Source organism: Nocardiopsis oceani (assembly GCF_054777395.1).
Map to the genome: position 1 here is coordinate 1 of NZ_BAAHAR010000036.1, position 57,671 is coordinate 57,671.

46 protein-coding genes and 2 pseudogenes (1 of these 48 running past the window's edge) are annotated in these 57,671 nt (G+C 67.5%); 14 read left to right on the forward strand and 34 right to left on the reverse strand.

Annotated elements, in window-relative coordinates:
* Window positions 1-1,018 precede the first annotated feature (1,018 nt).
* From ACYVDG_RS21390 to ACYVDG_RS21405, 4 genes are all read right to left on the reverse strand, one after another.
* Entirely contained in the window at window positions 1,019-2,233 is a 1,215-nt protein-coding gene (locus ACYVDG_RS21390; protein WP_460756290.1) for an HsdM family class I SAM-dependent methyltransferase, read from the reverse strand.
* Window positions 2,139-2,444 (reverse strand): type I restriction-modification system subunit M N-terminal domain-containing protein, encoded by a 306-nt coding sequence (locus ACYVDG_RS21395; RefSeq protein ID WP_460756295.1) that lies wholly within the window; start codon window positions 2,442-2,444, stop codon window positions 2,139-2,141. Before ACYVDG_RS21395 ends, ACYVDG_RS21390 begins: the two co-directional genes overlap by 95 nt.
* A 144-nt stretch (window positions 2,445-2,588) precedes the next feature.
* On the reverse strand, window positions 2,589-2,798 hold the full coding sequence (locus ACYVDG_RS21400; RefSeq protein WP_460756301.1) for a DUF397 domain-containing protein: 210 nt from the start codon (window positions 2,796-2,798) through the stop codon (window positions 2,589-2,591).
* A gap of 11 nt (window positions 2,799-2,809) precedes the next feature.
* Entirely contained in the window at window positions 2,810-3,655 is an 846-nt protein-coding gene (locus ACYVDG_RS21405; RefSeq protein WP_460756306.1) for a helix-turn-helix domain-containing protein, read from the reverse strand.
* Between the two features lie 242 nt (window positions 3,656-3,897).
* Between ACYVDG_RS21405 and ACYVDG_RS21410 the strand changes: the two genes are divergently transcribed.
* On the forward strand, window positions 3,898-4,464 hold the full coding sequence (locus ACYVDG_RS21410) for an ATP-binding protein (protein WP_460756312.1): 567 nt from the start codon (window positions 3,898-3,900) through the stop codon (window positions 4,462-4,464).
* Window positions 4,461-5,045, forward strand: a complete 585-nt coding sequence (locus tag ACYVDG_RS21415) for a hypothetical protein (RefSeq protein ID WP_460756317.1) — start codon at window positions 4,461-4,463, stop codon at window positions 5,043-5,045. Before ACYVDG_RS21410 ends, ACYVDG_RS21415 begins: the two co-directional genes overlap by 4 nt.
* Window positions 5,046-5,137: 92 nt before the next feature.
* Here the strand turns inward: ACYVDG_RS21415 and ACYVDG_RS21420 are convergent, their stop codons facing one another.
* The 5 genes from ACYVDG_RS21420 to ACYVDG_RS21440 form a co-directional block, all read right to left on the reverse strand.
* Window positions 5,138-6,619, reverse strand: a complete 1,482-nt coding sequence (locus ACYVDG_RS21420; RefSeq protein WP_460756323.1) for an ASCH domain-containing protein — start codon at window positions 6,617-6,619, stop codon at window positions 5,138-5,140.
* A gap of 4 nt (window positions 6,620-6,623) precedes the next feature.
* A complete protein-coding gene (locus ACYVDG_RS21425; protein ID WP_460756329.1) occupies window positions 6,624-7,226 on the reverse strand; it encodes an AAA family ATPase in 603 nt (200 codons plus the stop codon).
* On the reverse strand, window positions 7,223-8,029 hold the full coding sequence (locus tag ACYVDG_RS21430) for a hypothetical protein (RefSeq protein WP_460756332.1): 807 nt from the start codon (window positions 8,027-8,029) through the stop codon (window positions 7,223-7,225). Before ACYVDG_RS21430 ends, ACYVDG_RS21425 begins: the two co-directional genes overlap by 4 nt.
* 581 nt (window positions 8,030-8,610) lie before the next feature.
* Window positions 8,611-8,796 carry a DUF397 domain-containing protein gene (locus tag ACYVDG_RS21435; RefSeq protein WP_460756337.1) on the reverse strand — a complete coding sequence of 62 codons (186 nt, stop codon included), beginning with the start codon at window positions 8,794-8,796 and terminating at the stop codon, window positions 8,611-8,613.
* Window positions 8,793-9,671, reverse strand: a complete 879-nt coding sequence (locus ACYVDG_RS21440) for a helix-turn-helix domain-containing protein (RefSeq protein ID WP_460756340.1) — start codon at window positions 9,669-9,671, stop codon at window positions 8,793-8,795. The genes ACYVDG_RS21435 and ACYVDG_RS21440 overlap by 4 nt, the downstream gene beginning before the upstream one ends.
* A 279-nt stretch (window positions 9,672-9,950) precedes the next feature.
* Between ACYVDG_RS21440 and ACYVDG_RS21445 the strand changes: the two genes are divergently transcribed.
* Together ACYVDG_RS21445 and ACYVDG_RS21450 are read left to right on the forward strand one after the other, a co-directional pair.
* Window positions 9,951-10,517, forward strand: a complete 567-nt coding sequence (locus tag ACYVDG_RS21445; RefSeq protein ID WP_460756345.1) for an ATP-binding protein — start codon at window positions 9,951-9,953, stop codon at window positions 10,515-10,517.
* Entirely contained in the window at window positions 10,514-11,119 is a 606-nt protein-coding gene (locus ACYVDG_RS21450; RefSeq protein WP_460756350.1) for a hypothetical protein, read from the forward strand. The genes ACYVDG_RS21445 and ACYVDG_RS21450 overlap by 4 nt, the downstream gene beginning before the upstream one ends.
* 81 nt (window positions 11,120-11,200) lie before the next feature.
* Here ACYVDG_RS21450 and ACYVDG_RS21455 read toward each other — a convergent pair whose 3' ends face one another.
* From ACYVDG_RS21455 to ACYVDG_RS21475, 5 genes are all read right to left on the reverse strand, one after another.
* Window positions 11,201-11,755 (reverse strand): NUDIX hydrolase, encoded by a 555-nt coding sequence (locus ACYVDG_RS21455; RefSeq protein WP_460756354.1) that lies wholly within the window; start codon window positions 11,753-11,755, stop codon window positions 11,201-11,203.
* Window positions 11,752-12,882 carry an NAD(P)-binding domain-containing protein gene (locus ACYVDG_RS21460; protein WP_460756360.1) on the reverse strand — a complete coding sequence of 377 codons (1,131 nt, stop codon included), beginning with the start codon at window positions 12,880-12,882 and terminating at the stop codon, window positions 11,752-11,754. Before ACYVDG_RS21460 ends, ACYVDG_RS21455 begins: the two co-directional genes overlap by 4 nt.
* A 113-nt stretch (window positions 12,883-12,995) precedes the next feature.
* The gene (locus ACYVDG_RS21465) at window positions 12,996-13,757 is read right to left on the reverse strand and encodes a GntR family transcriptional regulator (protein WP_460756364.1); all 762 of its coding nucleotides are present in this window, start codon (window positions 13,755-13,757) and stop codon (window positions 12,996-12,998) included.
* A 2-nt stretch (window positions 13,758-13,759) separates the two neighbouring features.
* Window positions 13,760-14,284 (reverse strand): UTRA domain-containing protein, encoded by a 525-nt coding sequence (locus tag ACYVDG_RS21470; RefSeq protein WP_460756368.1) that lies wholly within the window; start codon window positions 14,282-14,284, stop codon window positions 13,760-13,762.
* Between the two features lie 204 nt (window positions 14,285-14,488).
* Complete coding sequence (locus ACYVDG_RS21475) at window positions 14,489-14,938, reverse strand: helix-turn-helix domain-containing protein (protein WP_460756373.1); 450 nt, start codon at window positions 14,936-14,938, stop codon at window positions 14,489-14,491.
* A 270-nt stretch (window positions 14,939-15,208) separates the two neighbouring features.
* Between ACYVDG_RS21475 and ACYVDG_RS21480 the strand changes: the two genes are divergently transcribed.
* The 5 genes from ACYVDG_RS21480 (at window position 15,209) to ACYVDG_RS21500 (ending at window position 20,169) form a co-directional block, all read left to right on the forward strand.
* Window positions 15,209-15,679: a helix-turn-helix domain-containing protein gene (locus tag ACYVDG_RS21480; protein ID WP_460756376.1), complete on the forward strand. Its 471-nt coding sequence runs from the start codon at window positions 15,209-15,211 to the stop codon at window positions 15,677-15,679.
* Between the two features lie 14 nt (window positions 15,680-15,693).
* A complete protein-coding gene (locus tag ACYVDG_RS21485) occupies window positions 15,694-16,263 on the forward strand; it encodes a PIN domain-containing protein (RefSeq protein WP_460756379.1) in 570 nt (189 codons plus the stop codon).
* A gap of 362 nt (window positions 16,264-16,625) precedes the next feature.
* Window positions 16,626-17,741 (forward strand): pyruvate dehydrogenase (acetyl-transferring) E1 component subunit alpha, encoded by a 1,116-nt coding sequence (gene pdhA / locus ACYVDG_RS21490; protein ID WP_460756382.1) that lies wholly within the window; start codon window positions 16,626-16,628, stop codon window positions 17,739-17,741.
* A gap of 3 nt (window positions 17,742-17,744) precedes the next feature.
* Entirely contained in the window at window positions 17,745-18,725 is a 981-nt protein-coding gene (locus ACYVDG_RS21495) for an alpha-ketoacid dehydrogenase subunit beta (protein WP_460756386.1), read from the forward strand.
* Between the two features lie 19 nt (window positions 18,726-18,744).
* Entirely contained in the window at window positions 18,745-20,169 is a 1,425-nt protein-coding gene (locus tag ACYVDG_RS21500) for a dihydrolipoamide acetyltransferase family protein (RefSeq protein WP_460756389.1), read from the forward strand.
* Window positions 20,170-20,436: 267 nt separating this feature from the next.
* Here the strand turns inward: ACYVDG_RS21500 and ACYVDG_RS21505 are convergent, their stop codons facing one another.
* The 5 genes and pseudogenes from ACYVDG_RS21505 to ACYVDG_RS21525 form a co-directional block, all read right to left on the reverse strand.
* Window positions 20,437-22,365, reverse strand: coding sequence for a serine hydrolase domain-containing protein (locus tag ACYVDG_RS21505; protein ID WP_460756392.1), 1,929 nt, complete (start codon window positions 22,363-22,365; stop codon window positions 20,437-20,439).
* A 174-nt stretch (window positions 22,366-22,539) separates the two neighbouring features.
* Entirely contained in the window at window positions 22,540-23,472 is a 933-nt protein-coding gene (locus ACYVDG_RS21510; protein ID WP_460756397.1) for an AEC family transporter, read from the reverse strand.
* 183 nt (window positions 23,473-23,655) lie between these two features.
* Window positions 23,656-24,810, reverse strand: a complete 1,155-nt coding sequence (locus ACYVDG_RS21515; protein WP_460756400.1) for a hypothetical protein — start codon at window positions 24,808-24,810, stop codon at window positions 23,656-23,658.
* 116 nt (window positions 24,811-24,926) lie between these two features.
* The gene (locus ACYVDG_RS21520; RefSeq protein WP_460756578.1) at window positions 24,927-25,658 is read right to left on the reverse strand and encodes a hypothetical protein; all 732 of its coding nucleotides are present in this window, start codon (window positions 25,656-25,658) and stop codon (window positions 24,927-24,929) included.
* A gap of 453 nt (window positions 25,659-26,111) precedes the next feature.
* Window positions 26,112-26,957, reverse strand: a pseudogene (locus ACYVDG_RS21525) (protein kinase domain-containing protein); the annotation flags it as partial.
* A 747-nt stretch (window positions 26,958-27,704) separates the two neighbouring features.
* Between ACYVDG_RS21525 and eccD the strand changes: the two are divergent.
* Entirely contained in the window at window positions 27,705-29,042 is a 1,338-nt protein-coding gene (gene eccD, locus ACYVDG_RS21530; protein WP_460756403.1) for a type VII secretion integral membrane protein EccD, read from the forward strand.
* A gap of 141 nt (window positions 29,043-29,183) precedes the next feature.
* Window positions 29,184-33,161: a type VII secretion protein EccCa gene (gene eccCa, locus ACYVDG_RS21535; protein WP_460756572.1), complete on the forward strand. Its 3,978-nt coding sequence runs from the start codon at window positions 29,184-29,186 to the stop codon at window positions 33,159-33,161.
* Window positions 33,162-33,324: 163 nt separating this feature from the next.
* Here eccCa and ACYVDG_RS21540 read toward each other — a convergent pair whose 3' ends face one another.
* The 3 genes from ACYVDG_RS21540 to ACYVDG_RS21550 all read right to left on the reverse strand — a co-directional run bounded on the left by ACYVDG_RS21540 (window position 33,325) and on the right by ACYVDG_RS21550 (window position 37,719).
* Window positions 33,325-34,557 (reverse strand): outer membrane protein assembly factor BamB family protein, encoded by a 1,233-nt coding sequence (locus tag ACYVDG_RS21540; RefSeq protein ID WP_460756406.1) that lies wholly within the window; start codon window positions 34,555-34,557, stop codon window positions 33,325-33,327.
* Window positions 34,558-34,831: 274 nt separating this feature from the next.
* Window positions 34,832-37,387, reverse strand: a complete 2,556-nt coding sequence (locus ACYVDG_RS21545; protein ID WP_460756409.1) for a TPR repeat region-containing protein — start codon at window positions 37,385-37,387, stop codon at window positions 34,832-34,834.
* A 35-nt stretch (window positions 37,388-37,422) separates the two neighbouring features.
* Window positions 37,423-37,719: a hypothetical protein gene (locus ACYVDG_RS21550; RefSeq protein ID WP_460756412.1), complete on the reverse strand. Its 297-nt coding sequence runs from the start codon at window positions 37,717-37,719 to the stop codon at window positions 37,423-37,425.
* Window positions 37,720-37,995: 276 nt separating this feature from the next.
* Here ACYVDG_RS21550 and ACYVDG_RS21555 point away from each other — a divergent pair, with 276 nt between their 5' ends.
* The 3 genes from ACYVDG_RS21555 (at window position 37,996) to ACYVDG_RS21565 (ending at window position 39,067) form a co-directional block, all read left to right on the forward strand.
* A complete protein-coding gene (locus tag ACYVDG_RS21555) occupies window positions 37,996-38,331 on the forward strand; it encodes a hypothetical protein (RefSeq protein ID WP_460756415.1) in 336 nt (111 codons plus the stop codon).
* Between the two features lie 84 nt (window positions 38,332-38,415).
* Window positions 38,416-38,712, forward strand: coding sequence for a WXG100 family type VII secretion target (locus tag ACYVDG_RS21560; protein WP_460756418.1), 297 nt, complete (start codon window positions 38,416-38,418; stop codon window positions 38,710-38,712).
* A gap of 28 nt (window positions 38,713-38,740) precedes the next feature.
* Window positions 38,741-39,067, forward strand: a complete 327-nt coding sequence (locus ACYVDG_RS21565; protein WP_460756421.1) for a hypothetical protein — start codon at window positions 38,741-38,743, stop codon at window positions 39,065-39,067.
* 60 nt (window positions 39,068-39,127) lie between these two features.
* Here the strand turns inward: ACYVDG_RS21565 and ACYVDG_RS21570 are convergent, their stop codons facing one another.
* The 12 genes and pseudogenes from ACYVDG_RS21570 to ACYVDG_RS21625 all read right to left on the reverse strand — a co-directional run.
* Window positions 39,128-39,565 carry a GerW family sporulation protein gene (locus ACYVDG_RS21570; RefSeq protein WP_460756425.1) on the reverse strand — a complete coding sequence of 146 codons (438 nt, stop codon included), beginning with the start codon at window positions 39,563-39,565 and terminating at the stop codon, window positions 39,128-39,130.
* A 92-nt stretch (window positions 39,566-39,657) separates the two neighbouring features.
* Window positions 39,658-41,709 (reverse strand): hypothetical protein, encoded by a 2,052-nt coding sequence (locus ACYVDG_RS21575; protein ID WP_460756431.1) that lies wholly within the window; start codon window positions 41,707-41,709, stop codon window positions 39,658-39,660.
* A 49-nt stretch (window positions 41,710-41,758) separates the two neighbouring features.
* Window positions 41,759-43,810, reverse strand: a complete 2,052-nt coding sequence (locus tag ACYVDG_RS21580) for a WD40 repeat domain-containing serine/threonine protein kinase (RefSeq protein ID WP_460756434.1) — start codon at window positions 43,808-43,810, stop codon at window positions 41,759-41,761.
* Window positions 43,811-43,971: 161 nt separating this feature from the next.
* Window positions 43,972-45,195, reverse strand: a complete 1,224-nt coding sequence (locus ACYVDG_RS21585) for a WD40 repeat domain-containing protein (RefSeq protein ID WP_460756437.1) — start codon at window positions 45,193-45,195, stop codon at window positions 43,972-43,974.
* Window positions 45,196-45,292: 97 nt separating this feature from the next.
* Window positions 45,293-45,448 (reverse strand): annotated as a pseudogene (locus ACYVDG_RS21590) (serine/threonine protein kinase); the annotation flags it as partial.
* Complete coding sequence (locus ACYVDG_RS21595; protein WP_460756440.1) at window positions 45,418-45,588, reverse strand: hypothetical protein; 171 nt, start codon at window positions 45,586-45,588, stop codon at window positions 45,418-45,420. The gene ACYVDG_RS21595 and the pseudogene ACYVDG_RS21590, both read right to left, overlap by 31 nt.
* A gap of 7 nt (window positions 45,589-45,595) precedes the next feature.
* On the reverse strand, window positions 45,596-47,662 hold the full coding sequence (locus tag ACYVDG_RS21600; RefSeq protein WP_460756444.1) for a WD40 repeat domain-containing serine/threonine protein kinase: 2,067 nt from the start codon (window positions 47,660-47,662) through the stop codon (window positions 45,596-45,598).
* A 168-nt stretch (window positions 47,663-47,830) separates the two neighbouring features.
* Window positions 47,831-49,903, reverse strand: coding sequence for a WD40 repeat domain-containing serine/threonine protein kinase (locus ACYVDG_RS21605; RefSeq protein WP_460756448.1), 2,073 nt, complete (start codon window positions 49,901-49,903; stop codon window positions 47,831-47,833).
* A gap of 114 nt (window positions 49,904-50,017) precedes the next feature.
* Window positions 50,018-52,072 carry a hypothetical protein gene (locus tag ACYVDG_RS21610; RefSeq protein ID WP_460756451.1) on the reverse strand — a complete coding sequence of 685 codons (2,055 nt, stop codon included), beginning with the start codon at window positions 52,070-52,072 and terminating at the stop codon, window positions 50,018-50,020.
* A 50-nt stretch (window positions 52,073-52,122) separates the two neighbouring features.
* Window positions 52,123-54,198: a protein kinase domain-containing protein gene (locus ACYVDG_RS21615; RefSeq protein WP_460756456.1), complete on the reverse strand. Its 2,076-nt coding sequence runs from the start codon at window positions 54,196-54,198 to the stop codon at window positions 52,123-52,125.
* A 172-nt stretch (window positions 54,199-54,370) separates the two neighbouring features.
* Window positions 54,371-56,404 carry a protein kinase domain-containing protein gene (locus tag ACYVDG_RS21620; protein WP_460756460.1) on the reverse strand — a complete coding sequence of 678 codons (2,034 nt, stop codon included), beginning with the start codon at window positions 56,402-56,404 and terminating at the stop codon, window positions 54,371-54,373.
* 132 nt (window positions 56,405-56,536) lie between these two features.
* A protein-coding gene (locus ACYVDG_RS21625; protein WP_460756465.1) for a protein kinase domain-containing protein crosses the window boundary here: on the reverse strand, window positions 56,537-57,671 show its 3' portion. It continues 920 nt past the right edge of the window; the window shows 1,135 of its 2,055 coding nt (coding positions 921-2,055); its start codon lies off the right edge, out of view — the gene reads right to left on this strand; it ends in the stop codon at window positions 56,537-56,539.

A 57,671-nucleotide genomic window follows, 5' to 3' on the forward strand; every position in this document is an offset into this window, starting at 1 on the left:
CGCTCCTATGTAGCGACCGCGGCCAAGCACGGCATCGGTATGTTCGACGCCCTGGTCCACCTGGCCGAGGGCCGGTGCTGGATGCCCGAAACCGTCTGATCCTTCTCCGGGACACCTGAACAGTCACGATCTGCGGTAATGCTGAGGAGGACGTCCCCAGGTTGCGTCAGCGTTCTCTTTGCTTCGGCCGTCGCAGGTGCATTCACGTACGCAACATCTGTTAGATCCAGCTCGTTCATCCGTACGTTCTGAATTCGGAGAAACGCATCTCCAGGTTGTTCTGAATAGTATTTCGCCCAACCTCGTGAGCCGCTTGTGAGGAAATCCAGCTGGGTTCCGAGGGGCTTCGTTGTTGAGTCACTCCCGGCCATGTTGCCGAACATATCGAGGAAGATGGACTGCGTGAGCTCGTCGAGTAGCTCGATTGACCTGCGGCGTACTGACTGAAGGTGCGATAGGAAGTCTAGAACATCAGCTGTTCTTCTCTGTTCTTCTAGCGAGGGAAGGGAAATTTCAATCTTTGCGACAAAAGCTGGCCTAGCTCTGAGCAGGGACCCGCCTACACCCGCTACTGTGTTCATGAACTGAGCATGGAATTTATTGCTTGTGAGGAGTTGGCGCAAATAAGGAGGGTGGAACTCGGGTGACCGAAAAACGATCCATTCTCCGGATGCGATCGTGCGGTTCGAATCTGATTTCCCTACAACCCAAGAGCGTCGAATGTGGGGCACGATCTTGGAAAGTAGAACATCGTCGGGTTCCACTATTTGCTTTGCGGATCCAATGCTAGATCCAGTGGAAACTTCGGGAAATCCATTGTCGAATGCTGGGATGCTGTAGAGTGTAAATTTCTCATTTGGAAAATCAGCCGGATTTACAGTTTTTTTGCGCCTTGGCGTCAACTCGCTGAGCTGGATTTTCTGAATGCTCATCCCAGTATCCCCTTGAGCTTAGCGAGGTCCTTCTGTATGTCAGACTCCAGAACTTCGAGATCTTCGAGAATCTCCAATGGCGGACGTTACTTAGTCTCCTCGTACACGACTTCCTTGTACCGGTTGAGGCTCAGGTCGTAGTTTTCAGCAGCGATGTCCGCCTTTGGCACGCAGAAACTCTGATCAGTGCGAGCTCGATCTTGCTCACTGCCGTCTCGACGTGACCAACGGGCCAGTACGTCTGGCAGGTTGTTCTTCTCGTGCTCGGCGGCGTCTAGGCCTTCAGCGAGAGCGCCGATCTTGTCCTCGGGGAGCAGCGGAGTTCGTTTGTCGTCGAGGCTGAGACCATCGGCGGCAACGTCGTAGTACCAAACGTTGTCCGTGCCGCCGGAGTTGGTCTTGGTGAAGAAGAGGATCGCCGTGGACACACCCGCGTACGGCTTGAAGACACCGCTGGGCAGCTTCACCACAGCGTCCAGCTTCTGGTCCTCCACGAGGATCTGGCGGATGGCCTTGTGTGCCTTGCTGGTGCCGAACAGCACACCTTCCGGCACGATGACGGCGGCGCGGCCACCGGGCTTGAGCAGACGCAGGAAGAGCGGGAGGAAGAGCAGCTCCGTCTTCTTCGTCTTGATGATCTGCTGGAGGTCCTTGGCGGTGCTCTCGTAGTCCAGGCTTCCGGCGAACGGTGGATTGGCGAGGATGAGCGAGTAGCGTTCCGCCTCGTCCGCGACACTCTCACCGAGCGAGTCGCGGTAACGGATGTCCGGCTGCTCCACCCCGTGCATCAGCATGTTCATGCTGGCGATGCGCAGCATGGTGCTGTCGAAGTCGAAGCCGTGGAACATGCTGTTGTGGAAGTGCTTCTGGTTGGCGGCTTCCAGCAGGGAGTCGCTGTGCTCGGCGCGCATGTGCTCGGAAGCGGCGACCAGGAAGCCCGCCGTTCCACACGCCGGGTCGCAGATCTCGTCCTGCGGGCCCGGGTTCATCATCGCCACGATGAGCTGGATGATGTGCCGGGGGGTGCGGAACTGCCCGTTGTGCCCGGCGGTGGCGATCTTGCTGAGCATGTACTCGTACAGGTCGCCCTGGGCGTCGCTGTTGCCGAGCGGGAGGCCGTCGATCATGTCGAAGGCCTTGGTGAGCAGGTTCGCGTTGGGGATGGTGAACCGGGCGTCGCGCATGTGGTGCGCGTAGGTGGAGTCGTCACCACCGAGCCGTTGCAGCCAGGGGAAGACGCCCTTGTCCATCACCTCGTAGAGGGTGTCCGGGGAGAGCCTCTTGAGCTCTTCCCAGCGCATGGCCTGGTTGTCGGCCGTGTAGAGGGGGGGCCTCGATGGGCTTGCCCGTGCGCTGGCTCTTCCTCTCCTTGGCAGCCTGGATGTCCTCCAGCCTGCGGAGGAACATCAGGTAGGTGATCTGCTCGATCACTTCGAGGGGGTTGGAGATCCCTCCGGACCAGAACGCGTCCCAGAGGCGATCGATCTTGCTCTTCAGCTCGCCGGTAATCACGTGGATCAGCGTAGTGGAGTGCTAAGACGCGACCGGCTCGGTTGCCGGAACCGACACCGAGCAGAGACCCGGCAGCGAGACCGCTGCGGGTAGGGGCCGCTGGGCCCCACCCGCGGCGTTCGGGGCGGGGCTCGCTGATGCTGCTCAGCCCAGGGCGGTCTTGGCGGTGTCGAGGAAGGCTGTCCACTCGCTGCCGGAGAAGAAGAGCGCACCGAGTTCGCGGTGCTTGGTGTCGCGGACGGCGGCACCTGTTGGCCAGTCCGCGACCTCGACGCAGGCGGTCTGGTCAGCGCTGTAGCTCGCCTTCCTCCAGTTCGCCGCGCTCGGGGTGCTGGGCTGGTGCTCTGGTGTCATCGCTCGTCTCTCTAGAGTTCCTTGCGGATTCCGGACAGCAGGTTCCGCAGCATATTGCCGCCGACACCGGCGAGCCGGAGCTGATTGAAGATCGCCTCGTGGCTGCTGAGATCCTCGGCGCTCTCCAGGAAGAGGTTACTCCGGTAACCCTCCACATAGACGGTCGATAGCCCGTTCTGAGGAAGCTTGAGGATCATGAAGGTCGGCACGACCATGCCGATGTTCGCGCCTGCCTCATGGGGTATGACCTGGAGCGTGATGTTCGAGTGGGCAGAGAGCTCCAGCAGGTGTGTGATCTGCTCACGCATGACCTCTGCGCCCCCCACCTGCTGGCGGATGGCGCTCTCTCCGAGGATCACCCACATCTTGGGGCCGTCTTCCGCGAGGTTCTGGCTGACCCGCGTATGCCGGACTTCGATCTGACGCTCAAGGTTTTCCGGTGAAACCGAACTGTTGACGCCGCTGATGATGGCGCGAGCGTAACTCTCGGTCTGGAACAGACCGGTGACGACCGTGCTGGTGTACGCCTCGATCTCGGAGGCGCTGGCCTCCAACCCGATGAAAGTGCCGTATCGCTGCTCCAGGTCGTAGGACTGCCACCAGCCGCGTTTGCCCGCATGGCGTCGAAGTTGGAGCAGGGCATCGGCCTCCAGTTCCGGCATTTCGTAGTGCCGCGCCAGTTGTCGCAGCTCCTTCTCCCGGGGTACGCGTTCGGCGGCCTCCCAACGGCTCACTGTCGACGTGGTCACCTCAAGGATCTTCCCGACCTGGGTGATCGTCAGCTTGTGCTGTGCGCGCAGCTGTCGAAGCTCGCGCCCAAGCTGCCACTGGGCAACGGTGGGTGTGGTGGTCGGCATCGAGAGTTCCCATCAAATTAGACTTGCCAGTTAGTCTTGCCAATCGAATCACGCAGGGTCATACTCTAACTATGGCTGGTCAGCCTCGCTAGTGCAGGGGGTTCGTGCGAAGTAGCGTGCGATGAATCGGCTGCCCTCTTGGGCAACGTGCCTAGTGACCGGCATGAAGAAGGCCCTGGTGGGTGTTTGCACCACCCGCCAGGGCCGTATCGACAACCACCCCTCGAACAGGAGTTGCCGACGTGTCTATTGTCCCTCAGATACCCACGCCCGCCTACCCCGGGCGGCGCTGGGAGGCCCGCCACTACCCCGGAACCCCCGACACCTGCCCCCGTTTCCGCGCGGATCTGCGCTCTGACCTGGCGACCCTGGCCGGGATGCCCAGGCGCCTGCGCGAGGACGTGGAGCTGTGCGCGAGCGAGGCGTTCGCCAACGCGCTGGCCCACTCGCGCTCTCAGCGCCCCGGTGGCACGGTGCTGCGGATGCTCTCCACCCCGGTGGTCATGGGGAGCGAGACCACCCTGCGTCTGTCGGTCATCGACGACGGCCCCCTGGATTCCCGCCCGATGTGCCCGCCCGCGAGGCGCTCGTTGGAGGAGCGGGAGCAGGCCGAGTCCGGGCGGGGTCTGCTGCTCATCCACCAGTTGGCCAGTGAGTGGGGTACCCAGCGGTGGGCCGACCCGGTTTCTCTGGCGGTGTTGGGCTCGGTGCTGTGGGCCGAGTTCACCTACCCCACGCCCGCCGCAGGCATCTCCGCCGACAGCTCCAGTGCCGGGGCCGCCGTCTGTGTGTGCGGGGGTGGGCGATGAGCACCGCGACGATACCCCTGGACCTGCGCCGGGTCCTGGATGCGCCTCGGGGCCGCCGTTTCAGCCGCACCCCGCACACCCCGGGAAACCGCCCGGGGAGGCGTCCGGACCCGCGCCCGGACGCGCGCCCGGACCCGCGCGCCTCGACCGGTGCGGGGCCCGAGCCGCTCCCGCCCCTGGCTTCCCTGGGCCGTACTCCGAGGGAGCGTGAACTCCTGGCGCGTATGCCCGACACGCCCCGGCTGCGTCGCCGCTTCACCCATGGGGACCTTCCCGAGTGGATGCGCAGCCCTCCACCCCCGTCCTCGGAGTCCTGCTGGCGCCAGGACCGCCACCCCGACCTCGCCCCGGAACCGGAGCCCGCCCCGCGACCGGCCCGCGAACCCGGCCGTGGCACCGAGCCCGCCCGTCCCGTGCCGGTCCCACGACCCCGCCGGGAGAGCGTGCCGCCCGCGCCGCTTCCGCGCCGCCCGGCCAGCCATCGCAAGCCGCGCCGCCGGGTCGGCCACCTCGTGACCGGCTATGCCTTCGCTGTCGCGGCCGGGGCGGTGGGCCAGCACCTGCTCGCCTTCCTGGCCTGAACCGCCACGACCCACCCGCCAGAACTCCTACGCATGGCCGCACCGGCAGCACAGGACCCCGGTGCGGCCCCGGGCGGGGGTGTTGGCTCAGGTCAGTGCGGGGCGGGGCGTACTGTCGTTCTCGTTTGCGACTCGAAGAGTTCGATCCCGATCGCGACCACCCCCAGGGCTTCGCGCTCGGGTGGGTAGATCTCCCGAATATTGCGAAGCTGATCGGCCTTCGAAGCGGTCGGGTTGACCGACGAGACCGGTTCGTGGCCGAACATCTCATCGAAGTCCCGATAGCGGGCAAGCCTGGTGATCCGCGTGAGCACTTCCTCGTCGCGGCACTTGAACCGGAGAAGGTCGCCTTCCTTCAACCTCTTGCGTGACGAGTCGTTCACCCTGATCTCGGTCGTCTTATGGCCCGAGGCGATCAGGTCGAAGTACCGCTTGTAGATGCCCATCTCGTGCGCGCGGGGGCGCTGGTCGAGGTCGGCGGGTCGGTTGGTCATGAGTCGGCCCAGTTCCTTGACGGTGAAGCTTCGGAAGAAGTGCTTCGGATCGGTGAGCAGTTCGCCGACGAGCCACAAAAGCGCGTCGACGTAGTGATCCGTGTCCCCTTCCCATTGGGTGGTGTCGAGCATCCAGGGTTCGACGTCGGGCGGCAACGCATTCGCGCCGCGGTCGCGCAGCAGCGACTTGGACAGCTTCGCGCCCGTCGGCGCGAGTACCTGAGGTGTGAAGATGCGGATCGGCATCCGCGCCCCGGGAGTGTCCAGGACGCCGAGGGCGCCGTCGACGAGTTGCGAGCCGAAGGCCCAATCGCCGCCCTTGAGCATCACCTGGAGGGTGTCGGTGTCGCGCACGAGCAAGCGCTCTTTGACCAGGTTCCGGTACAGAGTGGCCAAGTCGAGATAGGTGTCGTTCTCGGGGTCGACGTCGATCTCGTACGGTCCGTGGTCGAGGCAGACAGCGGCGAAGCGGGCGCCGTCCTCGTCGAGGTGCACGAGCTTGGTCCGGTCAGCGCGCTTCTCTGCCCAGCCGCACTCGGGGCAGGGAAGGCGAGTGTGTACGACTCCGTGTGACGGTGCCATCCACCACCGGATTTCGTCGATCCGTTCCAGGGTGCGGAGGAACTCGGCGCGGAACGCCGGGCTCGCCTGCTGATCGGTGTAGGTTTCCAACGTGTAGTCCGTCGCCGTGGCCTCGGACAGGGAGTCGAAGAAGGCGCGGTAGTACCGGCTGATCAGTTCGTCGACGCCGGCCTTGCCCAGGGCGTGAAAGTACGTGGCCTGGTAGGCGTGGTGGGTCTCGGGGTCGAGCACCACCTCGTGCGGAGCGTTGTCCAGGGCGCCGAAGCGCACCGAGGTCTCGACCGAGAATTCACGCCGGGCGATTTTGGCGAGCAGGAAGGCCGTCGTCTGAACCAGGTTGGTCCCCAGGTGCGGTGCGCCGTTGATCTGAGTGCCGACGACGAACTCGATACGCTGGGGACGCATGGCGTGCACCCGGGGGCGCAACATGTCGATGGAGCGCAGTAGGGCGTTGGCCAGAACGGAGTTGGGCGAGATCAGCAGGGGGGTAGCCGACACGGTGTCACCTCTGGGGTTTGGGTATGCGCACGTTGTTGAGAATGAAGTCGACGCGGTGCTCGGCTGACTCGGCGGGAACGAAGGTCGGTTCGTACCCGGCGTCGTAATAGCCCTGAACGATCAGCTCGTGAACGCGCCTGATCTCACGCTCCTTCGCCCACACGATGTCGTCGGGGTCCTCGAAGGAGTCGAGGGGGTCGAGTACGAAGACGGTGTCGTACCGGTAGACCCGGTTCGCTTCTTCGAGTTGGGGTGTCGGGGGCAGACCGAAGAACCGTTCCCACCCGTAGGAGTCCGGGATACCGCGGTTGTAGAAGCGAAAGCCGGATTTTTGCGCTTCGTACTCGGCGATGAATGCGTCGAGCACCTCGGCGGCGTACTCGCGCCGGTCTTCGGTACGCAGGTGTCGGCCGAGCCGTTGGCGGTGCTTGCGGTAGATCTCCCGTCCGGGCTCGGTCTCCATGCACGGGATGTTGTGCCGGATCAGTTCGGCGATGACGTCGTCTTTGCCTGCTGAGGGGCCGCCGGTGATGACGAACCGCCTCGGCGGTTGGTCCTGGGCGGCTTCGATCGCCGCGGCGAGGCGGTCGGGCTGGGAAGTGGTCATGATGTCGTGTCCTTGTCGGTGGTGGTGCGCCGGTCGAGCCAAGGCGCCGACCAGGCGTTGCCGAGGGAGATCTCGGCGCGCATGGCAGAGACGAAGCCGTCCCGGTCGGGGTGGGCTCTCCCGGCGCGGGTGAGCTTGTCGACGTCGTCGGCGCTCAGGGGCGGTGTCCATCCAGCGAGCGCGACCAGGTCGTCAGGGGAGGCGTCGGCGAGTGCGCCGAACCCCTCGGGGAGGTAGGCGTCGAGGTAGTCGTCAGCGTCGGCGCGCAGGACACCGAATCGCCATGCCGCGGTGACCGACTGCCGAACGATCTCTTGTCGGTCGGCGCCCATCGCGGCCATTTGGTCGAGGGTCAGGAGCTCGGCGCGAAGGCCGTAGATCGACGCCCATACGCGCGAGAGCTGGGTCTCGTGCTCGGCGAGCTCCCAGGCGAACACGTCGGACGGAAGGGCAGGCATGTCCTTCGGGGCTCGGGTGAGCCGGGGCGCCGCGGCCGGTACCGCGCGGAACTGTTCGGAATCCTGCCACAGCAACCATGCGAGCCGCTCGACGAGCCGGGGCTCAACGCGCTTGCGGAAGTGGTCGACGTCGTGCCCGCACACCTTCGCCGCGGCGTCGCGCCGCTTGGTGAGTGTGGTCCCCGGCTCTCCGGGGGGAAGGCCGAACAGGGCGCGCACCGACTCGGCGTACCGCGCGTCGTCGAAGCGCAACAACAGCGTTCGAAGGACGGTGTTCAGGGCAGCGGCTCGGGAAGCGGTGCTGGCGGGGTCGCTAGCGCGTACTAGGACGGAGCGCTGTGACAACAGGTAGGGGCTGGCTGTTTCCGGAGCTACAGGAAGGCCTTTGCGGATTAACGATGCCAACGACGAGTACAAGAGGTCACCATCGGGCTCGGGGTGTTCCTTGGTCATGTGACCAGTGAAACACGATGCCCGGAAAATGCCCAGTGATTATGACCAGAAAATGCCCAGTTCGGGTCAGTGCACACGGCTGGTTGCACAAGAAGTCGAGGATGACCAACGGGCGCGGCCAGTCCCCTTCACAGCGGCACTTGAGGCCCAGACCATCGAGCCCAGCGCAGCTGATCCCGATCGTGGGCTTAGCGGTGATGAGGGTCTCGGCGATCCGGCGGATGGCTCGCTCCTGGTAACGGTGGCCAACCCTACGCCTGCTGTGGGTGCGCAGCTCGTGGCTGGTGTAGACACCCTGGACGTCACGTGGTGGGTAGCAGAAGTGGCTGTCCCAGATGAGCGTGCGGTATCCGCTGGTGCGGAAGATGAGATGAGAGGACCATTGCCGGAACTGACACGCAGTAGAGACCCGATCCGGTTCGCCGCGGGCAGGGGCCACTTGGGCCCCACCCGCGGCGCTCGGGGTTGCCCAGCTAGCCCAGGTCGCTCTTGGCGGTGCTGAGGAAGGCGCGCCACTCGGCCGGGCCGTAGGTCAGTGCAGCCAGCTCGCGGTTCTGGGTGTCGCGGACAGCGGAGAAGGCGGGGGTGTCAGCCACCTCGACGCAGTTGCCGTTTGCCCCGCTGTAGGACGACTTGCGGAATTCCAGGTTCGTGCTCATGCGGGTAGTCCTTCTACTATTTCCGTGATCAGAGCCCGGGAGTCCGGGCTGTTCAGTGCTGCTTTCCTCAGGTGTTCGAACGAGCGGCGATATGTGGTGACATCCTGTGGGTCGTCCATGAAGATGTCAGCGGTTGGGCCCTCCAGATACACCGTGGACAGCCCTGTGTCCGGAACGTCGATCAAAGCGAAGGCCGAGATCTCCATCGCGGCATGTGCTCCGGTAGTGAAGGGGAGCACCTGGAGCGTGAGCATGTCCTGCTCCTCGGACAGCTCCAAGACGTGTCGGAGTTGCTCGTGCATGACGCTGGGGCCGCCCACCAGTGAACGCAGCGCGCCCTCAGCAACGATCGCCCACAGATGAGGTGTGCGACGTTCGACCCATTCTTCCTGCCTGCGCACCCGAATAGACACACGGTCTGCGATGTCGTCCGCAGAAGCACGGCCGGGAGCGGAGCCCGCGCGAGTAACAGCGTGCGTGTAGTCCGCTGTCTGAAGTAGCCCGGGGATGATCTGTGCTTCGTACGCAGAGATGTCGGAAGCGGCGGCTTCGAGGCCGATAAACGTGCCGTAGGGCTTGCCGATGTCACGCCCCTGCCACCAGCCGGGGGTCCTCGCGGTCTCGCGGAGCTTCATGATGCGCGAAGTCTCCTCTGGGCCGACCTCGTAGTGCGCGAGCAGGCGCTCCAGGCTGTGTACACCGGGCACTTGGCCGTCTGCCTTGCCGGACTCCCAACGGGCGAGAGACGAACCCTGCGAACGGATCGCCTTCGCGACGCCCGTGAACGAGCGATCACCTCGAAGTCCGCGTAGCTCACGGGCGAGCACCCACCGAGCCACAGTAGGGGCCTGCGGCTGCGTTGCCTTGCTGGTCATGCCTTCAGCATGCCACATGGGGAGCTTTCGGACTCGCCTAACAGAGTTTCTTAAGGAAGTTAGCTAAGCCACTTGCCTTTTTTGATTGGCTGGGTGAGGCTTGAGTCACTGACTGCAGCCGTCGACCCCTGGGCCTCTCCCCGTTTGCGCTCTACGGCAGAGGCTCCTTCTGCAAGTTCTCCCGTGTGCCGGAACCGGCAAGACATACGAAACCCCGGCGGGTGTAGCAGCACCCCCGGGGCCAGGCCGACAACCACCCCTCGAACAGGAGTTGCCGACGTGTCTATTGTCCCTCAGATACCCACCCCCGCCTACCCTGGGCGGCGATGGGAGGCCCGCCACTACCCCGGAACTCCCGAGGCCTGCCCCCGCTTTCGTGCGGATCTGCGCTCTGACCTGGCAACCCTGGCCGGGGTGCCCAGGCGCCTGCGCGAGGACGTGGAGCTGTGCGCGAGCGAGGTGTTCGCCAACGCGCTCACCCACTCGCGCTCTCAGCGTCCCGGTGGCACGGTGGTGCGGATGCTCTCCACCCCGGTGGTCATGGGGAGCGAGACCACCCTGCGGTTGTCGGTGATCGACGACGGGCCTCTGGATGCCCGTCCGATGTTGCCGCCCCAGCGGTGTTCGCTGTTGGAGTGGGAGCAGGCCGAGTCCGGGCGGGGTCTGCTGCTCATCCACCAGTTGGCGGGGGAGTGGGGCACCCAGCGCTGGGCCGACCCGGAATCGCTGGCCGTGTTGGGCACGGTGCTGTGGGCCGAGTTCACCTTCCCCACGCCCGCCGCAGGCATATCCGCCGACACCTCCAGTGCCGGGGCCGCCGTCTGTGTGTGCGGGGGTGGGCGATGAGCACCGCGACGATACCCCTGGACCTGCGCCGGGTCCTGGATGCGCCTCGGGGCCGCCGTTTCAGCCGCACCCCGCACACCCCGGGAAACCGCCCGGGAAGCCGCCCGGACCCGCGCCCGGACCCGCGCGCCTTGACCGGTGCGGGGCCCGAGCCGCTTCCGCCCCTGGTCTCCTTGGGCCGTACCCCGAGGGAGCGTGAACTCCTCGCGCGTATGCCCGACACGCCCCGGCTGCGGCGCCGCTTCACTCACGGGGACCTTCCCGCGTGGATGCGGAGCCCCGCACCCCCGGAGTCCTGCTGGCGCCAGGACCGCCGCCCTGACCTCGCCCCGGAACCGGCGCCCGCCCCGGAACCGGCGCCCGCCCCGGAACCGGCCCGCGAACCCGACCGGGACGCCGAGCCTGCCCGCCGTCCCGTGCCGGTCCCGCAACCCCGCCGCGAATACGTGCCGCCTGCGCCGCTTCCGCGCAGGTCGGACCTCCCGCGCCGCCCGGCCAGCCACCGCAAGCCCCGCCGCCGGATCGGCCACCTCGTGACCGGCTACGTCTTCGCTGCCGTGGCCGGGGCTGTGGGCCAGCACCTGCTCGCCTTCCTGGCCTGACCACCAGAACCCACCCGAAAGGCCGCACCGGCAGCACAGGGGCCCGGTGCGGCCACGGGCGGGGGACGTCCCGGACCTCGGTCAGAGTGCGGCCAGGTGCAGGGACACCTTGGCGGTCAGGCGTTCGGAGGGCAAGTCGGCCGGGAAGCGCCAGGCGTGGTCACCGACCTCTTCGGCCTGGAGGCTGACCTCGGTCTCCTCGGTCCGGTAGAGGTAGCGGAAATCGAAGTGCCAGTGCTCGGGCTCGCCCTTGGCCGGGTTCTCCGGGATCCGGTGGATGTCCAGGTCCACAGGGACCCGCGGGTCGACCGCCGTGACCTTGTCCGGGGAGAGGCCGGTCTCTTCGGATAGCTCACGCCGCGCCGCCTCCTGAAGGTCGCCGTCTTCCGGTTCCAAATGGCCTCCGGGCAGCAACCAGGTGCGCAGAGCGTTGTGGTGGATCAGCAGGACCCGGTCCCGGTGGCCGATGACGACCGCACCCGCGGTCGCGTGTCCGATACGGAACTCCTTGCGGGAACCGAGTTCATGGTCGGACTCCAGGGCCTGCTTCAGCAGGTGCGCGCCTTCGGTCTCCTCACGGAACCGGTCCAGGTAGCTGTTGAGAACGCTTCGGATGTGGGAGTTCGGAATGCTCACAGTGCTCCAGTGAAGTGCGAGAGCCAGTCGGCCGCAATCGATTCGCGCAGGTTCGAGGGAAGTTCGTGGTGTCCCGCCTCGTGTTCGTGATCGGTGAGGAGAGCCACCGCCGCCAGGATCTCGGCCTGTACCAGGAAGATGAACGCTCCCACGCTGGCACCGTGCAGGAAGTTAACCGCATTGCCGTCGTTGAGAACGTAGAAGTAGTGTCCGGTCCGCGAGTAACGGACGACGTTCGGACCCATCTCCTCCCGTGTGTAAGCGGCTTGGATCACGGCAAGTTCCATCTCGTCATCGGAAGAGGTCACCGAAGCGATGTAGGCACCGTTGGGGATACGTTCGAAATCCGAGCGCCGCAGAGCGAGATTGCCGGTCGCGCCGATCACGATTCCCGCATCCCGCAAGGCCGTGTGAAGAGTGGGCGCGGTGTGGAAGCCCTGGGACAGGGCGTGTGTGAGCTTGACTGGGTCGGTGTCGTAGACAGTTACCCGGACGTTGCGTGCGTGCAACATGTGCGCGACGGAGGAGCCCAGCTTCCCGAAACCGATGACGGTCGCTCCGCGGCCGTAGAGAATGTCGCCGCGCGAGCGGATCAGGGCTTCCGTAGAGAAGACCACCGACTGACCGACGAGGAAGTCTTCGGGGGCCTTGAGCGGAGAACGGGCGACACTGTAGACGGGGCATGGTGGCTTGCTGTGCTCCAAGTAGCGACGGTGTCCGTTCTCAGTGTCTTCCACCACCCCCAGGATCTGCCCGGAGAACTGGTCGCACACGTGCGGTAGTGCCGGTGCGAAGTAGCCGCCCACGTCGAGCAGGACCAGACGCTCACCCGGCGCCCTGGACTCCAGATACGCGAGGACTTTCTCAGGCGAAGCGAACGCCGTGCGGTCCAGGCGGTCACAGCGCCAACGTTCTCCTACCTCATCGCGGGCCGCGGTGTCGACGCTCTTGGGCTTGGGGAGCACGGCACGCAGCTCGGTGATGCGCGCGAGCGCGTCTAGGAAGACGGGGCGTTCGGGCAGCAGGTGGGTGACTACCACGGAACCGGCTTTGCTTGCGCGTGTGGTGCCGGTGATCGTCTGGGTGAAGTAGTCGGCGATCCTCGTGCGTTCGAAGTCTTCCAACACGGCGCGGCTCCTGGGGTAGGGGGTGGTCCCAGAAAGGTTCTACCGTTCTACATTACTACCTAAACCAGTAAGGTTGTGCGTCGATGGGAAGGGCGTTCCGAGCTGGGGTCGAACTAGGAGATGCCGTTCCGGTACACCAACTCGAACCTATGGCCGGCCTTGACCAGGACAGAGGCCTCCACGGGACGACCCCCGTCGGAGAAGACGGTGCGCAGAGTCCGTAGGACCGGGACATCCTCGGGTAGTTCGAGCGCCTCGAACTCTTCGGTGGTCGAGAGGCGGACCGACACGTGATCGATGTGCTCTCGCGGGGGGAAACCCAGTTCGGTGAGTAGGGCCGGAGAACCGCCACGGATGCGGGATCTGCGCTCCAGGGGTGTGCCTTCGGCGGTGCTCAGCGGATAGTAGTTCCAGACGAGTTCGGCCGCCTCACCGTCCAGCAACAGCAACTGGTGGCGAAGCACCGCGCGTTCACCGGGCTCCAGTGCGAGGGCTTCCATGATCTGGCCGGGTGGCTCGACCCGGGCCACGCTGAGAAGTGTCGAAGAGCCTTTCTGTCCCCTTTCCCTGGCGCGATCCAGCCAGGGATGAGCGTCCCCCGGCTCGGGTGAACCGAGATAGGAGGCGATCCGGACCCCAAGGGGTGAATCGGTGCGGACGAATACCCCCACACCGGGTTTTCCGTAGACGAACCGCTCTGTCTTGAGTACCTGGAGTGTGCGCTGGACGGTCTGACTGGTGACCTCGTATCTGGTCATAAGCTGTTGGGTGGTGGGAAGGCGCTTCCCTGGCGGCAGATCGCCCGACATGATCGCCGCACGCAGCTCTGCGGCGATCTGCTGGTGTCTGGGGCGGGTGTCTTCGTTGCGTGCCATTTCTACTCGACCACCCACCGGTAGCGGAGGTGGCGCCCCTCCGGGCGCATGACCATGTGGGACATCTCGAAGGGACGACCGTTGTTGTCCCGACTCACCCGAGCGAGCACGAGGGCCGTGCTGCTGGCTGGAAGCCCCAGAGCGCTAGCCTGCTCCCCGCTGACCGGCCGCGCAGACACGTCCTCGAATACCTCGTGGGCGACGTGCCCGAGTTCGGCCAGAAGGGTGACGGCGCCGCCGCGCACTTTGCGCTCCTCTGCCAGTGCGGTGCCCGCGGCTATGGTCAGGGGATAGTAGGAGTCTGTGAGCTCCACCGGGACGTCGTCGAAGAGCATCAGTCTGCGACGTACCACCACACGTTGCACACCGAGGGCTTCGGCGACTTCGGCGGGGGCTTCGAGTTCTCGCACTTCGAGCAGGCGCTGGGCGGCGCGGCGCCCCTGCGCGCTCCAGGGGTCGGGGTCACCGGAACGTCGGGCTTTCACATAGGCGGCAGAGTCGTCGTCCGGGCCTGAGTGCTGGACCATGGCGCCTCCGCTTCGGGATCCTTGGTGCCTGAGGTGGCAAGGGCGTACGCACAGCCACTCTATGCACCTGGGGTCCCGCACGATCGAGTGGTTCGGCTTTCCAGTGGTCGGCTACCGAGTTGGCCCTCGGCCGCACTGATCAGGAGATCCCGGAGCGTGTTGGGGTACAGGACGTTGGCATCGTAGATGACGACGAAGGCCATCTCAGTCCAGGCCGAGTTCCTGGTTCATCGCAGACAGTTCATCGGCGGCCTCGCGGCGGCGCTGGTCGTCTCTGCGCATGTACTCCATGAGGGACGCGGCCCGTACACGCCGATGAGTACCCACCTTGCGGTACTCGATCTCCTCGGCTTGCAGCAGGCCGATCAGGTGGGGCCGCGAGACGTTGAGCATGTCTGCTGCTTGCTGAGTCGTCAGCTCGGCGTGCTCCGGAACGATCGAGACCCCGCGTCCGGCCGCCATGTGGGTGAGGACGCTGACCAGGAGCTCGACCGCGGCTCGCGGGAGCAACAGCTCCTCCCGGCTCTCCTCGACGGTCACCGGAACCGGGGTCAACGCCTCTGGGTGTTCGTCCAGATAGCGACGGATCCGGGGCAGGGCGCTCCCAGCTGCTTCGATCTGCTTGGCATCCGGGTGCGAAGACAACACGGCCATGATCCCTCCTCGCTCCTTTGAGAGACAGATACCCAACCTGTAATCGAATTATCCGCAATAAGCGAAGCAAGCGCAACGCTTTAGCCCTTCTGCGCAGAGCCTGGAGCTCTGAGGGGTCGGGCCCGGCTGGCCACCACGAGCCCCACCGTAGGGTCGGCTACCTCGTGGCCGGCCAGGATCCATCCGGAAGGTCACACCGGTGTGCGGGGCCCGGCGCGGCCCGCGTGCACGCGGCCTACCCCTGGCATATCGGTTACACTTATTTCAGATATGCCGACGGAAGGGGTCGTGATGGTTCGAGCGAGTGTGCTGAGTGACGCCCCCAGGATCGAGCCTGACGCCGAAGACCGGTCTGCCGCCCAGAAGCTGATGAGAGGAGTGGGTGAGGAGTCACAGTTGGCTCTGAAGCTGGCCGACGGGAGGGAACTCCCGCTGTCCGAAGCGTTGGTCAGGGCGCTGCTGGCTCTGGCCGGTGAGCTTTCGGTCGGGCACTCGGTCCGGGTGTTGGCCGCTGAGACCACTCTGACCCCCGCGGAATCCGCGGAGATGTTGGGGCTGTCCAGGCCGTTCGTCGCTCGCTTGCTGGATGAGGGAACAATCCCTTCGGAGTATCTGCCCGGTAGTCGCCACCGGGTGGTTCGGCTTGAAGACGTCTTGGAGTTCCAGGCCAGGCGGGAGAGGCGGCGGGAAGGGAGACGGAGGATCGTCGATGCAGTCGAGTCCGCCGATCTCCCGTACTGAATGACAGGTCACGCATGGCGCGTGTTTTCGCCGACACCAATGTGCTCTTCCCCTTCTCGGTCATGGACCTGCTCCTGGCCTTGACTGAGGACATGGTCCACGAGGTCATCTGGACAGAAAGGCTCCTCGCGGAATGGCAGCGAGTCATCGTGCGCGAGCACCGGCGCTCGCCCGCTTCTGCTGAAGCGATCACCTCCGCGGTCAGGGAGTACTTTCCCGAAGGCTGTGTGCCGGAGGAGCATTACGCACACCTGAGTCCGACCATGCCGGGCGAAGACCCGGACGATCGACACCACATGGCGGCGGCACTGGCGGGACGGGCACAGTCCGTCCTCACTTGGAACCTGGCCGACTTCCCAAGCGCTTCCCTGGCTGAACTCGGGCTCAGGGTCATCGATCCCGACACCTACCTCTGTCAGTTGTTCGAAGAACTGCCGGACGAGGTCACCAAGACAGTCGTGCGCATGGCCGCTGAGAAGCGCCGCCCGCCGAGGACCCCTGAAGATCTCGCCGGAGCCCTGAACAAGGCGGGAGTGCCCGACTTCGCGGAACGGCTCAGACTCAGGGTCGCCCCAAGTCCGTAGGCGAAGCGGGAAGCCAGTCGGCCGCAATCGATGCGCGCAGGTTCGAGGGAAGTTCGTGGTGCCCCGCGTCGGAGCTCCGGTCTGTGGTCTACCCGCCCGTTGCGGACAAGTTGTCATAAAGTAGTTGGAAGACCTTGTAAATACTAGGAACCCCTGCTATCAGCCCTGGTCACCGGTCCGGGAGCATGGGCGGTGGAGCGTAAAAGGTGTCGTTGGGGGCTTGCGCTTCCCTCGGTGACTTCTGTCACGATGTGGGAAGGACTGCCCACGCCATCCCGCCACCCTGGGAGCGCGCGTGGGCCGTTAAACGGTCGGCCAGCGTTCACCCACGCGAAGCCGGCCCCGAGAACCCGAGGAGCGACGTGTCGGACATCGCCGCGCACGAAGAACCGGAGCTCATCCAGCTCCTGACGCCGGAAGGGGAGCTCAGCGAGCACCCCGACTACCCCCTGGACATCTCAGCTGAGGAGATCCGCGAGCTGTACCGCGACCTGGTTCTGGTTCGCCGGGTCGACACCGAGGCCGTCTCCCTGCAGCGCCAGGGCGAACTGGGCCTGTGGGCCTCACTCCTGGGCCAGGAAGCCGCACAGATCGGCTCCGCCCGAGCACTGCGCGCCGACGACATGGCGTTCCCCTCCTACCGCGAGCACGGCGTGGCCTGGTGCCGCGGCATCGAACCCAAGGAACTGCTCGGCATGTTCCGCGGAGTCACCAACGGGGGCTGGGACCCCCACGAGCACGGCTTCCACCTGTACACGATCGTCATCGGCAGCCAGGCCCTGCACGCCACCGGCTACGCCATGGGCGTCCAGCGTGACGGCGCCGTCGGCGAGGACGGCACGGCCGTCATCTCCTACTTCGGCGACGGGGCCACCAGCCAGGGCGACACCAACGAGTCGTTCAACTTCGCCTCGGTGAACAATGCCCCGGTGGTCTTCTTCTGCCAGAACAACCAGTGGGCGATCTCCGAGTCCCCGGACCGGCAGTCCCGCGTACCGATCTACAAGCGCGCCGCCGGCTTCGGTTTCCCGGGCGTGCGGGTGGACGGCAACGACGTCCTGGCCTGCCTCGCGGTCACCCGCGTCGCCATGGACAACGCCCGTACCGGAAACGGGCCCACGCTGGTCGAGGCGTTCACCTACCGGATGGGCGCCCACACCACCAACGACGACCCCACCCGCTACCGCGACTCCGCCGAGCTCGACGAGTGGAAGGCCAAGGACCCGATCCTGCGCGTGCGCCGCTACCTGGAGCAGGGCGGCCTCGCCGACGAGGCCTTCTTCGCCCGGGTCGACGAGGAGTCCGACAAGGTCGGCGAGATGGTGCGCACCCAGTGCCGCTCGATGCCCGACCCCGAGCCGCTGGACATCTTCCACGAGGTCTACGCGGATCCCAACGTCCACATCGACCAGCAGCGGTCCGAGTTCGCCGAGTACCTGTCCTCCTTCGAGGGCGTCGGCGCGGAAGGGGGCCGTTAGGCCATGGGCACCAACCTCACGATCGGCAAGGCCATCAACGCCGGCCTGCGCGCCGCGATGGAGCACGACTCCAAGGTCCTCATGATGGGCGAGGACGTCGGCAAGCTCGGCGGTGTCTTCCGGGTCACCGACGGCCTGCACAAGGACTTCGGCGCCGACCGGGTCATCGACACCCCGCTGGCCGAGTCCGGCATCGTCGGCACCGCCATCGGTATGGCGCTGCGCGGTTACCGACCCGTGGTGGAGATCCAGTTCGACGGGTTCTTCTTCCCCGCCGCCAACCAGACCTTCACCCAGCTCGCCAAGATGCGCCGCCGCTCGGCGGGCAAGCTCAGCGTCCCCGTCGTCATGCGCATCCCCTACGGTGGCGGCATCGGCGCGGTGGAGCACCACAGCGAGTCCATCGAGGCCTACTTCCAGCACACCGCGGGCCTGCGCGTGGTCACCGTCGCCAACCCGGAGGACGCCTACTGGATGATCCAGCAGGCCATCCGCTCCGACGACCCGGTCATCTTCCTGGAGCCCAAGCGGCGCTACTACGAGAAGTCCGAGGTCGACACCGACGCCCCCATCGAGGAAGCCGCCCCGATGGGCGCCGCCCGGATCGCGCGGCCCGGCACCGACTGCACGCTGCTGGCCTACGGCCCGATGGTCAAGACCGCCCTGCAGGCGGCCGAGGCCGACACCGACCACTCCATCGAGGTCATCGACCTGCGCTCGCTCGCGCCGATCGACTACCCGACCGTCAACGAGTCGGTGCGCCGCACCGGCCGCCTCGTCGTCGCACACGAGGCGCCCTTCACCGGCGGGCCCGGCGCGGAGATCGCCGCCCGGGTCACGGAGGAGTGCTTCTACCACCTGGAGTCGCCGGTCATCCGCGTGGCCGCGTTCGATACCCCGTACCCGCAGTCCAGGCTGGAGGAGCACTACCTGCCGGACCTGGACCGCGTCCTTGACGGGGTCGACCGGGCGTTCGCGTACTAGATCGGGGTAACCGCAAGACATGGCGATTCAGAAGAGCACGCCCGCGGTCGACGGCGTGCACGCGTTCAAACTGCCCGACGTCGGTGAGGGCCTGGTCGAGGCCGAGCTCCTCACCTGGTATGTCAAGCCGGGCGACGAGGTCACCGACGGTCAGATGATCTGCGAGATCGAGACCGCCAAGGCCGTCGTCGAGCTGCCCTGCCCCTTCTCGGGCACGGTCAAGGAGCTGTTCGCCGCCGAAGGCGAGACGGTGGAGGTCGGCTCGGTGATCATCACCGTGGACGACGGCACCGGCGGTTCCGGCGCGGCGGACAGCGGTGCCTCCGCGGGCACCGAGGAGACCGAGGACCGGGAGAAGCCCCTCGTGGGCTACGGCGAGAAGGCGGCGTCCACACAGCGCCGCGCCCGCCGCCGCCCGACCCCTTCGGCCCCGGCCCCCGCGGCCCCGGTGTCCGCACCGCCGCCCAAGCTCAGCGAGCCCGCACCCGCCAACACCCCCGGTGTCCTGGCGGCACCCGCGGGACCGGCGCCCGCCTCGGGCCGCCCGCTGGCCAAACCGCCGGTGCGCAAGCTCGCCAAGGACCTCGGGGTGGACCTGGCGACCGTCGAGCCCACGGGCAGCGGCGGGATCGTGACCCGCGAGGACGTGCACGCGGCGGTCGATGCCGCCCAGGCCCCGGCCGCGGCCCCAGCTGCGGCAGCCACGGCGCAGCAGGCCGCGCCCGCGCCGGACCGCACGGCCCGCGAACAGCGCATCCCCGTCAAGGGCGTGCGCAAGCACACCGCCGCCGCCATGGTGAACAGCGCGTTCACCGCGCCGCACGTCACCGAGTTCCTCCAGGTCGACGTCACCAAGACGATGGACGCCGTGGCCCGCCTGCGCGAGCGCCGCGACTTCGCCGACGTCAAGGTGTCGCCGCTGCTGCTGGTGGCCAAGGCCCTGCTCATGGCGGTTCGCCGCCACCCGGAGGTCAACGCCTCCTGGGACGAGGAGAGCCAGGAGATCGTGGTCAAGAACTACGTGAACCTGGGCATCGCGGCCGCCACCGAGCGGGGTCTGGTGGTGCCCAACATCAAGGACGCCGACGCCCAGACGCTCCCGGAGCTCGCGGGGTCCCTGAAGGCGCTGACGGACACCGCGCGTACGGGCAAGACCAGCCCGGCCGACATGTCCGGCGGCACCATCACCATCACCAACGTCGGCGTGTTCGGAGTGGACGCCGGTACGCCGATCATCAACCCGGGTGAGGCCGCCATCCTCGCCTTCGGGCAGATCCGCGACATGCCGTGGGTCCACGAGGGTGAGCTGACGGTTCGCAAGGTGACGACCCTGTCCCTCTCCTTCGACCACCGGCTAGTCGACGGCGAGTTGGGTTCGAAGGTGCTGCGCGACATCGGCACCGCCCTCGAGGACCCGGAGCTGACCGCTCTGGCCTGGGGGTAGAACACCCGGTTCGACGAAGAGCGAAGGGCCGGTGCGACGACGGCGGGTTGATCCGCCCGGGTCGCACCGGCCCTTTTACGTTGCTTCGGGGCGGTGGCGCATGTTCTGGGGCGCTGCCCGGCATGCAGGACCGCTGACACGTGGACGGGCCCGTCCCTCAAGGGGGTGGGGACGGGCCCTACAGATGAGTGTTCCCTCCCTCGGGGGCTGACCAACCATTGACCCCGGGTTTTCTGATGGCCGCGGGGTCTCTGAAGCTCACGGGACTCAGCCCAGGGGCCAGACCAGGTGGTACTGGGCGCCGACCGCGATGACGGCGAGCGCGGCCACGGGCAGGAGCGAGTAGTGGATACGGCGGGCCGTCCCCCACCAGCCCCGCACCCAGGCGGTGACCGCGAAGCCCGCGGTGGCCAGGGTGAGGGGGACCGCCACAGCCAAGGGCAGGGCCAGGACGATCGAATCGCCGGTGATCCAGTCCCGCATCCGGTTGAGGTCGAGGACCGCGTAGGCGAGCAGCCCGACGGCGACCAGGCAGGACAGCGCGGTGAGAGAACCGGACACGGCCGCGGTGATGCGCGCCCCGCCCCGGGGGCGGCGGAGCTGGACGGTGCCGCTGAGCAGGACCAGCAGGGCGACGGCGACGATGACCAGCTGGGTGACGGGGCTGGTGAGCAGCCCGGTGCGGTCGTAGCCGCTGGTGGGGTTGGCGGCCATGTACACGGCCTCGGCCCGACCGTCCTCGACGTCGAAGACCATCTGGTCACCGCCGTTCTCCGCGGCGAACACTCCGTCGCCGACCGGGAGCCAGCGCTGCTCGGCGACGACGGCGCCCCGGACCCGCAGGGACCCGTCGCCCGCGTCGCGCACCGTGATGTTGTCGAAGAGCGTGACGATCTGGTCGACCCCCTCAGCGGCGCGCCGGGTGGTGATGTACGTGCCGGTGTAGGCGCCCAGGTCGGACCCGGGGTCGGCCTCGGCCGGGACGGGTTCGGCCGGGCCGAACTCGTCGGCGAAGGCGTCCAGGAGGGTGAAGCGCAGGTCGTGGAGGGGGCTCGCCGCCGCCTCGGGGTCCCCGTCGTCGCCGTTGACCGCGACGAATACCCCGGTGTCCAGCTCCGGCAGGAGCAGATAGCCCAGGTGGAGCCCTTCCAGGTCGCCGCCGTGGCCCACCCCCCGGGGAGGCCCGGTCCGCCACTCGTAGGTGCCGTAACCCATGGCGGTGCCGTCCGGGTGGTACTCGAACTGGCGGTCCAGCATCATGTCGACCGACTCGGGGCTGAGTACCCGCTCCCCGTCCAGTTCGCCGCCGTTGAGGAGGGCGAGCATGAACCGGTCCATGTCCGCGCCGGTGGTCACCGCGGCCCCGGCCGACGACAGCGGTATGTGCTCCTGCTCGGCCGCGGACCCGTCGGGCAGGTGCCCGGTGACCAGGGCGTGCTCGTCGGCGAGTTCGTGGACCTGACCGAACTCCGTGCCGTGCATGCCCAGCGGCGCGAACAGGTTCCGCTCGACGTACTCCTCGAACGGCACCCCGCTGACCTCCTGGACCACGAACCCGGCAAGGCCGGTCCCGTAGTTGGAGTAGGCGGAGCGCTCGCCCGGCGGGAAGATGCGCTCCGGTGTGTTGTCGCGCAGGAACTCCTCGAGGCCCCGGTGGTTCTCGACGTCCTCGGGATCGTCGGAGTCGGTCCGCTCGTCGAAGCCGGGGGTGTGGGTGAGCAGGTGGTGCAGGGTGACCGGCTCGGGGAGGGTGTCCGGGATCCGCAGTTCCTCGGGCAGGTAGGTGTTGACGTCCCCGTGCAGGTCCACCTCGCCCTGTTCGGCGAGCTGGAGCACCGAGAGGGCGGTGAAGGACTTGGCGACCGAGGCAGTGGGGAAGGAGTGGGCCTCCGCGTCCATGGGGGTCCCCTCGGCGAGGTCGGCCTCCCCGTGCGCGCCGGAGGCGAGGGGTTCGCCGTCGGCGACCACCGACACCATCACCCCGGGGGCGCCGTGCTCGGCCAGCAGCTCGGGCACCCGTTCGTCGACGAACTCCTGTGCGGCGCCCGGTTCCGGCGGACCGGCGGGTACTGGTGGGCCGGCCCCCTGCACGGCCGTGCCTGGGACACCCGCGCTGGCGGGGGCCGCACCCAGGGGGAGGGCGAGGGCGAATGCGGTGGCCAGACAGGCGCTGACCACCGAGGGACGCTGGTGCATTCCGGGCTCCCGGGGGTGGTGGCTGTGTACACCGACAACGCTAGAAATCCCGACTCCCGGGCACACTGGCCTCCGCGACCGTCTTCGCGGTGGAGCCAGCTGTAGTCGCCAGTGGGGGTGCGCACGCACGGGTGGTGCGGGCACGCCCCCACGGGTGGCCTGGGCCGGGCAGGACTACCCGAGCAGGAAGGTGACCGTGAACAGGACCGGGATGGTGAGGATCGTCGTCAGCAGGACCACCTCGCGCACCAGGATGTCGCCGGTCCGGTACTGGGCCGCGTAGTTGAACACGTTCTGGGCGGTGGGCAGGGCGGCCAGGACCACCACGGAGAACAGGGTGGCGCCCTCCAGCCCGAACACCAGGGCACCCAGGGCCCACGCGGCCAGGGGTTGGCCCACAGATTTCAGGGCCACGGCGAACAGCACCGGGACCTGGTCGGGGCCGCCGCGCCCCGGGACGGCGCTGCCGTGCAGGGAGATTCCGAAGGCCAGCAGCATCGCCGGGACGGCCATGCCGCCGATCAGTTCGAACGGCTCCATGAGGGGCGCGGGCGGGACCCAGCCGGAGGCGGAGACCGCGACCCCGGCGATCGACGCGATCACCACCGGGTTGCGCACGGGGGTGCCCAGTGAGCGGCGGACCACCGGCCAGAAGCCCCGTGCACTGCCGTTGTTCAGGTCGAGCACGGTCAGTGCTACCGGTGCGAGCACCAGGAGCTGGAACAGCAGGATGGGCGCGACCAGGGTGGCGTCACCGAGGACGTAGGCGGAGATGGGGATGCCGAGGTTGCCCGCGTTGACGTACGAGGACCCCAGAACTCCCACGGTGGTGCGCCCGACACCCCATCGTCGGATGACCCCGACCACGAGGAAGACCAGGGCGACGACCACCACGCTCAGCACACTGACGAGGACCGGCGCCGAGAGCAGGACGGACAGGTCGGTGTCGGTGAGGATCGTGAACAGCAGCGCGGGGCTGGCCACGTAGAAGGCCAGCCGGGTGAGGACCTCCGTCGCCCCGGGGCCGAGGAGCGGAAGGCGCCCGAGCATGTAGCCGATGACGACGATGCTGGTGATGACTCCGAACCCGACGATGACCCCGGACAACGGGCGCCCCCCGAACAAGCGTGCAGTTCAAGCCCGCCAACGCTATCGGAGCACGCCCCGGGGTGAAACGGCCCACGTCACACTGCGGAGCGTGACGGAAACCCCGGACGCCGCGGACCCGGGACGCGTGGCCCAGGCGGGGCCGCCGGGGCCTGGTCGGGGCCGCCGAGGCCGCCGAGGGGGTTAAGGGCTGGGCTGCTCGGAGGGTTCTTCGCTGGCCTCGGCGGGAGGCTCCTGGGACCAGCGCACGGCCAAGGGCCACCCGTCCATGGACGCGTCGTGGTACCGGGGGAAGGCCTCCTCGGTACCGTCCGCCCCACCCTCGTCCAGCTCCGCCCGGAACCAGCCCTCCTCGGTCTGGATCAGGAGCGCGTCGCGCTCCTCCGCGGGGGCGAACTGCACCACCGGGCTGTCCTCGTCCTCCAGGATCCGGGTCGCCGTGTGCCCCTGGTCCTCGACGGTCAGCAGGTAGGCGCCGTTGGATCCGTCGTCGCCGTCGGCGTCTGGGCGCAGCAGTGCGGTCCCGCCGCCCCACACGGGGGCCTCGTCGAAGGTCTGCCACTGCTCGCCGCCGGTGTTGAGGGTGGCGTTGACGACGGTGTCGTCGGTCGACCGGACCACGAGGTCGCCCTCGCCGCCGGCCACCGGTTCGGTCGGCACGCTGTCGCGGATGTGCAGGGCACCGTCCGGGGTGAGCGCCCAGTCGCTGGGCCGCTGCCCCTCCCCGAGGGGGAGGCTCCCCTCTTGGTTGGGTGTGCCGGTGGGTGCGTCCAGCGGCACCGACATGACCTGCGGCGGCTGACCCTCGCCCTGAGCGGAGGTGAACCAGAGCCGCTCACCGTGGACCACCGGATCGGACAGGGCCTCGTCCTGGCCAGCCTGGATGGTCTCGACGGGCTGGTAGGAGAACTCCTCGGTCTCGAATCCCTCGGCCCCCTCTTCCCCTGCGCCGGTTTCGGCCTCCTCGGCCTCCTCCGGGTCGCTGAGGACCGCCACATGCAGGGCGTTGGGCTCCTGGGTCACGAAGGCGAAGTGCTGCCAGTCCTCGGAGAACCGCTGGTGGGCCGGGACGTCCTCGGCCATCGGGTCCACGGCCCCGTCGGGCAGGTCGATCCGCTGGATCGGTGCCCCGGACTCGGGGTCGTGGAAGACCAGCACCTGGTCGGTCTCCGGATCGCCGCCCTCGAAACCCCGGTGGAGCAGCGCCAACCCGACCAGCCCGTCGTCGGCGAGGTCCTCCACGCTCTCCGGAGCCTCGTCGGCGGAGCCGTTGGAGTCGTCACAGGCCGTCACGGCGAGCAAGCACACGGCCGAAGCCAAGGCGAGAGAGCGCCGCATGGATACGCCTTTCGGGGGTGTGGGGTGTGTTCGAGAGGTGGGATAGCGGAGAGGTCGCCGCGGTTCTCCCGATTCCTCACGTTATCCAGCCCCGGCTCCGGGAACGGCGGCGGCACTCAGTCATCGGCGTCCGGTGACGGTGACGGATCGGCGTCGTCTGCGTCCTCGTCGTCCTCGTCTTCTTCCTCCTCCGCGGCTTCCTCCTCGGCCAGACGCTCGGCCTCGGCCCGGTCCGCCGCACGGGTGGTGCACACCTCGCCAGCGGGCGCGGAGCCGCCGTCGACGGCGACGACCGTGAAGCAGTACTCCGCGTTGGTGTCGTCCGTGGGGACCTGCGCCGTCACCGCACCGGCCCCGGTCCGGGCCAGGGTGACCGGATCGTGGCCCTGAGGCCCGCCCAGCACGAAGTAGGACCCCGTGCCACCGGTGTGGTCCGCCCAGGTGAGGGTGACCGCGCTGAGGGTGTCCTCGAGCGCGATCTCGGAGGCAGGGTCGACCGCGGGCAGCGGCGAGGGCTCCACCGTGACGTCGGCGGTCTCCTCCTCCGGCTCGGCAGCCTCGGCCTCCTCCTCGGATTCGTTTGAGGCCAGAGCGGGAGCCGTTGGCTCAAGTGCTGCCACGATTCCGGTGGTGATGGAGAATGCCGTGATGCTGACCGCGGCGACCGCGATGTTGAGGTGCTTGCGCCAGTGCGGTCCCTGGTCGAGTCGGTCCCAAGCCCTGTCCTCGTCGAACGGGGGATCCTCTGCTGACGAGTCATTCTCGGACAGGCTCGTGTCCATGCCGCCCGCCCAACCAACCAGACTGGCCCACTGGGCGGGGGCTGATTCGACTACCTGCTGGTCCACGCTGTCGGGCACCGCCGGAGCAGCTTCGGCTGCGCGCGGCGTCGGAGCGTGTTCGCCCCGAGAACCGGGGTTGCCCTGCCGCCTCAGAGCTTCGTTGGGCGGCGGTCCGTACGGGTCATCAGGCGTGCTCTGTCGCGGCGCGGGGGTGCCCACTCGGGACGGCGGTGCGCTCTGCCGATGTGCCGAGGCACTACCAGGGGCACTGTCCTGGGGCGCCCGAGCTGCCTCTCGAGGAGTAGGCGCGCTTTCCCAGGGTGTGTGCGGGGGGTCGGCTGGGTTGCCGCGACTAGAGTCGGGGGGATGTGCGGGGCCGTCCGTGGCTGAGTTGCCGCTTACTCCTGTGGGCGGTTCAGCGGTCCGCATGGCCGAAAACGCGGCATGAGGGCCCGTACGGGTCCCGGTGCGCGCTCGTTCCAGGGCGGTGGCAAGGTCGACCGCCGAGGCATAGCGTTCTTCGGGATCCTTGGCCATCCCCCGAGTAAGAACCCGGGACAGAACTCGCGAGACGTCTCTGCGGGGGACGGGTGGGGCGTTTACGGCAAGTACTCGCTCGGCGTACGCCTGGTCGGTAAGCGGCTCTCCTCCCTCACTGGCAAAGGGTGTCCTGCCGATGAGTAGTGTCCAGATCGTCGATGCGAGCCGGTAGACGTCCGATGCGGGTGTGAGACGGGCGCCGCGGAGCGCTTCAGGAGGTGCGTGGAAGAAGGACTCACGCCCACGCACCTTGATGCCCGAGTCACCGCTTCGGATGACCGCCCCGAAACCGGTCAGCAGGGACATGCTGCCCGCCAGGATGTTTTCGGGAGCGACGGCGTTGTGCACCAGGCCATGGCCGTGCATGGCGGTCAGGGCCGGCCCGATGCTTCGCCCCACGGCGACGGCCTGTGCCAGTGAGAATGGACCGGAGTTTCCCAGCACCTGGCCGCAAGAGCCTGCCGGATACAGGGGCAGCACGAGGAAGTGCTGTCCAGAGGTAGTGCGACCCAGGTCGAGAAGCGGGGGCATCCCCTGGTTGCCGTTGAGCGTCTGAAGGGTCGTGATGTGTTCCGTGGCTGTGTCGGGGTTCAGGAGTACCTTGAGCACAGCCTGCATGCCACCCGTTGCGCGTACAGCGGTGTACAGCTCGGATGACCTGCTCCGGTGAATCCGGCGCAAGGAGTGGTATCCGGGTGCCCAACCGTCGGGCGGAACGGCGCTCGGTGCCGGGGAGTTCATGTCTCTTGCACCGCCCTTGGAGAACCGTTCGTGCACGGGCAATCGTACACAGGGAGAAATATGACGGCGTCCGGGCAAGCGCATACGCCGAGTCCTGGCCAGAACCCCTCGGGAACGCGCAGTGGAGGCGCGAAGTATTCTCCGCCAAGAGCAGTATATTTCAGCAGGTCGCTGGCCATGTGGTTGCGAAAAGGGTGGCTGTCGAGTCCCAGGTCATTGCCGAACCCGAGGGAAAGACCAGGAGTTTCGTGATCGCTTCCATGGGCGTGGATATGCACCTGCGTGCTATTGGTGCTGAATTTGTCGGCGAGTGTGCTAGCCGCGTGATGGCGCCGGGGTTCGGTACTCGACGTGCTGCCACCGGCCCCTCGCGGGGGTGGTGGGTGTGCGGCGATGCGTCCCCCGCCATGCAAGGGGGATGCGGCTGGCGGACGCGCGGGGGCTGGCAGGGGGTGCACGCATGCTTCGGGGGCCATCATCACCCTTCCGTGCGCCGAATCGTTATCTTTCTGGGCTGTGCTCCCCATGGGACCGACTGCGCCGTTCGTCTGTGAGGTCAGGGCAGGGGAATGCCGATCCGCAGATGAAAATTCCCTGATCAGTTGGGGTTCGGTTTGTCACCGGCCGCCCCGGTGCCCGCCTTCGAAGGGCCCTTGTGTATAAGGACCTGATACTTGCCAGCCGTGGTGCCGTAGTAGAGGTGCGCGGTTCTCCATGGTGTCGCCAAGGTATAGCCTCGCAAGGCTACATGGTTGATAGTTCTCCAGGAGCGAGTACCTGGACGGTCAACCAGTTGAATCCCGTCATCCCGACAGAAAGAATGCATCCCGCGTGGGTGGGTACAGTCGCGTTACAATATCCGGGCCTCAGCGTTGGGCTGATCTCGCCCTGCCGGACACGGTCCCGGTAGCCGCACTCATGCCCAAGATCCTTGGCGTGTGCTTGCCCGAGGACGAGGGCAGTGAAGCCGCTGGCTGGGTGCTGACCACGCTCGAGGACGACGCTCTGCCGATGGCGGAATCACTCGGCGCTACCGGGGTCGCCGATGGTGAAGTCCTGTTGCTCCGCCGTGAGACGGCGCCCTCGCGACCCCAGTACGTGGACGATGTACGCGGGGCGGTCGAGGACAGGGTCGATGAGGCCGATGGTCAATGGCGCCATCCGACCACCTTCGCCTTCGGCCTCCTGTTCGCCGCTGTCGCGCCTCTGCTGGTGCTTTTCGCGATGAGCTGGCTACAACCAGCCGCTGGGTACCCGGGTGTGGCAGTGGGCGGAATGGCGGTTTCCATCGTCCTGGTGGTGGTGGCACGACGACGCGCGGTGCACGCCATCGCCCATCTCCTCTTCGTGACCTCCGCTCTCTGGGGCGGGGCGGCCGGTTCGCTCACGGTGTTCTTCGTCGCTGCTGAACCCCAGACGCAACACATGGTGTTCCTGGGCCTGGCTGGAGCACTTGTGGCAGCCGGTGTCACGTGGACCGTGGACCAGGCGGGTCTGCCGTGCCTCACAGCGCTCGCGTTCCTATGCCTCAGCGGTGGCGTCCTGCTCGCGATCACCCTGTTCCTCGACGCCCAACAGGCTGTCAGGGCAATCGCGCTGATCCTGGTCCTGTGCGTTGGAGGACTGCCGCGGCTGGCGCTGGTTATGGGGGGACTCTCCGCGCTTGATTACCAAGTGGTCAACTCCGGTGAGGTTCCCACAGGGAAGTTCGAGGAGACCCTGGACAGTAGTGACCGCTTGCTTCTCGGAGTCGTGCTGGGGGCGGCCGTAAGTGCCACGGCGACCGTCCCCCTCATCATCCTGGTCGCAGAAGGGCTACCGGACCGGCTGCTGGCGGCGCTCATCTCCGTTCTCCTCCTCTTGCGCTCGAGGCTGTTCGCCCGCATTGTCCATGTGCTGCCGCTGCGTTTGGGCGGGGTGCTCGGCCTCCTGCTCTGCCTGCTTCACCTCCCCCAGACCGTTCCCGCCCTCGCCGCATGGACCCCCTTCATCGCCCTGATCGCTGGCCTGGTCGTAGTCTCGCTGAGCTGGATCAAGCTGGGAGACGTCTCACAGGCATCCCTGAGCCGGGTGCTCAACTGGGTCGAGATGGCTTTGGTGATGGGGATGCTGACGGTGGCGGCTTGGTCGATGGGTCTGTTCGACTTCGTCTCCGATATGACCACCTGACTGGGGCAGCGGGAGAGCCTGGCCCCGCGCTGAACGGATTCCACCTTGGCTAGTTAGAAGACGGGAGAAACCGAAGTGTCGGTCAAGCTGCTGCGACGGCCCGCCCGCGATCTCCCTCCGGAGCCCGGCACCGAACCGCTGGTGATCGCGACACCGCCGCAGTTGCCGGACAATCCGCCGTCGGGTGCCTCCTCCGCGATGATCATCATGCCGATCATCACCGGCTCCGGGTCGTTGATGATGTCGATCACCATGGGGCACCGACCCCTGATGGCGGCGATCGGCGCCATCGTGATGCTCGTGAGTGTCGTCGTCGGCATCGTCATGTTCGTGACGCAGTACAACGGTCCGCGCAAGAGGATGCGGGAACAGCGAGAGCGCTACCTCGACTACCTGGACCAGCTCCGGGAGAAGGCTCGTGACGTTGCCGCGGTGCAGCGGAAGGGCAACCTGTACCGATACCCGGCCCCGCATCTGCTCACCGAAGTGGCCAGGCTTCCCTCCCGGCGCTGGGAGCGAAGGGCGTCCGACCGGGACTTCCTGTACTTGCGCGTGGGTGAGGGGGTACGGCCGCTGGCCCGGAAACTCACCCTGAAAGTCGACACGTCCAACCCCCTCATCGTCTACGACCCCCTGTGCCAGGGCATGGCAGAACAGCTGGTCGAGCTCTACGCGCACGTCGCGGAGGAACCCCTGGTCGTGCCCCTCAGGCGGATGGGAATGGTGTCCATCGTCGGTGACCGGGCCGTCGGCCGCACGGTCGCCAGGGCGATGGCCGCGCAGATCATGAGCCTCTCCTCCCCGGACGACGTCTGCCTCGGGGTGATCCGTTCGGACAAACTCGCCCTGGAGTGGGATTGGACGAAGTGGCTGGGCCACAACTCCTCAGTGGGTTTCGAGGATCAGCCCACCGACGGACCGCTCCCGGCCAGGGTCGTGGCCCGGAACACCATGGAGATGCAGGACATGCTTGAGGCGGAGGTGGAGAGACGCACCGTCGAGTTGCAGCGCAGGAGGGGCGGCCCGCCAGGCCCGGGTACCCGGCGCATCGTCTTGATCGTGGATGGTGAATACCAGCCGACCCTCTCGGGTCTGTCAGCCGAACCCCCCGTCGAATCCCTCGCCCAATTGGGTATCCACGTGATCTTCCTAGTGGGGGATCACCGTGAGGAACCTGAACCCGTCAACATGCGGCTGAACGTGGGTGACAGGAAGGTTGAGGAGGACCGAGAGGGCACGGTCCACGGTCTTGGAGACGGAGCGCAAGGCGAACCCCTGTCAGGGAAGGCGGACTCTCTGAGCGTAGGCCAGATCACCGCCCTCGCCCGTATGCTCTCTCCCTACCGCCTGTCCGCTGAGGACGGGGCGGACACGCTTCACTCCAACGTGGACCTGCCAGAGATCATCGGTGTCCCCGACGTGGCCGAGCTGGACACCAGTAGGACCTGGCGCCCGCGCAGTAGCGGTGACTTCCTCCGCGTCCCGATCGGAGTCGGGCCGTCAGGAAACCTCGTGCTGCTGGACCTCAAGGAATCTGCCTTCGGCGGTATGGGTCCGCACGGACTGGTCGTCGGTGCCACGGGCTCCGGCAAGTCGGAGATGCTGCGCACCCTGGTCACGTCACTGGTGGTTGCCCACCCGCCGGACCGCCTGGCCCTGCTCCTGGTCGACTTCAAGGGTGGTGCGACCTTCGCGGACACGGACCGTCTGCCACACAGTGCAGGGATTATCACCAACCTGGCCGACGACGAGAGCATGGTCATCAGGTTCAGGGAAGCCATGTACGGCGAACTGGGCCGGAGACAGCAGGTCCTGAAGGACAGCGGGAACCTGCCGAACCTGCACGCTTACGAGGAAGCCCGGGCCGAGCGGCCCGGAGAGCTCGAGCCGATGCCCCATCTGTTGGTGATCATCGATGAGTTCTCCGAACTCCTCACCGCGCATCCGGACTTCGCCGAACTGTTCCTCGCCATCGGCCGTATCGGTCGTTCCATCGGCGTGCACCTGATGCTCGCTACTCAGCGCCTCGAGGCGGGGAAGATCAAGGGACTGGAGACCCACCTGTCGTTCCGGATCGGTCTGCGTACCTTCTCGGAAGCTGAGAGCCGGGAGGCGATCGGCGTCGGAGACGCTTACCACTTGCCGCCTGAACCCGGCTCCGGTTATCTCAAAGTTGACACCTCCGTCTTCGATCGGTTCAAGGCCGCGATGGTCTCCTCCCCGTACACGCCGCCGCGCGAGGTCGCTGTAGAGGAGGACCCGGTGCTGCCGCTGATCTCCTACAACGGTCTCGCGGAAACGGACCCGGGCCTCCTCGCGGATCGACTCAAGGACATGTTCGCCTCGGACAAGGAACCGGCCAAGCAGGACAAGAAGGCCCGGAGCGTGCTTCAGGTGGCGGTCGACCAACTTGTCGAGGCGGGAGCCGATCCGGTCCGACCAGTGTGGCTGCCGCCTCTCGAAGCCGCACTGCCTCTGGACGCGGTACACACATGGGGAGGGGCGGACCCGGGGCCGGAGTCCGAACCGGAAGAGCCCCCGGTAGGCGAGCTCAAGGCGCTCATCGGGATCCGCGACGTACCGCGCGAGCAGAAGCAGGGTCCCGCGGAGCTGGACTTCACTGGTGCCAGCGGCAACATGATCGTGCTCGGCGGGCCCCGCTCTGGTAAGTCCGTCTTCCTCCGCACACTTATCGCTGCGCTGGCCTGGCGTTATCCGCCTGGGCGGGTGGCCGTCTACGCGATCGACTACGGTGGTGGCGGGCTCGCCTCGATGGAGGACCTGCCTCATGTGGCCGGTGTGGCAGGCCGCTCTAATCCAGAACGCGTGCGCCGGGTGATCACCGACGTGCGGAACCAGCTGGACCGCAGGGAGCGGATCTTTCGTAGCTCGCGCTTGGACTCGCCTGACGCCTTGCGGAGGGCTCGGGCTGAGGGCAAGGTGCCTCAGAGCGTGGTCGGGGACATCTTCCTGCTTATCGACGGTTGGTCGCAGGTCAGGGAGACGCTCGGGGACAGCGACAACGAGCTGTTGGACATCCTGAACCGCGGCACGGCTCTGGGGGTACACGTGGTGGTGACGGGTACCGCGGCGATGCAGATCAGGTCCAGAATCCAGTCGCTCTTCGGTGGGAGGTTGGAGTTCCGGTTGACGGAGGCCCACGATTCCGGCATCGACCGGAAGGCCTCAGAGGAACTCCCGAAGGACCTACCCGGTCGGGCGCTCATGGAGGACATGAGTATGGCGCAGGTCGCGCTCCCGCGCATCGACGGCATCGCGGACGACACCGAACTGCGGGAGGGCGTTCAGGACCTGGTGAAACGGATCGGTGCTCGCTGGCCGCAGAAGGCCGTCACCGGGGTGCGCACACTGCCGTCGAAGGTGACGCTGGATGAGCTGGTCAAGAAACCGGCTTCCTCCCGGAACTTCAACCTCGTGCTCGGGCTCGGCGAACGGGAACTGGAGCCCGCCGTCCTGCGGCCCGACCAGGAGCCGCACCTGATCGTCTTCGGTGACCCCGAATCGGGGAAGTCCACGCTGCTCCGTGCGCTGATCCGTCAGATCGGCGACAGACCCGCCAAGAAGGTCGGTATCGTCTTGGTGGACTACCGCCGCACCCACCTCGGCCTGCTGGAGGACGGCCGGGCTCTCGCGTACTGCACGAGTCCGGACCAAACCCGTTCCGTCGCAACTCAGTTGGCCGAGCAGTTGAAGGAGCGTATCCCAGGGCCAGACATCACCCCCCGCCAGCTGAGGAACAGGAGTTGGTGGAAGGGGATGGAGATCTTCGTCGTGGTGGACGACCTCGACATGTTGGGCAGCAGGAACGCCAATCCCCTCCTCCCTCTGGCCGGGCTCATCCCGCAGGGTCGGGACCTCGGCTTCCACCTCATCGTGGCCCGGCGCACTGGGGGCGCTGGACGCGCCATGTTCGAGCCGCCGATGCAGACGCTGAGCGACATGGCCGCACCAGCGGTCCTGTTCTCCGGTGACCGGCGCGAGGGGCGGTTGGCCAACGGAGTGGCGTCACAGCAGCTGGCCCCGGGCCGCGCCCTGTTCGTACGCCGCGGCAGATCACCCGAGCAGCTACAGGCACCCTGGAGCGACGAACCCGTCTGACCCAGGGCCGCTTCCGGGCCCGTGCGCGTCCGGCTCGGAAGCGGCCCCCTGGACGGTTCCCTTCGGAAGTCGGTGAACGTCGGGGCACAGGGCTGCTGGGGGCACCGTGCTACGGGGACGCTCACATCGTGCGAGTTCAGGAGAAGGTGTTCGCTGGTGTCTCTCAGTTGAGTGCGACCAGGGAGCCGCTTGCTGTTCCGTTCACGTCCGCCTGGTGGCTGATGACGGCGCCGGGAACGGGGAGGAATCGGGTTCGTTTGTCTTCGTGTCCCTCGCGGCCGTCGAGTTGGTCTAGTTCGATGGTTACCGGATCGCCCCCACGCCAAGGGGTAAACGTGGCGCTGAGAGGGCTTTCCATGTTCCCGAAATTCGGGCACTGGTTTCCACAGGTGTAGGTGAGTAGCCCGTCATCCAGATCCGCGACACGGCCTAGAGGAGACCACGTGCTGTTGTCGACGACCTCGTGCTGGTTGGGTCGGATCAGGATCTCATCGAGGACATCGCCGGAGTGGGAGTACTTGGTATACCGGTGTTCTTGTTCCTCTGACTCTTGCTCTTCATACCAAACAGCATGGTCACCGGTGGTGCTGACACGGTTTGTTAAGCTGATACCCGCCTGCCCCTCTTCGGGCCACTCAACCTCGATCTCCTCACCGGTTGAGGCTTCCAGGACACGAAATTCCTGGGAAAGTCTTTGGATGAGGTATTCCCCGTCGTTTGAAGGAGTCAGAGCATAGTAGTGGAGGTGCTCCAAGGGATTGTCCCCAAGAGTAGTGGGAAGAGGCTCGGCGCTCCACAGTTCGGTGCCGTCGCGGTTGTCTAGTGCGAGGGTGTGCATCGACGCGTTCTGCTCTTGGGGTTCGGGTTCCTCCGAGCCTTCGGCGGAGCACTTGGCGGGCAGGACGACGGAGCCTTCGATGCTGCTGACGGGCCATCTCCAGTCTTCTTCGGGGGAGAAGTCGGGGATTCCGAGGCAGTGGGGTTCGGGGGTGTAGGTCCAGGAGGGTTCTGCTGTGGTGAGGTCGTGGGCGGTGAGCTCTCCGTCTGAGGGGATGAGCAGGTGGTCGTCGGTGACGAGGTCGGGGTGGCTGATCGCGTCCTCGGGTAGGGGGGATTGGGATATTTCTTCCCCTGTGGCCGCGTCTAGGAGGACAAGTTCTCCGTCCCCTTCCTCAGAGGGCGGATCCACGATGACTGTTTCGATCCCGTCTGTCGTCACGGCGACTGAGAAGTCGTGGCTCGTTGCCTCGTAGTTCCAGAGTTCGGTGCCGGATTCACCGTGCAGGCCAGTGATGGTTCCGCTTCTACTGGCTGCAACGAGTCCGTACGCGGTAGGGAGGAGGTCACGCCAGATGGCGGTGTTTTCCACGTCCCACTCCCACGCGACATCGCTCACGGACGAGATGTAGGAAGTCCTGTCGGAAAAATTGTCGATGCCTTCGACGGGGTTATGTTGAGCATCTGTAGGTCCCTCCGGGGAATCCTCGCATCCAGCAAGGAAAGCGCCCAGCAGGGTCAAGGTAGCAGTAGCACATATAACACGTGCGGATGGTCGCCTGAAAAACCTGCCGAGTTTGGGATGAACGTTCACCGGATGATCTCTGTTCTCTTTCCTAGAGTTCAGTGAAAATATTAGAAATAACAATCGTTCGGGATCAATGTGATTTCGTTCAATTGCCACTCCGGCGTCCAGAGCTTTCGTTGATGTACGGGTTGTCCTCTCCGATATCCCGGCCGTCAAAACTACCAGCTGCCCTGCCAACAAAATTGGCTGCGGTTTCCGGGTCGTCAGAATTCCAGGTGGTATCAGCTGATCCGGAAACTTGCGAAAGAGCCCAATTCAGTTCCGCAAGGCGCTCTCCAGACCCATTGGCCATGGCGCTGAAGGCAGTGTCTGAGTCGAAAACTGGATTCCCGTCATCGTCATAGGAGAGTGCATTATGGCTCTCTAGAACTTCAGTCACGCTTGGGCTGGAGCCACCCCCGGGGAAAGTATTGTCGCCAACAAGGTCAAGCGGGTTATCGCCGTTTCCGTTGTTGTGCTCCTCTAGTGCCATTTCCACCACTGCGGCGTTCATCTTATGTGTCATCGATTCTTCAGTATCTACCTGCAGACTATATTCTGAATGTTCATAAGAAGAGGCTACCAGTTCTGGAATCTCATCTGAATAGTGGTCTCCAGCCAATGAAATTGCAGTTCCTGCGATTGGGATATCGCTGACAAGTTCAGTCGCTACTGTCTGAGCAGTGGATGCGATATTTTGTTCTCGTTCTGTCTGTTCCTCGGCTCGGAGTTCCCGGGCGGAGAACTCATTCTGCAGTGCACCATCGACCAGGGAAGCGAGTGTGCCCGCCCTCTGAGGAAGGTCGGTGTCATCTCCGACTCTCAGTGCTTCAACCTGCATACTGGTATTGAAGATTTCTGTTGCTGCGTGAGTTCGGGCAGCGGAGTCATCGTTTGTCATGACGAGTTCAAGGAAGAGAAGACGCTCTTCCGGGCTCAGGGAAAGAGTATTTGTGTCCGAGTCCCAGGCAATAGGATTGTTAGGGCGTTCGTAGCTCAAATCGGGCTTACCATCGTTTCCGTATCCCTCCTGACCGGCGAAGCTGTAGATGTAAGCTTCGTACAGGTCTACGAGGCTGTCGGTAATCGCTCCGTTGTGTGCGCCGAATCCAGCGTCGGTGTAGGTCCAGTCGTCCTGGTCTCCTTCACCCTCAACTTCGATCTCATTTCCTGTGTGCATAAGAGCGTCATGGTTCTCCTCAATGGAGATAAAATCAAAGAACCCGAGCATTGCTTCGGCTGCCCGCTCTTGCTCTTCGGAGTCCCCCTCAAGGGAATTGTCAGGGATCCAGTCGAAGAGGCCGGTCACCGCACTTCCGTTCGCGTGCCTTCCATCTTCATCCCACTGGTATGCGAGCAGACCCAACAGGGAATCATTGGCTAGATCGGAAACTCTATCCGGGTCCACGTGGTGGCTTTCCGGAATATCCTGGGTAAGGATAGCGTGGTTGGCATCGGAGTTTCTTGTGGCTACCTCAATAAGATCACCGATGGCACCCTCCCCAGCAGTTTCGATGATGGTTTGGGTAATATCTGAATCTGGATCCACGGTGGCATCGTTGAGGAGCGTGCCCATGGAGAGAGACATGTTCAGGGACAGCCGCTCTCCCGCCTCCAGGTCTTCTGGGGCGTTCCCCAACAGTGCAGCCAGGTTGGCAAGGTCTTCCCCGTATCGGGTATCCCCGTCGCCGCTATTGGTGTACGTGTCATCGCCCCAAGTCGGGCCCAAGGACGCCTGTTGGATGCTGTCAGGAAGTTTCTCGTAACCGCCGCCAAGCTTGTCATTGGAGAGTGCCATGGCTCCAGCACCAAGCGCGGCAAGAAGGGTTTCCGCGGCCCTTTCATCTTCGATATTCTCCGCAATAGCGTCGGGGATGGCCACGGCTCCGTCACTACCGCCGGATCCTGATGGCGCCTCCATACCCTCCATCGCTTCGTACAGGGCATCAAGGTAGGCTATCTCTCCTTCGGACAGCTCTTCGCCCCGTTGCTGGGCTTTTTCGGCACGTTCCTGAAGCATTTCCAGGTCTCTCAGTGCGCGTTCATACTCGTTACTGTCGATTTCCCCGCTTTCGAGTGCATCACGCAGTGTGTTTCCGTGTGATCCACCCATTTCAGCGTCTAGCGGCATGGGGGCACGGTCCCCCACGAAATTGTGTGCAAGCCAGCCGAGTCGACCGTTGTTAACTAGTTCAGCGACAGTTTCCGCACTGGTGCCGCCTTTAAGGAGCGTGGAGCAGTCCTCGGCCTTTCCCTCGAGAGTCTCCCAGTGCTCATCAGCTTCTTGTTGCAGGCCTTGCACGAAACTATCGTAAAGTGCTGCTTCTTCCGGAGTGTCCTTTGTGATGGGTGTCGCGCTCAGCCTAAGCTCAAGAGCCTCGATTTTCTCGTCATACCAAGTGAGGTCCTCTGACCATTGGTCTGCGGCCTCTGCAGCGACGGCAAAGGCGAGGCCTGCCTCTCCCCAGTGGTCGTGGTTGACTGCCCCTGCGCTGCGGATTTCCTCTGCGAGAATGTCGCTAAAGTCCATTGAGGTCGTGTTGAAGCCGGAGTACAGATCACCGCTGCTGCCGGTTAGCCTCCTGATCAGGCTGCGGAAATCGTCTGCAATCTCAGTGGCTTCTTCTGGGGTGGAATCGGGAATCTTGGGATCGAATGACATGAATAATATCCTGTAGTCAGTAAGTGACGGTGTGCCTACATAAGTTCAATATTTTCCATGTTATCTGCATCCGTATTTCCGATTATGCTTGCCGATGAATAGATGTTGTCGGAGATATCGTTGGCCTGCGACTGCACGCTGTCCATGTAATGCTGGTACTCGGATTGAAACTCCGGCATGCCATCGACCGCCGGTTCTCCGCTGAACATGGAATCGGCTTCGTCGCAGATGGTTTTGAAGTCTTGTGACATTCCCTTGAGGCCTTCCGCGATGGTCAAGGCGTTGTCGGCCCCGGCCTGGCCGCTGGGTATGTCTGCTTCTACATTCGGCATGGTTCGGATCCTTTTCTGGGATCACAGGCAGATGCAGGGCCAGGGATGCCCGGCTTGGCCCTGCATGACTGCTTCGTTGACTCGTACAAGCCGATCCTTATAGGCTCCGTCTTCCAGGTCAAGCCGCAGGGGAGTTTCACATTCTGGCCAGGCAGATCCCGTGTTGGGTCTAGTGCCTTGTTTTCCCTGGTAGATGAGGGCGAAGGTTCAACTACCGCGCGTTCATCGGCTGAATCAGCAGTCCGACAGCAAGTCTGAGTGAGGCAGGTCACAGGCATGAGCTATACCGGCATGGAGAACGATGACTCTCTATCCACCGGCGGTCGGGAGCTTGGGGAGGAGGCCGCCCAGCTTGACGCGCAGGCGCGTTCGCTGTTCAACGCGATGGAGGATGAAGTACAGGACGCGATGAAGGGATCCTCACCTCAGGCGCTCCTCAATGCCCATTCTGATTTGAATGGCAGTTTTACACAAATGGTCCTCTGGTTGGACGACATTGGCATCAAGCTCGGTGATGCCAACTCAGAGATCCTCGAAGCCGACTTCGAGAGCGGAGCGGCCATCGATGCTGCCGGTGCTGAAGCAGCGGGTATTCCTTCGATCAACGGGTAGCGTCCGAATTCTTCGCACCCGACGCCAGTTCTCTATTGCTTCATGATTCAAATTTTCATCTATCTATTTTAGGATGTGGGATTTATGGCCCCTTCTAATGTTGGCGGCGACAGTGACCGGATTGATGACCTGGCTGGTCGTGAGCAGTTCTATAAGGATCAGCTGGATATGATCCTTGAAGCTGTCGATAAGTCCGTCGTCAACACATTGACCGAGTTTCATGGTGAATCGTCTGACAAGTTCAAAGAGAACTACGAGCAGTTTGACAATCAGAAGAAGAAGGTTGAGGCCGCCTTCGACCAGGTGATCTTGGAGACCAGGAACGCCGCTGACAATTGGCGCATGACTTCTGCTGCACTCAGTACCAAGTTCTCGGTTTAACTGGTTACCCGCCCCTGAATAGGAATCGATGAGTTCACCCGACACGACCAAGAGCGGCGGAGACCATGACGAGCTGGTACCTGAGGCGTTCAGGGTCACCGCCAACGCGGAGCAGTATGTTCTGGAGGCGGATGCCCTTCGCCGCCGTCAGCTGAGATCCGCCCTGCTCTATGGGTCCAGCCGTTTCTGGCGACGGAAGCAGCGTGTCTGGCCGTCGGTGATCTTCGGGGCCATCCTGGTGGCGGTTATCTGCGGTGTCATCGCCCTCATCGGGGCTTTTGACCGGCAGCAGGAGGTCAACGAAGAGCGGGGGCGGGGAACCCCGCTGATGTCCCAGACCCAGCCCAACGGGTAAGACAAGGCGGGCAGAGCGGTTTGGCGAGCCCTGACGGTGCGATCGACTCGGCGGGGACCGTCAACCCGCTGAACGTTCTTCCTGCTGTTGGGCCTGCTCGACCGCGATGCGTTTGCGGCGGCGGGCTTCCTTCACGGACACGGAGACGATGCGGGTGACCGCGACAGCCGTGATGGCGGCCAGGGGGATGACGAGCATCGAGGCGGGCTGGCGGATGGGCCGGAAGGACGCCCCGTCAGGGTGCACGACCAGGAAGCCCGACGGGCGGACACGGGTGTAGCCGATTCCCCCTGCGCCGTCGCCGCCGTAGAACGGGATGTTCCCGGTTCCGCCGCCCATGGTGCTCAGTACGCTGACCCGGGCGACTGGGACCACGGTGGTGCTGCCGGAGGTCACCGGGTCGCCGAAGGCCGTGGTGGAGCTGGCCACGGAGCGGGCGTTGTCGAGCAGGGAGGTCAGCGCGGCCATCGTGCCGCTTTGGGCCTTGTTCCTGGGCATGCTGCGCTTCCTCTCCGGCGGTGGGCATCTGATGTCACGCTATAGGGGTGCCGTCCGAAGATGGGGATTCCGTGGCGTCTGGAGTGTCCTGGTTACTCGATGGTGTCGATGACCTCGAGGGTGTCCGGGTCCATGATGTTGACGCTCCCGTCGCCACCGACTCCGGCGATCACCTCGGGGTGGAAAGCTGCCCCCAGGAGCATGGGGTCCTCGTCCCCGGCCAACAGGTCCTCTCCGGTCTCCACGTCCCACAGGTGGGCGCGGTGGACCTTGCTGCGATCGGCCGGGTCCTCCTCGTCGGTGGGGTGGTCCCAGGTGATGTGGACCAGACCACGGTCGGTTTCGGGGGTCAGCGCTCGGATGTGGTGGCCGTAATCGACCTCCGCGTAGTCGTCGAGAGGGAAGGTGCCCAGTTCGGAGTCGTCGTTCAGGTCGTGCCAGACCACCTCGTCGTCCTTGACGTAGATCAGCTGGTTCCGGTCGGGGGCGGTCACCACCGTGTGGGGGACGACGTTTCGAACGGTCTGGAGCTGGTCGCCGGTTTCCGCGTCCCAGATGTAGATGACATCCCCCGTGGCGCTGGCGACCCTGGTGTCGTCGATGAAAGTGAGGGAATGGGAGCTGTCCCTGTCATTGAATGTCAGGGCCATCTCACCGGTTTCCGTGTCGAACACCCCGATGGAGTCGTCCCGCTCGAGCCCACTGTCGGTCGTGGTGCCCAAGGCCAGCCACCGGCCGTCGGGGCTGAAGGCGAGGTCGACCACACTGTTGAGCTCCTGGGTGCCGTCCGGGAGTTCTGGAGGCATCGGCCCGCGGTGTTCATACCTCTCCCCGGAACGCAGGTTGTATGCGGTCGCCATCTGGGTGGGGAACTCGTCGTCTTCCGCGGTTTTGTCGGGCCATACGGCCCCGACCGTGCAGCCGACCGGGGAGAACTCCGGGCGGTTGACCGGGTCCGACCCCTCTGCGGGCCGGGCGAGGATCTCGCCTTCACGCCAGTCCCACAGGCTCAACCCGTGGTCTTCTCCGGCCAGGGCCAGAACGTCGCCGTCATGGGAGAAGGCTGCCTCGACGGCGTTGAGGGGGCCGATGTCCCCCTCGAGCTCCGGCAGGCCGATCCCGTCGTCCAGGCATGCGGTGTCGGTGATCAGCCCGTACTCCTCGGCAGACTCGTCACCGCCCGACGCGTTCTGTTCGTACGGGGCGAAGACGCGCTCGTATCCCCAGGACGCTCCGGCGGCCACGAGCAGGGTCAGGACCAGGGCACCGGCGGTCAGTCCGACGAACCCTCCTCGGCTACCCGGGGCGGGGGCCTGAGCATAGGCCTGGGCATGGGCTACGGGCTCGGCCGTGAACGCTCGGCGCATGTCGGCGGCGGAGCTCTCCACGGCCGGGAGCAGCTCCTGCGGCCAGGCAGCGGCGGAGGACGCCCCGCCGAGCATGCTCACGAGGTCGACGGCGCTCGGCCTGAGGTTGGCGTTCTCCCGCAGGCAAGCGTCCACCACACCCCGGAGCTGGAGCGGCACGCGGTCCAGGCCGTCGGGCCCCTCGACGCCGCTCGCGGCGAAGCACAGGACCGCGGCCCAGGAGAAGACGTCTCCGGCAGGAGCTCCTCCGCCCTCGGGGGCAGTGAAGACGCTGCCCTCGGTGTCGTCGGTCTCGGGCGCGGGTGTGACACCCGGGTCCGCCAGGAGCGCGCGCTCACCGGTCATCAGGACGCCCGCGGGGCTCAGCGAGCCGTGGGCGTCCTGGGCGGCGTGCAGGGCCGCCAGACCTTGGGCGGTGGCCACCGCGAGCGGGTGCAGGGCGGCGGCCGGGAGCGCTCCGTGCGCGGTGACCAGCCCGGCCAGGTCCGCGCCGAGCGGCTGTTCGGTGGCGACCCAGGGGACCGGGGCGTTGAGGTCGGAGTCGAGGACCGCGGCCACGTGCGGGTCGCGCAACCCTCGCGTGTTCTCCACCCGGTGGGTGAAGGCCGCCCGCGCGGTGGGGTCGGTGGCGTGCCCGGAGCGCAGGATCCGTACCCGGACCGGCCCTCGCCCGGAAGCTGTGCCCAGGTAGGAGCGGGTGTGGGTGTCCTCGCTCAGGCGTGCCAGAAGCCGGTAGGGCCCGGCCGTCGGCGGGTCGTAGGGGTGTAGGGGACGCATGCTGCCTCGTCAGGGTGGTCCGGCTCGGTCGGAGTCCAGGTGGTCCGACTCAGTCGAACGTGTCGATGGTTTCCATGGTGACCGCGTCCATGATCCGGATCTCGTCCAGGCTTTCGGAGAGACTGGCCAGGACCTCGCCCTCGGGGTGGACGGTCAACAGGACGAAGGGGAGGATGTCCTCGTCCTCGTCCGGGGTGCGGTCCTCCGCGGTGGACCGGTGCCAGACCCGGGCGGAGAGGTAGCTCATGCCGTCCTCGTCGGCCTCGGTCATGTAGACGGCATAGAGCAGGTCGTGAACCGGGTTCGCCTCCACCTTGATGAGGTCGCCCTCGGGCTCGTTGTCCGGCTCGTACTGGATCCCTTCGCCGCTTTCGAGGTCGAACACGACCGGGCCGTCCTCGTGGATGGCCAGGACACTGTCCTCGTCCAGGAACGAGAGTTCGTTCCAGTCGCCCCACGACAGCCAACCTGAGTCGAACAGCTCTTCCTGGCTGTCGGCGTCCCACACCGTCAGGCTGTAGCCGGTCATGCCGGCCACCCGGGTGCCCTCGGGGGAGTAGCGGAGGTTGCGTGCGGCGTCGGTGGTGTAGTGCTCCGACACTTCGCCGGTGTCCAGGTCCAGCGGGTAGACGCCCCCGCTGTCGTCTCTCGTGCTGTCGTCGGCGAGGAGCACGCTCCGGCTGTCCGGTGTGAAGGCGACGGACCGCACGCTCCGGTCGTTGAAGTGCCTGGTGTGCTCCCCGGTCTCCAGGGAGATGATGTGGGCGCCCTGATCCGAGCCGAGGCCGATGTAGCAATCGTTCGGGCTGAACACCACGGGCCGGTAGGCGTCCGTCGGGACCGGGACGTCGGCCAGGGCGGTCCGCTCCTCCCAGTCCCACAGGGAGACGACGCCGTCCTGGCGCTGCACCGCGAGCACCGAACCGTCACTGGAGAAGCGGACGGAGGAGGCGTCCTCCGGGAGGGTCGGCTCGGCGTCGGCTGCCTCGACGTACTCCGGGGCCAGGTGGACGGCGGGGTCGCACTGCTTGCGCCCGGGCTCGTCCTCTTCTTCCTCCTCCGAGGCGCTCTGCAGGAAGTCGCCGTCGGTCACCGCCCACACACCGGCGCCGGCCACCAGTACGAGGGCGGTGGCTGCGGCGCCGACGAGGGCGAGGGTGCGGCCCTTGGTGCCCTTCTTCGGCGGGGCCGGCGGCGCTTCCAGGTAGGGGCGGACTGCGGCGCGGTGGTCGTGCTCGAAACCGTCGAGGACCGCGACGGCGGTCTGCGGCAGCCACGCCCCGGCCCCGGGGACCGGCGGGACGGGGCCGCCGAGGGCTTGGAGGACCTGGTCGGCCCTGGGCCTGCGGGCCGGGTCCTTGTCCAGGCAGGCGGTGAGCAGTCCGACCAGCGGCTCCGGGACGCCGTCGAGGTCCGGGTCCTGGTTGCCGATCCGGTAGAGGACCGCGGAGGGGTGCCCGTCGCCGAACGGGCTCCGGCCCGTGAGCGCGAACACCAGGACGGCGCCGAGGGCGAACACGTCGGCCGCGGGGCCGGACTCGTCGCCGCGGGCGGTCTCCGGTGCCATGTAGCCGGGGGTGCCGGCGAACTCCGGCGTCTCGCCGCCGGGGGCCTCGTCCATGGCCCGGGAGATCCCGAGGTCGATCACCCGCGGGCCGGGCGCGGAGACCAGGACGTTGCCGGGTTTGAGGTCGCGGTGGACCACCCCGGTGGAGTGCAGGTGGGCGAGGGTGCGGGCGATCGCGCGGCCCATGTGGGCGGCCGTGAATTCGGGCAGGGCGCCGACCCGGCGCACCATCTCCTGGAGCGAGGGGCCCAGCACGAACTCGGTGGCGAGCCAGGGTTCGGAGCCGGTGGTGTCGGCGTCCAGGACCCGGGGGAGGTCGCCGCCGGTCACCTGGAGCGCACGGTGGACCTCGCGCGCGAAGCGCTCGCGGAAGTCGGGCTCATAGGCGAACTCGGGCCGGACCACCTTGATCGCCAAGGGCTGGTTGCCGGCCCCCAGGCCCAGGTAGACGTGGCCCATACCGCCGGATCCGAGGGTCGTGACGATGCGGTAGCGGCCGATCCACTCGGGCGGTCCGTCGTGGGGTGGGGTCATGGGTGTGCTCGCGTTCTACGGGGTTCCGCGCGAATCTTACTGGTTGGCTTCGTGCGGTTACGGGGCGGTGCGGGGGTTTCGAGTGCTCATCGGACGTTTTGGTTCGGTGCCGTGCACCGGAGATGGTGGGCCATCACCCGCCCGGCTCCGGCTCGGTGCCCTTAGTCGGGTCCTCCGACGGTGTGGGTGTCCAGGAGGGTCTCCGGGTCGAGGAACACCAGGTGGGAACCGCGGGTGCCCTCCTCCGCGACCACGATGGTCTCCCCGTCGGGGTGCACGGTGACCCGGTCGTGCAGGAGGGTGTCAACAGATGTCAGTTCCTCACCGGTGGCGGCGTCCCACTTCCGGCCGCCGTTGTGGGCGCCTCCGGACAGCAGCGCCGAGCCGTCGTGGGTGAAGGCGAGGCTGTCGATGGTCTCGGGGGTCTCGAGCTCCGCCGTGGTCTCTCCTGAGGCCAGGTCGTGGAGGGTGACGTTCTCCAGGTCGGGGTGGTGGAGCGCGACCAGGGAGCTGTCCGGGGCGAAGGCCGGAATGCAGGCCTCTCCCAGACCCGTATAGCCGGGGGGATCCCCGTCGCCGGGGAGCTCGACGACCGTTTCCCCGCTGTCCACCTCCAGCACCGCGATCCCCGGGTCCCGGCTGACCTGGCGGGCCACCGCGACGTGGGTGCCGTCCGGGCTCATCAGGACCTCGACGGACTCGCCCGAGTCGTGTGCGATCTCCGTCTCCATCAGGACCCCGTCGTCTCCCCGGCTCCAGTCCCACACGGTTGCGGTGCTGCGTTCGGGTCCCTCCCGCACGAAGGCCGCCCTGGTCCGCTCGTCCGCGAGGGAGACGGAAACGTGCGGTTCGCTGCTCCCGGGGGTTTCCGGGGAGGTGCGGGCCTGGTCGTCCTCCTCGCCGTCCGGCCACACCCGGACACCGTCCTGGGTGCCCATGCCCCGCATACCGTCGGCGCTGACGTCGAACGAGGCCGGGATCCCTTCGCCGGTACCGGGGCGTTCCCCTTCGCCGGGGTCCAGGGGCTCGCCCCCGCGCCAGTCCCAGGCGGTGTAGCTCTCGCCGGTGAGGACGTACACGGTGTCGCCGTCGGGGGAGAAGCGGATGGTCTCCACGGCCCCGGGCAGGTCCGGGTGGCTCGGGTTCGTGGAACCCTCCTCGGATTCCGCTCCCTCGCCCGCTGCTTCGTCTGAAGTTTCCCCGGCGCACCCGTCGGCGGTCCCGTTCGGGTCGCCCTCCCAGGGGCGCACGGCGGCCAGACCGGCCCCGGCCAGCAGCACGGCGGCGGCGAAGGCGGTACCGGCCACCAGCGCGACCCGGCGGCGCTTCGGGGCGGTTGGCGCGGGCGGCTCCGGCGGGGCGACGGGCACCGAGGTCGGGTTCACCGCTCACCACCCGGTGCAGGACCTGCGGTGCGGGGCCGGTGCCGAAGGGCGGTCGGCCGCCGGCCGCGTAGACCACGGCCCCGGCGAGGGAGAAGACGTCGCTCGCGGCGGACTGCTCCCGCCCCAGCACCGTCTCGGGTGCGGCGTAGGTGGGGGTCCCGAACGACAGCCCGGTCTTGGTGAGGACGGTGCCCTCGACGGCGCGGGCGATGCCGAAGTCGATCACCCGGGGGCCGCCGGGCGCCACCAGCACGTTGCCGGGTTTGAGGCCGCGGCGTGCCGCCCGGCGCCGTCCGTTCCGAGGTAGACGTGGCCCATGCCGCCGGAGCCGATCAGGGCGAGGATGCGGTAGGGGCCGACCTGCCGGGGGTCGTCCGAGGTGGTGGGGTGCACGTGCGCCTCAGCTCATCTCGTTGATCACGTCGAGGGTCTCGGGGTCGAGGATGACCAGGGTGTTGTCCCGGGCGAAGGTGGCGACTGCCTCGCCGTCGGGGTGGGTGGCCACCCGGTCGACGAGCAGGGTGTCCCCGGTGGTGAGCTCCTCCCCGGTGGCGACGTCCCAGGCCCGGCCGCCGGACGGCCCTCCGGTGGGGTTGAGGGCCGTTCCGGCGGAGTAGAGGGTCTGGCCGTCCGAGGAGAAGGCGAGCCGGTCGTGGCTGCGTTCCCATTCGATCTCGCCGACGACCTCGTCCTCCTCGTAGTCGTACAGCTCGATGTCGCCGTAGCTGACGTCCACGGCCATGAGGGGTTCGGTCGGGGAGAGGGCGGCCGAGTGCTGCTCGGTGCCGTACTCGGGGGTGTCGTCCCTTGCCTCCTCCGCCATGGCGGCGACCTGGTCGAAGGTGTCGACCTCGTACAGCTCCACCTGGGGGTAGTGGTTCAGGTAGTCGAGCATCAGGTGCCCGCCGTCGGCGGAGAACTCGGCGTGCGAGGGGGCTTCCCCCAGGTCGAGGGTGTGCTCGACGGTGTCCTCCTCCCGGTCCCACAGGTACAGCCGTTCGCCCTCCTCGAGGTAGACGGTGACGGCGACCGTGGAACCGTCGGGCGTGATGGCGGTGGTCCCGTAGTCGATGACGTCCTCGGGGTCCTCGTCGTCCACGGTGAAGGAGTCGATGCTCTCCAGGTCGGGGCCGAGGACCTCGAGGGAGTCGTTGTAGCCGACGGCCGTGACGCCGTCGTCGGCGGGGGCGACGGAGTGGGGCCTGGGTTCGATGCTGTGCTGCAGCTCGCCGCTCTCCCAGTCCCAGAGGGTCACCTGGTCGGCGTGCACGTACACGCCGGAGCCGTCCGGGGTGAACGTCACGTGGTTGATGAAGCCGTCGATCCCGGCGTCCGGGCCGCTCTCCGCGGCCGCCCCGTCCTGGTCGTCGTCGGAGCCCCCGCCGTTGTCGGCCTCCCCTTCGGCCCCCTCTGTGGCGGCCTCGTCGTCGGACCACGGGGCGACCGCGGCCAGCCCGACCCCGGCGGCCAGGACGAGGGCGGCCGCTCCGGCGCCCGCCGCGATCAGGCCGGTGCGGCGCTTCTTCGGCGGAGCGTTCAGGAGCCCCGTGGTGGACTGGTCGGACCCGGAGTGGGCCGCGTGCACCACCTGGTGCGCGGCGTTCTGGTGGGCGTTGATCGAATGGTTGACCTGCGCTGGGAGCCAGCCGTGGTCGGCGGAGGGCAGGGGCCGGTCGGAGAGGGCCCGGACGATGTCGTCGGAGGTCGGCCGCTCGGCGGGGTCCTTGGCCAGGCAGCGGGCCAGGAGCGGCCGGATGCTCTCGGGAACGCCGTCCAGGGCCGGATCCGCGCTGACCACCCGCGGCAGGACCTCGGCGGCTTGGCCGCTGCCGAAGGGTGCCCGGCCGGTGGCCGCGTAGGTCACCACCCCGGCGAGGGAGAAGACGTCGCTGGCCCGGCTGGTCTCGTGCCCCATGATCTGTTCGGGCGAGGTGTAGGAGGGGGTGCCGAAACCCTGGCCGGTCTTGGTGAGGACGGTGCCCTCGACGGCGCGGGCGATGCCGAAGTCGATCACCTGCGGGCCGCGCGGCGACAGCAGCACGTTGTCCGGCTTGAGGTCGCGGTGCATGAGCCCGGCGCCGTGGACTGCTTGGAGGGCGCGGGCCAGGCCGATCGCCAGGACCCGGAGGGAGTCCTCGGGGAAGGGGCCGTTCTCCCGGAGCGCCTTCGACAGGGTGGGTCCGGGGACGTACTCGGTGGCCATCCACGGTGTCGCGGAGTCGGGGTCGGCGTCCACCACGTCGGGGGTGAACGGTCCCGCGACCATCTGTGCGGTACGCACCTCGCGGGCGAAGCGGGCGCGGAACTCGTGGTCCCGGGCGAGGTCCTGCTTGACCACCTTGAGCGCGGCGAGGCGGCCCGCCGGGGTGCGGGCCAGGTAGACCTCGCCCATACCGCCCGCGCCGAGGCGCGACAGGAGACGGTGGGGTCCGATGTGGCCTGGGTCGGATGGGGTGAGCGGATGCACGGGTCGGGATTCCTAGCGTTCGTGGCGGGCGTGTACCTGGAGTGATGGGGGCCGACGTGGTGTGACGTCCGGTGCGGGTGATTCGTTCGGTTTGGGACTGGTGGGTTCCCTGGGGCGGTGTGCCGCTGGGACGGGGACACGGTCGCCCCTCCTGCCCGGGGCGGCGGTTCAGCTGATCTCGTGGGTGTCCCGGAAGGTCTCGGGGTCGAGGAACAGGACCGTCGTCCCCTCGGTGTCGGAGTCGGCCACGGCGATCGCCTCCCCTCGCGGATGGACGGCGGGTCTCTCGTAGACGACGGAGTTGTCGGCGGTCAGGGCCTCCCCGGTTTCGGTGTCCCACACGTGGCCTCCGGGGTTCATGCCGCTGGCGGTGCGTCCGGTGAGCAGTTGGGATCCGTCGGGGGTGAACGCGACCCCGAAGGGCGTACCCGGGGAGTCGAACTCGTGGACGGCCCCGCCCTCGGCCAGGTCGTACAGGACGGTGGTCTCCTCGGTCGCGCCGCTGACCCCGATCAGCGGGCCCTGAGGGGCGAAGGCGTGGTCGTAGACCGGGTGGAAGCCGTCCTCGTCGGGCTCCTCTTCGGGGAACTCGGCGACGGTCGCGTCGTCGGCCAGGTCGATGACCTCCAGCCGCGGTAGGCCGCTGCCGTGGTCCACCACGAGGTACGAGCCGTCGGGGCTGACCTCGGGCGCCATGACGTCCATCTCGCGTTCCCACACCACGGTGTCGTCGGCCCAGTCCCACACCCGGACGGTGACGTCCTTGTCCAGGTCGCGCTCGCGGAAGGCCACCAGGGACCCGTCCTCGGACAGGGACACGCTGTCGAACAGGTCGAGTTCGTCCGGTGCCTCGGACGTGTAGGAGGCCAGTTCCCCGTGTTCGGAGTCCCAGAGCGTGACCCGGTCCTCGAAGGCGCCCGCCATGGTCCCGTCGGCCCCGAGGTCGAAGGAATGCGGGCGCGTCCCTTCCGCCTCGGAGAACGCGGTGTCGACGAGTTCGCCCTCGCGCCAGTCCCACACCGTGACGGCGTGCGAGGTGTTCACGTACAGCTCGTCCCCGTCTGGCGTGAAGTACATGCCGTTGAAGGTCCCGGGGAAGGCCGGGCCCTGGGGCTGATCGTCGGTGTCCCTTCCGGTCCTGTCCTCAGCACCTTCCTCGGACCCCTCCGGTGCGGAGTCCCCCGGGTCTGCCGGGTTCCCGTCGGCGCTGTCGGCGCCCTCCCAAGGGCGGGTGACGGCCAGGCCGGCCCCCGCCAAGAGGACCGCCGCCGCCCCCGCCGCCCCGGCGACGAGCAGGCCGCGCCGCCCGCGCCGACCACCGGACCGGCCGGGCGACGGGGCCTCCGAGGGCGCCGCCACGACCCGGTGGAGCTCCTGCTGCCGGTCGTCGATCTCCCTGCTCACCTGGTGGGGCAGCCACCCCTGCTCGGCGGGGGGCAAGGGGCGCGCCGACAGCGTGCGGACGATCTCCGCCGAGGCGGGCCGCTCGGCGGGGTCCTTGGCCAAGCAGCGGGAGAGCAGGGGGCGCAGCCCTTCGGGGACCTCCGACAGGCGGGGCTCCTCCGAGACCACGCGGTGCAGGATCTGCGCGGCGGCGGCCCGGCCGAACGGGGGAGTGCCGCAGGCGGCGTGGACGACCACCCCGGCGAGGGAGAAGACGTCGCTCGCCGGGCCGGTGGTGTGGCCCAACACCTGCTCGGGTGAGGCGTAGGAGGGGGTACCGAAGGCCTCGCCCGTCTTGGTGAGGACGGTGCCCTCGACGGCGCGGGCGATGCCGAAGTCGATCACCTGCGGGCCGCGCGGCGACAGCAGGATGTTGCCGGGCTTGAGGTCGCGGTGCATCAGTCCGGCAGCGTGGACGGCTTGGAGCGCCTGGGCCAGCCCCAAGGCGAGGACCCAGAGGGTCTCTTCGGGGAAGGGGCCGTTGGCCCGGACTGCCTCCGTGAGGGTGGGTCCGGGGGCGTACTCGGTGGCCATCCACGGTGTCGCGGAGTCGGGATCGGCGTCCAGCACCGCGGGGGTGAAGGGTCCGTGGACCCGCTGCGCGGTGCGCACCTCGCGGGCGAACCGGGCGAGGAAACCGGTGTCCTCCGCCAGCTCCGGCCGGACCACCTTCACGGCGGCCAGCTGGTGGCCGGGCGTGCGCGCGAGGTACACCTGCCCCATGGCGCCGGCGCCGAGGCGGGCGAGGAGCCGGTTGGGGCCGACGTGGTCCGGGTCGGAGGAGGTCAGCGGTTTCAACGGTTGCCGTCCTGGGTCGGGTTCGGTTCGGGTCGGGTTCGGGTCCGGCCCGCACGGTGCTGTGCGGGCCGGTCTGGTTCGGCGGGGACCGGCGAGGGCTGGGCGGTGCGGAGGTCAGGGGAGCACGCGGAGCTCCTCCAAGGAGTCGGGGTCGAGCAGGGCGACGTTGCCGTCTTCCTGGACGGCGGCGACGGCCTCCCCCTCGGGGTGGAAGGCCACGGGTCGGGGCGCCGGTGCGTCGTCCTCCGCGAACAGGTCCTCACCGCTGTCCAGGTCCCAGAGGTACGCGCTGTTCTCGCTGCCCCGGTAGGTGGCACCGTCCAGGGCCTGGGGTGAGGGGACCGTCCAGCTGAGGTGGAGGAGGCCGAGTCCGGCGTCCGCGGCCAGGCCGGTGATGTGCGCGTCCTCCTGATGCGACTCGTGGTACTCAGTCACGGGGAAGCGGCCCAGCTCGGTGCCCTCCTCGAAGTCCCAGTGGATGAGGTGGTCGTTGCTGACGTAGACGAGCTCGCTCCGGCCGGGGACCGCCGCGAAATGGTAGGAGGTGGCGTCCCGGATCACCTCCTCGGGTTCGCCGGTCCCGGCGTCGCGGACGGTGATCGTGTTCGCGTCGGCGGTGGCGACCCGCTCCTCGTCCAGGTACCCGATGCCCTGTACCAAGTCGCCTGTGGCGGCGTCCCACACCGAATCCAGCTCCCCGGTGGCCGTGTCGACGACGCCCACGGACGGGAGGCCGGACTCGTGCTCGACGACGACGGCGAAGGACGCCCCGGAGGGGGAGAAGTCCGTGAGCCGACCGCCCCGAGGGCTCTCCAGGCCGTCCTCGACCCGTTCGGACTGCGGCCCTGCATGCTCCGCGGCCGTACCCGAGGGCAGGTCGTAGGTGGTGACCAGAGCGTTCGGCGGGCCGTCCTGCTCGTGTTCGACCAGGTCGAGCGCGGCCACCGTGCAGCCCACCTGGGCGAACACCGGGTTCCCGTAGCCGTACACGGCCTCGGTGGGGCGGGCGATCTCCTCTTCCTCCCGCCAGTCCCAGAGTGTGAGCCCGTGGTTGTGGCTGGTCACCGCCAAGACGTCCCCGTCCGGGGAGAAGTCGAGCAGCATGGCGTCGAGGTCGTCGATATCGTCCGCGGGTTCGGCGGAGCCGTTCCCGTCCAGGCAGTCGGCGCCGCTGATGAGGCCCGCGCCCTCCGCACCCTCCGCCCCCTCTTCGGAGCCGTCCGTGCCGTCCCCGGACCCGCCGACCGGCCAGCCCAGGCCCCAGGCCGCACCGGCACCGATGACCAGGACGAGGGCCAGCCCGCCCGCGACGAGCGCCGCGGTCCGACCGCGCCCTCCCCGCCCGGTCCCCCCGGCTCCTTCGCGGGAGGCGATGAAGCGGCGGGCCTCGCCCTCGTGGCGCTCCACGACGGCGACGAGACCGGGCGGCCACGGAGCGGGCACGGAGGGACCGCCGAGCATGCGGACCAGGTCGGCTGCGTCCGGGCGCAGCGCCGGATCGGACTTGAGGCAGGCGTCCACGAGGCCGCTGAGCTGGACCGGAACCCGGTCGAGTCCGCCGGGGCCCTCGACACCGCTGGCGGCGAAGCACAGGGTCGCGGCCCACGCGAACACGTCGGTCGCGGGGGCGGCGCCCCCTTCGGGCGGGGCGAACGAGGGGTGCGGGGCGCGCCGCTCGATGCCGGCCACGGCCCATTCGAACCCCGCGTCCGCGATGACCGCGTGCGCCCGGGTGAGGACCACCCCGTCGGGCCACAGGGAGCCGTGCACGCGGTCCGCCGCGTGCAGGTCCGCCAGCCCTTGCGCGAGGGCCAGCGCCAGCGGGTGCAGGGCCGCCGGGGGCAGCGGGCCGTGCGCTCGGACCAGCTCGGCCAGGGTCGGACCGGGTTCCCGTCCCACCGCCACCCAGGGTGTGGCCGCTCTCAGGTCAGCGTCCACGACCGGGGCGACGTAGGTGCTGCGCACCCCGCGCGCGGAGTCCACGAGGTGTGTGAAGGTGCCGCGGAAGGCAGGGTCGGAGGTGTACGCGGAGCGGACGATCTTCAATGCGGCCGGGGGCCGTCCCGGAGCCGAGGCCAGGTAGACGCGCGCGCAGGCGTCCTCGCCCAGCCGCGCGTGCAGGCGGTGGGAGCCGAGGGCCGGCGGGTCGTGGGGGCGAAGGGGAAGCATGGGTCTCCTCGCTCTACCGGGTGCGGTGCTCTACCGGGTGCGGGCGGGGGTCAGCGGAAGCTCTCGAGTTCTCCGAGGGTCCCTGGGTCGAGGAGGGTGACGGCCCGGTCCTGCTCGTTGAACCCCGCGACGACCTCGCCTTCGGGATGCACGGCCAGGCTCAGGGAGAGCTCCGCCATCTCGATCCCTTCTTCCCCGAGCTCCTCCTCGGTGCCGTACTCCGCCCCGGGGGCGTGGTCCCAGACGAACAGTTCGACGGTGGTCCGGCCGTCCGTTCCGTCATCGGGGTCCGTCGAGTAGTAGGTGTACAGCCGCTCCGCTCCGGGGTTGTACGCGAACTCGACGAGCTCCCCTTCGGGCTCCTCGGTTTCGGGGATGAACTGCCAGCCCTCGTCGCTGTCACCGGTGAACTCGTAGTGGACCGGACCCTCGGGCTTGGCGAAGAAGAGCTCACCGCCGCCGAGCAGTTGGACGCCCGAACCGATCCCGGAGGGGACGTCGAACTGGTCGAAGACGATCTCCCCGGTCTCGGCGTCCCATACCTGGAGCGTGTCGATGTGGTCGGTGCCCGCGACGTGGGCGCCGTCGGGCGCGTACACGACGTCCGTGAAGCTGGTGGAGTCCTCGTAGACCAGGGTGGTCTCTCCGGTCTCCATGTCGATGTCGTAGACCGTGCCCTCGTGGTCGGTCTCGTAGTCCGCGACGGTCAGGGTGCTGCCGTCCGGTGCGAACGCGATCCCGTTCAGGTTCCGGCCCCCGGAGTGGACCGTGTGCTCACCGGTTTCCAGGGAGTACACGTGTGCGCCGGCGTCAGAGGCCCAACCGATCAGGCAGTCGTCCGGGCTGAACCGCGCCGGGCCGTGGCCTTCCGCACGGTCCGCCTCGATGAGGGCCAGTTCGGTGGCGGACTCCCAGTCCCACAGGGCCACGCCCTGGTTCCCGGACACGGCGAGAACGGAGCCGTCGTGGGAGAAGGCGCTGTTGACCAGGACCGTGCTGGCCGGCACGGTCGGGCTGTCTTGCGCGGCGCCGGTGAGTTCGGGGGCCAGGTGCGTGGCGGGGTCGCACTGCTCCCGCTGAGGCGGGCCTTCGGCGGACTCCTGCGCGTCGTCGTCCTCCGCCACGAGGTCCCCGAAGGGCAGGGCCCAGGCGCCGAAACCGCCGACGAGTCCGAGGGCCAGGACGGCCGCGCCCGCCACCAGGAGGCCGCGCCCCTTCGAGCCGGGCCCGGCCTCCGGCTGGATGGCCCGGTAATCCCGGGTGGCGCCCTCGATCTCGGCCGCGGCCCGGGGCGGTAGCCACGCGGACGCGGAGGGCGCGGGGGCAAGGGGCCCGCCGAGGGCTTGGAGCGTCTGGCCGGCGGTGGGCCGCCGGGCGGGGTCCTTGTCCAAGCAGGCGGCGAGGAGCCCGCTCAGCGCGGGGGGTACGCCGTCCAGGTCGGGGTCGGCGTTGTTGGTGCGGTACAGGACCGTGGAGGGGTGCCCGTCGCCGAAGGGGCCCCGTCCGGTCAGGGCGTGGACCAGGATCCCGCCGAGCGCGAAGGAGTCGGCGGGCGCTCCGCTCGGTTCCCCGCGGGAGGCCTCCGGGGCCATGAAGCCCGGGGTGCCGATGATCCGTGCGTCGTCCTCCGGGCCGTCGGCCTCCATGGCCCGGGCGATGCCGAAGTCGATCACCTGGGGGCCTTCCGCGGCCACCATCACGTTGCCGGGCTTGAGGTCGCGGTGGGCCAGCCCCTGCCGGTGCACGTCCACCAGGGCCTGGGCGACACCGCGCGCGAGGAGGACGGCGGAGCCTTCGGGGAGCGGGCCGGTCCGCTCCACCAGGTGTTGGAGGGAGGGGCCCCGCACGTACTCGGTGGCCAGCCACGGCACTTCGCCGGAGGTGTCCGCGGCGTACACGCGGGGGATGTTCGGTCCGTGTACGCGCTCGGCCAGTGCCAGTTCGTGTGCGAACCGCTCCCGGAACTCGGGGTCGTAGGCCCGCTCCGCGCGGACGACCTTGACGGCGGCGGGACGGCCGTCGCGGTCCAGTCCGAGGTAGACGCGGCCCATACCGCCGGTGCCCAGGAGCGCGACGATCCGGTAGGGGCCGACCTGCCTCGGGTCGTCTGCGGCGAGCTGGCGCATGGGGGCTCTCGTGGTTCCGGTACGGGGTTTCAGGCGAAGTTTACTGTGTGCCCCGTGACGGGTGTTGCGCGGTGTCCTATCCCGAACACACCTTCCCGAACCGCCGCGGTGGCCCCGGCCCCGGCCTCGTGTCCCGGCCCCGTGTCCCGGGCCACCGGCGTCCACCGGTGGGTCAGTAGAGTTCGCCGACCTGCTCGAAGGTCTCCGGGTCGAGCAGTACCGGGGTCTGGTCCCCGGCGGTGGTGGCGGCGATGACCTCCCCTTCGGGGTGGAGGGCGAGGTGGCGGTAGGAGACGGGGTCGGACAGGCCCGCCAGCAGGTCCTCGCCCGACTCCAGGTCCCAGGCGTACTGCCTGTACTCCCAAGAGCCGGCTTCGGTGGCCACCATCCACACCGCGTGGACGATGTTCCGGTCGGGGTCGACGAGCAGCTGGCTGAGGGAGGGTTCGTCGTCCGTCTCGAACTCCTCACGGGTGAAGGAGGCGACCTCGCTGCCGTCGGTGTAGTCCGTGACGACCACCGTGTCCCCTTCGAGGTAGGCGACCTGGGTCTCGCCGGGAACCGCAGCCAGGCTGGAGTCGGTGGATCCCGGGACGGTGTACACCGCCTCACCGGTGTCGGCGTTCCAGATGTCCACCTCTCCGTGGTTGTTGGTGGCGAAGTGGTCGTCGTCCACGAACCGGGTGTTGTAGTGGAGCCCTTCGGCCACGGTCACCCCGGACTCCCCGGTGGCCGTGTCGATGACGACCGTGCTCTCCGAGTCGCGACTGACGCCCTGGTCCAGGGTGAGGACCAGCCTGCCGCCGTTGGGGGAGAAGTCGACGGCGCCCGCGTCCTGCGGGGTGGCGATCCAGCGGTCGTTCTCGTCCGGGCGCTCCTGGGGGCCGAGGTGCTCCGTTGTCGTCCCGGAAGGCAGATCGTAGGTGTGGGCGATGGTGACGTTGTACTCCCGGTCCTCGTAGCCGACCAGTTCCGCCGCGGCCACGGCACAGCCGACCGGGGCGAACACCGGGGCGACCATGCTGTCCGTCGCCTCAGTGGGACGCGCGATCTCCTCGCCCTCTTGCCAGTCCCAGATCATGAGCCCTTCGCTGGAGGCGACCGCCAGGAGGTCCCCGTCCGGGGAGAAGTCCATGTCGCCGACCTGGGTGTCCGCGGGTACGGGCTCCTCCGGGGGCGGATACTCGATGCCGTCCGCACACCCGGCTTCACTGATCAGCGGCTGCCGGTCCCCGTCGCCGGAACCCGCGGTATCCGCCTCTCCATCCCACCTCGTGTACGCGAACACCGCTGCTGCGAGGACGACCAGGGCCATGGCGCCGCCGCCCAGAGCGAAGAGGAGACCGGTGCGCTTCGGGCGAGCGGTGTCCCCGCCGGGGTCCCCGGGCGCTGCGGGGGGCGCGGCGGCCAACATTGAGCGCTGCTGTTCGGCGGCCGCGTCGATCGCGGCACGGACCGGCGGCGACCAGGCCGAGGGCTCGGCGGGTCCGCCCAACATCCGGACCAGGTCTTCCGAGCTGGGACGCAGTCTGGGGTCGTGCTTGAGGCAGGTGTCCACCAGGCCGCGCAGCTGCATCGGGACCTGGTCGAGCCCGTCGGGCCCCTCGATACCACTGGCGGCGTAGCACAGGGTCGCCGCCCAGGAGAACACGTCGGTGGCCGGTGATGCCCCGCCTTCGGGTGCGGCGAACGCGGGGTGCGGCGCGCGCTGGTCGGTGTCGGAGACCGCCCACTCGAGCCCCGGGTCGGCCAGGATCGTCGACCGGGCGGACATCAGCACACCGTCCGGCCACAACGACCCGTGGGCGCGGTTCGAGGCGTGCAGGTCGGCCAATCCTTGGGCCAGCGCCAGCGCGAGCGGCCTCAGCGCGTCCACCGGCAGCGGACCGTGCCGGCGGACCAGGTCGGCCAGGCTGGGTCCGAGCGGGCGGGTCACGGCGACCCAGGGAACGGCACCCCGGGTGTCGGCGTCCCGGATCGCGCACACGTACGGGCTGGCCAGCCCTCGGACGATCTCCACCTGGTGGGAGAAGGACCCGCGGAAGCCCGGTTCGGTGGCGTACTCCGGGCGCACGACCTTCACCGCGACCGGGCCGCTGTCGTGGGCGGACCCCAGGTAGACGCGGGCGTAGGCGTCCTCGCCGAGCCGGGCGTGCAGGCGGTACGGGCCGACGGCGGGCGGGTCGTGCGGGTGGAGAGGGAACATGGGCCTTACCGGGTGAGGGGACGGTTGCGGATCGGACCCCCGGAGGGGCCGGGGGCATCATGGCTCGGACCGCCGGGGCCGGGGCGTCAGGGCTGGGTTGGTTCGGGCGGGGTTGGTTCGGGCTGGGGGCGGTCACATCTGTTCGATGAGGCGGAGCTCGGCGGCGTCGATGATCCACATGCCCGTACCGGTGCTGGGGACGCCCATGATGACCTCGCCCTCCGGGTGCACGGCGATCTCGTGGAAGAAGCCCTCGGGTGAGTCGGCGGTCAGGTCCTCCCCCGTCGAGTACTCCCAGACCTTCATGTAGGCCTCTTCGAACTCGAAGTCACTCGGGATGTAGGTGACGTACACGCGGTCCGCCTCCTCGCTGTACTTGACGTCGTGCACTTCGAAGCCCTCTTCGAGGTCCTCGTCGCGGTACTCGATGTACTCGTCGGAGTCGCCGAAGCCCTGCCGTACCGCGCCCTCGACTTCCGGCATCAGGAGGTTGCTGTTGTCCACCATGTGCAGGCTGGTGGGACTGAGCCAGGGGCTGCCCTCCCCCTCGGCCACGATCTCCCCGCTCTCCGTGTTCCAGATGAACACACTGTCGAGGGTGCCCTGGCCTGCCACGTGTGCGCCGTCCGGGGTGACGTCGAGCGCGGTCACGATGCCGGAGCCGTCGGTGAGGCTGTTGACCAGCTCCCCCGAATCCAGGTCGTAGATCTGGACCGACGCATCGAGCGCGCTGTCACCGGCTCCGAGGATCAGCTGTGTACCGTCGTCGGAGAAGGCCATGGAATCGACGACGTACCCCTCCGAGTAGACCGTGTGCTCTCCGGTCTCCAGGTGGTACACGTGCGCACCGTCCTCGGAGGCGTAAGCGAGCAGGCAGTCGTCCGGGCTGAAGTGGGGGTGCCCGGTCCCGGAAGCGATCTCCGTCGGGATCCGTGCGATCTCCTCCTGTTCGCGCCAGTCCCACAGCGCCACCCCTCCGGTGCCGGTAGCGACGAAGACCTCGCCGTCGTTGGAGAACGCCGTGTAGAACATGCCCTCGTCGTCGTTGGGGGCCGTGGGCTCGTCCTCGGCGGCCTCGAGGAATTCCGCGGCCAGGTGCTCCGACGGGTCGCAGGTCTCGCGGTCGACCGGTTCGTCGTCCCCGGAAGCGGTCTCGACACCGCCGCCGATCAGGCCCGCCTGGTCGGCACTCCACGCGCCCAGCCCGGCGACCATGACCAAAGCGGTGGCGGCCGCCCCGGTGATCAGGAGCCGACGGCCCAAGGAG

Coding starts and splice junctions, on each gene's coding strand:
- ACYVDG_RS21390 (WP_460756290.1), bottom strand. CDS start 2,233: ATGCGCTGGGAAGAGCTCAAGAGGCTCTCCCCGGACACCCTCTACGAG.
- ACYVDG_RS21400 (WP_460756301.1), bottom strand. CDS start 2,798: ATGACACCAGAGCACCAGCCCAGCACCCCGAGCGCGGCGAACTGGAGG.
- ACYVDG_RS21405 (WP_460756306.1), bottom strand. CDS start 3,655: ATGCCGACCACCACACCCACCGTTGCCCAGTGGCAGCTTGGGCGCGAG.
- ACYVDG_RS21415 (WP_460756317.1), top strand. CDS start 4,461: ATGAGCACCGCGACGATACCCCTGGACCTGCGCCGGGTCCTGGATGCG.
- ACYVDG_RS21425 (WP_460756329.1), bottom strand. CDS start 7,226: ATGACCACTTCCCAGCCCGACCGCCTCGCCGCGGCGATCGAAGCCGCC.
- ACYVDG_RS21435 (WP_460756337.1), bottom strand. CDS start 8,796: ATGAGCACGAACCTGGAATTCCGCAAGTCGTCCTACAGCGGGGCAAAC.
- ACYVDG_RS21440 (WP_460756340.1), bottom strand. CDS start 9,671: ATGACCAGCAAGGCAACGCAGCCGCAGGCCCCTACTGTGGCTCGGTGG.
- ACYVDG_RS21450 (WP_460756350.1), top strand. CDS start 10,514: ATGAGCACCGCGACGATACCCCTGGACCTGCGCCGGGTCCTGGATGCG.
- ACYVDG_RS21465 (WP_460756364.1), bottom strand. CDS start 13,757: ATGGCACGCAACGAAGACACCCGCCCCAGACACCAGCAGATCGCCGCA.
- ACYVDG_RS21470 (WP_460756368.1), bottom strand. CDS start 14,284: ATGGTCCAGCACTCAGGCCCGGACGACGACTCTGCCGCCTATGTGAAA.
- ACYVDG_RS21475 (WP_460756373.1), bottom strand. CDS start 14,938: ATGGCCGTGTTGTCTTCGCACCCGGATGCCAAGCAGATCGAAGCAGCT.
- ACYVDG_RS21480 (WP_460756376.1), top strand. CDS start 15,209: ATGCCGACGGAAGGGGTCGTGATGGTTCGAGCGAGTGTGCTGAGTGAC.
- ACYVDG_RS21485 (WP_460756379.1), top strand. CDS start 15,694: ATGGCGCGTGTTTTCGCCGACACCAATGTGCTCTTCCCCTTCTCGGTC.
- ACYVDG_RS21495 (WP_460756386.1), top strand. CDS start 17,745: ATGGGCACCAACCTCACGATCGGCAAGGCCATCAACGCCGGCCTGCGC.
- ACYVDG_RS21500 (WP_460756389.1), top strand. CDS start 18,745: ATGGCGATTCAGAAGAGCACGCCCGCGGTCGACGGCGTGCACGCGTTC.
- ACYVDG_RS21505 (WP_460756392.1), bottom strand. CDS start 22,365: ATGCACCAGCGTCCCTCGGTGGTCAGCGCCTGTCTGGCCACCGCATTC.
- ACYVDG_RS21515 (WP_460756400.1), bottom strand. CDS start 24,810: ATGCGGCGCTCTCTCGCCTTGGCTTCGGCCGTGTGCTTGCTCGCCGTG.
- ACYVDG_RS21545 (WP_460756409.1), bottom strand. CDS start 37,387: ATGTCATTCGATCCCAAGATTCCCGATTCCACCCCAGAAGAAGCCACT.
- ACYVDG_RS21550 (WP_460756412.1), bottom strand. CDS start 37,719: ATGCCGAATGTAGAAGCAGACATACCCAGCGGCCAGGCCGGGGCCGAC.
- ACYVDG_RS21555 (WP_460756415.1), top strand. CDS start 37,996: ATGAGCTATACCGGCATGGAGAACGATGACTCTCTATCCACCGGCGGT.
- ACYVDG_RS21560 (WP_460756418.1), top strand. CDS start 38,416: ATGGCCCCTTCTAATGTTGGCGGCGACAGTGACCGGATTGATGACCTG.
- ACYVDG_RS21565 (WP_460756421.1), top strand. CDS start 38,741: ATGAGTTCACCCGACACGACCAAGAGCGGCGGAGACCATGACGAGCTG.
- ACYVDG_RS21570 (WP_460756425.1), bottom strand. CDS start 39,565: ATGCCCAGGAACAAGGCCCAAAGCGGCACGATGGCCGCGCTGACCTCC.
- ACYVDG_RS21575 (WP_460756431.1), bottom strand. CDS start 41,709: ATGCGTCCCCTACACCCCTACGACCCGCCGACGGCCGGGCCCTACCGG.
- ACYVDG_RS21580 (WP_460756434.1), bottom strand. CDS start 43,810: ATGACCCCACCCCACGACGGACCGCCCGAGTGGATCGGCCGCTACCGC.
- ACYVDG_RS21610 (WP_460756451.1), bottom strand. CDS start 52,072: ATGCTTCCCCTTCGCCCCCACGACCCGCCGGCCCTCGGCTCCCACCGC.
- ACYVDG_RS21615 (WP_460756456.1), bottom strand. CDS start 54,198: ATGCGCCAGCTCGCCGCAGACGACCCGAGGCAGGTCGGCCCCTACCGG.
- ACYVDG_RS21620 (WP_460756460.1), bottom strand. CDS start 56,404: ATGTTCCCTCTCCACCCGCACGACCCGCCCGCCGTCGGCCCGTACCGC.